53 protein-coding genes and 2 pseudogenes (2 of these 55 running past the window's edge) are annotated in these 56048 nt (G+C 75.0%); 28 read left to right on the top strand and 27 right to left on the bottom strand.

Annotation, left to right across the window (positions count from 1 at the left end; genetic code table 11):
• Positions 1-12, bottom strand: partial view of a response regulator gene (locus tag KDL28_RS01980; protein ID WP_252435406.1) — the 5' portion only. The gene continues 357 nt to the left of window position 1, outside the view; 12 of the gene's 369 nt are visible here — the first part of the coding sequence; it begins with the start codon at positions 10-12; the stop codon falls past the left edge of the window.
• A 628-nt stretch (positions 13-640) separates the two neighbouring features.
• Between KDL28_RS01980 and KDL28_RS01975 the strand changes: the two genes are divergently transcribed.
• The 5 genes and pseudogenes from KDL28_RS01975 (at position 641) to KDL28_RS01955 (ending at position 6240) form a co-directional block, all read left to right on the top strand.
• Positions 641-850 (top strand): hypothetical protein, encoded by a 210-nt coding sequence (locus tag KDL28_RS01975; protein ID WP_252435404.1) that lies wholly within the window; start codon positions 641-643, stop codon positions 848-850.
• Positions 851-888: 38 nt separating this feature from the next.
• Positions 889-1705 (top strand): annotated as a pseudogene (locus KDL28_RS01970) (ATP-binding cassette domain-containing protein); the annotation flags it as partial.
• 584 nt (positions 1706-2289) lie between these two features.
• Entirely contained in the window at positions 2290-4068 is a 1779-nt protein-coding gene (locus KDL28_RS01965; protein WP_252435403.1) for a sensor histidine kinase, read from the top strand.
• Between the two features lie 59 nt (positions 4069-4127).
• Positions 4128-5030 carry an alpha/beta hydrolase gene (locus KDL28_RS01960; RefSeq protein ID WP_252435402.1) on the top strand — a complete coding sequence of 301 codons (903 nt, stop codon included), beginning with the start codon at positions 4128-4130 and terminating at the stop codon, positions 5028-5030.
• A 100-nt stretch (positions 5031-5130) separates the two neighbouring features.
• Complete coding sequence (locus KDL28_RS01955; protein ID WP_252435401.1) at positions 5131-6240, top strand: NAD(P)H-dependent flavin oxidoreductase; 1110 nt, start codon at positions 5131-5133, stop codon at positions 6238-6240.
• Positions 6241-6255: 15 nt separating this feature from the next.
• On the opposite strand, the gene KDL28_RS01950 is transcribed toward KDL28_RS01955, so the two are convergent.
• The 5 genes from KDL28_RS01950 to KDL28_RS01930 form a co-directional block, all read right to left on the bottom strand.
• Positions 6256-6690, bottom strand: a complete 435-nt coding sequence (locus KDL28_RS01950; protein WP_252435399.1) for an LppA family lipoprotein — start codon at positions 6688-6690, stop codon at positions 6256-6258.
• The gene (locus KDL28_RS41245; RefSeq protein WP_252435398.1) at positions 6687-7985 is read right to left on the bottom strand and encodes an alpha/beta hydrolase; all 1299 of its coding nucleotides are present in this window, start codon (positions 7983-7985) and stop codon (positions 6687-6689) included. Before KDL28_RS41245 ends, KDL28_RS01950 begins: the two co-directional genes overlap by 4 nt.
• Positions 7982-8263: a hypothetical protein gene (locus tag KDL28_RS01940; RefSeq protein ID WP_252435397.1), complete on the bottom strand. Its 282-nt coding sequence runs from the start codon at positions 8261-8263 to the stop codon at positions 7982-7984. The genes KDL28_RS41245 and KDL28_RS01940 overlap by 4 nt, the downstream gene beginning before the upstream one ends.
• A 57-nt stretch (positions 8264-8320) precedes the next feature.
• Entirely contained in the window at positions 8321-9310 is a 990-nt protein-coding gene (locus tag KDL28_RS01935) for an NAD(+)/NADH kinase (protein WP_252435396.1), read from the bottom strand.
• 113 nt (positions 9311-9423) lie between these two features.
• Positions 9424-10362 (bottom strand): MBL fold metallo-hydrolase, encoded by a 939-nt coding sequence (locus KDL28_RS01930; RefSeq protein WP_252435395.1) that lies wholly within the window; start codon positions 10360-10362, stop codon positions 9424-9426.
• 89 nt (positions 10363-10451) lie between these two features.
• Between KDL28_RS01930 and tsaA the strand changes: the two genes are divergently transcribed.
• A complete protein-coding gene (gene tsaA, locus KDL28_RS01925) occupies positions 10452-10859 on the top strand; it encodes a tRNA (N6-threonylcarbamoyladenosine(37)-N6)-methyltransferase TrmO (RefSeq protein ID WP_252435394.1) in 408 nt (135 codons plus the stop codon).
• Between the two features lie 3 nt (positions 10860-10862).
• On the opposite strand, the gene KDL28_RS01920 is transcribed toward tsaA, so the two are convergent.
• Entirely contained in the window at positions 10863-11108 is a 246-nt protein-coding gene (locus KDL28_RS01920) for a ricin-type beta-trefoil lectin domain protein (RefSeq protein ID WP_252435393.1), read from the bottom strand.
• Positions 11109-11222: 114 nt separating this feature from the next.
• On the opposite strand from KDL28_RS01920, the gene KDL28_RS01915 reads away from it, so the two are divergent.
• Positions 11223-11450 carry a helix-turn-helix domain-containing protein gene (locus tag KDL28_RS01915; RefSeq protein ID WP_252435392.1) on the top strand — a complete coding sequence of 76 codons (228 nt, stop codon included), beginning with the start codon at positions 11223-11225 and terminating at the stop codon, positions 11448-11450.
• 756 nt (positions 11451-12206) lie between these two features.
• Here the strand turns inward: KDL28_RS01915 and KDL28_RS01910 are convergent.
• Together KDL28_RS01910 and KDL28_RS42020 are read right to left on the bottom strand one after the other, a co-directional pair.
• Positions 12207-13766 carry a long-chain-fatty-acid--CoA ligase gene (locus KDL28_RS01910; RefSeq protein WP_252435390.1) on the bottom strand — a complete coding sequence of 520 codons (1560 nt, stop codon included), beginning with the start codon at positions 13764-13766 and terminating at the stop codon, positions 12207-12209.
• 51 nt (positions 13767-13817) lie between these two features.
• Positions 13818-14108 carry an alpha/beta hydrolase fold domain-containing protein gene (locus tag KDL28_RS42020; RefSeq protein WP_372496853.1) on the bottom strand — a complete coding sequence of 97 codons (291 nt, stop codon included), beginning with the start codon at positions 14106-14108 and terminating at the stop codon, positions 13818-13820.
• A gap of 130 nt (positions 14109-14238) precedes the next feature.
• On the opposite strand from KDL28_RS42020, the gene KDL28_RS01900 reads away from it, so the two are divergent.
• Both KDL28_RS01900 and KDL28_RS01895 read left to right on the top strand, forming a co-directional pair.
• Complete coding sequence (locus tag KDL28_RS01900) at positions 14239-15204, top strand: pirin family protein (RefSeq protein WP_252435389.1); 966 nt, start codon at positions 14239-14241, stop codon at positions 15202-15204.
• Between the two features lie 83 nt (positions 15205-15287).
• The gene (locus KDL28_RS01895) at positions 15288-16379 is read left to right on the top strand and encodes an LLM class flavin-dependent oxidoreductase (RefSeq protein ID WP_252435388.1); all 1092 of its coding nucleotides are present in this window, start codon (positions 15288-15290) and stop codon (positions 16377-16379) included.
• Positions 16380-16441: 62 nt separating this feature from the next.
• On the opposite strand, the pseudogene KDL28_RS01890 reads toward KDL28_RS01895, so the two are convergent.
• Positions 16442-17355: pseudogene (locus KDL28_RS01890) on the bottom strand (SDR family NAD(P)-dependent oxidoreductase).
• A gap of 104 nt (positions 17356-17459) precedes the next feature.
• Between KDL28_RS01890 and KDL28_RS01885 the strand changes: the two are divergent.
• Positions 17460-17699 carry a ribbon-helix-helix protein, CopG family gene (locus KDL28_RS01885; protein ID WP_252435387.1) on the top strand — a complete coding sequence of 80 codons (240 nt, stop codon included), beginning with the start codon at positions 17460-17462 and terminating at the stop codon, positions 17697-17699.
• Positions 17696-18004: a hypothetical protein gene (locus KDL28_RS01880; RefSeq protein ID WP_252435385.1), complete on the top strand. Its 309-nt coding sequence runs from the start codon at positions 17696-17698 to the stop codon at positions 18002-18004. Before KDL28_RS01885 ends, KDL28_RS01880 begins: the two co-directional genes overlap by 4 nt.
• 13 nt (positions 18005-18017) lie before the next feature.
• Here KDL28_RS01880 and ctaD read toward each other — a convergent pair whose 3' ends face one another.
• Positions 18018-19772, bottom strand: a complete 1755-nt coding sequence (ctaD, locus tag KDL28_RS01875) for an aa3-type cytochrome oxidase subunit I (RefSeq protein WP_252435384.1) — start codon at positions 19770-19772, stop codon at positions 18018-18020.
• A gap of 150 nt (positions 19773-19922) precedes the next feature.
• Complete coding sequence (locus tag KDL28_RS01870; RefSeq protein ID WP_252435382.1) at positions 19923-21332, bottom strand: serine/threonine-protein kinase; 1410 nt, start codon at positions 21330-21332, stop codon at positions 19923-19925.
• 131 nt (positions 21333-21463) lie between these two features.
• On the opposite strand from KDL28_RS01870, the gene KDL28_RS01865 reads away from it, so the two are divergent.
• Together KDL28_RS01865 and KDL28_RS01860 are read left to right on the top strand one after the other, a co-directional pair.
• Positions 21464-22609 carry an L-talarate/galactarate dehydratase gene (locus KDL28_RS01865; RefSeq protein ID WP_252435381.1) on the top strand — a complete coding sequence of 382 codons (1146 nt, stop codon included), beginning with the start codon at positions 21464-21466 and terminating at the stop codon, positions 22607-22609.
• 22 nt (positions 22610-22631) lie between these two features.
• Complete coding sequence (locus KDL28_RS01860; RefSeq protein ID WP_252435380.1) at positions 22632-23315, top strand: FadR/GntR family transcriptional regulator; 684 nt, start codon at positions 22632-22634, stop codon at positions 23313-23315.
• A gap of 41 nt (positions 23316-23356) precedes the next feature.
• Here KDL28_RS01860 and KDL28_RS01855 read toward each other — a convergent pair whose 3' ends face one another.
• The 4 genes from KDL28_RS01855 to KDL28_RS01840 are packed head-to-tail and all read right to left on the bottom strand — an operon-like array spanning position 23357 to position 27821.
• On the bottom strand, positions 23357-24622 hold the full coding sequence (locus KDL28_RS01855; protein WP_252435379.1) for an enolase C-terminal domain-like protein: 1266 nt from the start codon (positions 24620-24622) through the stop codon (positions 23357-23359).
• Positions 24619-26163: a tripartite tricarboxylate transporter permease gene (locus KDL28_RS01850; protein WP_252435378.1), complete on the bottom strand. Its 1545-nt coding sequence runs from the start codon at positions 26161-26163 to the stop codon at positions 24619-24621. Before KDL28_RS01850 ends, KDL28_RS01855 begins: the two co-directional genes overlap by 4 nt.
• 27 nt (positions 26164-26190) lie before the next feature.
• On the bottom strand, positions 26191-26772 hold the full coding sequence (locus tag KDL28_RS01845) for a tripartite tricarboxylate transporter TctB family protein (RefSeq protein WP_252435377.1): 582 nt from the start codon (positions 26770-26772) through the stop codon (positions 26191-26193).
• A gap of 26 nt (positions 26773-26798) precedes the next feature.
• Positions 26799-27821, bottom strand: coding sequence for a tripartite tricarboxylate transporter substrate binding protein (locus KDL28_RS01840; RefSeq protein ID WP_252435376.1), 1023 nt, complete (start codon positions 27819-27821; stop codon positions 26799-26801).
• Positions 27822-27962: 141 nt separating this feature from the next.
• Here KDL28_RS01840 and KDL28_RS01835 point away from each other — a divergent pair, with 141 nt between their 5' ends.
• From KDL28_RS01835 to KDL28_RS01820, 4 genes are all read left to right on the top strand, one after another.
• Positions 27963-28865 (top strand): LysR family transcriptional regulator, encoded by a 903-nt coding sequence (locus KDL28_RS01835; RefSeq protein ID WP_252435375.1) that lies wholly within the window; start codon positions 27963-27965, stop codon positions 28863-28865.
• A gap of 114 nt (positions 28866-28979) precedes the next feature.
• A complete protein-coding gene (kdgD, locus tag KDL28_RS01830) occupies positions 28980-29912 on the top strand; it encodes a 5-dehydro-4-deoxyglucarate dehydratase (protein ID WP_252435374.1) in 933 nt (310 codons plus the stop codon).
• The gene (locus tag KDL28_RS01825; protein ID WP_308215908.1) at positions 29909-31489 is read left to right on the top strand and encodes an aldehyde dehydrogenase (NADP(+)); all 1581 of its coding nucleotides are present in this window, start codon (positions 29909-29911) and stop codon (positions 31487-31489) included. Before kdgD ends, KDL28_RS01825 begins: the two co-directional genes overlap by 4 nt.
• Positions 31486-32811 (top strand): enolase C-terminal domain-like protein, encoded by a 1326-nt coding sequence (locus KDL28_RS01820; RefSeq protein WP_252435373.1) that lies wholly within the window; start codon positions 31486-31488, stop codon positions 32809-32811. Before KDL28_RS01825 ends, KDL28_RS01820 begins: the two co-directional genes overlap by 4 nt.
• On the opposite strand, the gene KDL28_RS01815 is transcribed toward KDL28_RS01820, so the two are convergent.
• Positions 32757-34670: a sugar phosphate isomerase/epimerase and 4-hydroxyphenylpyruvate domain-containing protein gene (locus KDL28_RS01815; protein WP_252435372.1), complete on the bottom strand. Its 1914-nt coding sequence runs from the start codon at positions 34668-34670 to the stop codon at positions 32757-32759. The genes KDL28_RS01820 and KDL28_RS01815 overlap by 55 nt on opposite strands.
• On the bottom strand, positions 34667-35689 hold the full coding sequence (locus KDL28_RS01810; protein ID WP_252435370.1) for a LacI family DNA-binding transcriptional regulator: 1023 nt from the start codon (positions 35687-35689) through the stop codon (positions 34667-34669). Before KDL28_RS01810 ends, KDL28_RS01815 begins: the two co-directional genes overlap by 4 nt.
• A 128-nt stretch (positions 35690-35817) precedes the next feature.
• Here KDL28_RS01810 and KDL28_RS01805 point away from each other — a divergent pair, with 128 nt between their 5' ends.
• The 7 genes from KDL28_RS01805 (at position 35818) to KDL28_RS01775 (ending at position 42961) form a co-directional block, all read left to right on the top strand.
• On the top strand, positions 35818-36384 hold the full coding sequence (locus tag KDL28_RS01805; protein WP_252435369.1) for a TRAP transporter small permease: 567 nt from the start codon (positions 35818-35820) through the stop codon (positions 36382-36384).
• Positions 36381-37655: a TRAP transporter large permease gene (locus KDL28_RS01800; RefSeq protein ID WP_252435368.1), complete on the top strand. Its 1275-nt coding sequence runs from the start codon at positions 36381-36383 to the stop codon at positions 37653-37655. Before KDL28_RS01805 ends, KDL28_RS01800 begins: the two co-directional genes overlap by 4 nt.
• A complete protein-coding gene (locus KDL28_RS01795) occupies positions 37652-38638 on the top strand; it encodes a shikimate dehydrogenase (protein WP_252435367.1) in 987 nt (328 codons plus the stop codon). Before KDL28_RS01800 ends, KDL28_RS01795 begins: the two co-directional genes overlap by 4 nt.
• Positions 38639-38640: 2 nt before the next feature.
• A complete protein-coding gene (locus KDL28_RS01790) occupies positions 38641-39672 on the top strand; it encodes a DctP family TRAP transporter solute-binding subunit (protein ID WP_252435365.1) in 1032 nt (343 codons plus the stop codon).
• On the top strand, positions 39669-40748 hold the full coding sequence (locus KDL28_RS01785; RefSeq protein WP_252435363.1) for a phosphotriesterase family protein: 1080 nt from the start codon (positions 39669-39671) through the stop codon (positions 40746-40748). The genes KDL28_RS01790 and KDL28_RS01785 overlap by 4 nt, the downstream gene beginning before the upstream one ends.
• Before the next feature lie 40 nt (positions 40749-40788).
• On the top strand, positions 40789-41436 hold the full coding sequence (locus tag KDL28_RS01780; RefSeq protein ID WP_256500589.1) for a TetR/AcrR family transcriptional regulator: 648 nt from the start codon (positions 40789-40791) through the stop codon (positions 41434-41436).
• 202 nt (positions 41437-41638) lie between these two features.
• On the top strand, positions 41639-42961 hold the full coding sequence (locus tag KDL28_RS01775) for an MFS transporter (protein ID WP_252435423.1): 1323 nt from the start codon (positions 41639-41641) through the stop codon (positions 42959-42961).
• 23 nt (positions 42962-42984) lie between these two features.
• Here KDL28_RS01775 and KDL28_RS01770 read toward each other — a convergent pair whose 3' ends face one another.
• The 4 genes from KDL28_RS01770 to KDL28_RS01755 form a co-directional block, all read right to left on the bottom strand.
• Positions 42985-43917, bottom strand: a complete 933-nt coding sequence (locus KDL28_RS01770) for an SDR family NAD(P)-dependent oxidoreductase (protein WP_252435361.1) — start codon at positions 43915-43917, stop codon at positions 42985-42987.
• 113 nt (positions 43918-44030) lie between these two features.
• Positions 44031-45071 carry an LLM class flavin-dependent oxidoreductase gene (locus KDL28_RS01765; protein WP_252435359.1) on the bottom strand — a complete coding sequence of 347 codons (1041 nt, stop codon included), beginning with the start codon at positions 45069-45071 and terminating at the stop codon, positions 44031-44033.
• Complete coding sequence (locus tag KDL28_RS01760) at positions 45029-46063, bottom strand: erythromycin esterase family protein (protein WP_252435358.1); 1035 nt, start codon at positions 46061-46063, stop codon at positions 45029-45031. The genes KDL28_RS01765 and KDL28_RS01760 overlap by 43 nt, the downstream gene beginning before the upstream one ends.
• A gap of 619 nt (positions 46064-46682) precedes the next feature.
• Positions 46683-47681, bottom strand: a complete 999-nt coding sequence (locus KDL28_RS01755) for a manganese catalase family protein (protein WP_252435357.1) — start codon at positions 47679-47681, stop codon at positions 46683-46685.
• 177 nt (positions 47682-47858) lie between these two features.
• On the opposite strand from KDL28_RS01755, the gene KDL28_RS01750 reads away from it, so the two are divergent.
• Both KDL28_RS01750 and KDL28_RS01745 read left to right on the top strand, forming a co-directional pair.
• Complete coding sequence (locus KDL28_RS01750; protein ID WP_252435355.1) at positions 47859-48872, top strand: methylenetetrahydrofolate reductase; 1014 nt, start codon at positions 47859-47861, stop codon at positions 48870-48872.
• The gene (locus KDL28_RS01745) at positions 48869-49675 is read left to right on the top strand and encodes a class I SAM-dependent methyltransferase (RefSeq protein WP_252435354.1); all 807 of its coding nucleotides are present in this window, start codon (positions 48869-48871) and stop codon (positions 49673-49675) included. Before KDL28_RS01750 ends, KDL28_RS01745 begins: the two co-directional genes overlap by 4 nt.
• Positions 49676-49758: 83 nt before the next feature.
• Here KDL28_RS01745 and KDL28_RS01740 read toward each other — a convergent pair whose 3' ends face one another.
• Genes KDL28_RS01740 through KDL28_RS01725 form a run of 4 tightly spaced genes read right to left on the bottom strand, consistent with a single transcriptional unit; the run spans position 49759 to position 54114 of the window.
• Positions 49759-50922 (bottom strand): acyl-CoA dehydrogenase family protein, encoded by a 1164-nt coding sequence (locus KDL28_RS01740; protein WP_252435353.1) that lies wholly within the window; start codon positions 50920-50922, stop codon positions 49759-49761.
• A 15-nt stretch (positions 50923-50937) separates the two neighbouring features.
• On the bottom strand, positions 50938-51972 hold the full coding sequence (locus KDL28_RS01735) for a zinc-binding dehydrogenase (RefSeq protein WP_252435352.1): 1035 nt from the start codon (positions 51970-51972) through the stop codon (positions 50938-50940).
• Entirely contained in the window at positions 51972-53177 is a 1206-nt protein-coding gene (locus KDL28_RS01730; protein ID WP_252435351.1) for an LLM class flavin-dependent oxidoreductase, read from the bottom strand. The genes KDL28_RS01735 and KDL28_RS01730 overlap by 1 nt, the downstream gene beginning before the upstream one ends.
• A 1-nt stretch (position 53178) precedes the next feature.
• On the bottom strand, positions 53179-54114 hold the full coding sequence (locus KDL28_RS01725; protein WP_308215907.1) for an alpha/beta fold hydrolase: 936 nt from the start codon (positions 54112-54114) through the stop codon (positions 53179-53181).
• 80 nt (positions 54115-54194) lie between these two features.
• Here KDL28_RS01725 and KDL28_RS01720 point away from each other — a divergent pair, with 80 nt between their 5' ends.
• Complete coding sequence (locus KDL28_RS01720) at positions 54195-54833, top strand: TetR/AcrR family transcriptional regulator (RefSeq protein WP_252435349.1); 639 nt, start codon at positions 54195-54197, stop codon at positions 54831-54833.
• Positions 54834-54839: 6 nt separating this feature from the next.
• Here KDL28_RS01720 and KDL28_RS01715 read toward each other — a convergent pair whose 3' ends face one another.
• Complete coding sequence (locus tag KDL28_RS01715) at positions 54840-55634, bottom strand: enoyl-CoA hydratase/isomerase family protein (RefSeq protein WP_252435348.1); 795 nt, start codon at positions 55632-55634, stop codon at positions 54840-54842.
• A gap of 70 nt (positions 55635-55704) precedes the next feature.
• On the opposite strand from KDL28_RS01715, the gene KDL28_RS01710 reads away from it, so the two are divergent.
• On the top strand, positions 55705-56048 hold the 5' portion of the coding sequence (locus KDL28_RS01710; protein WP_252435347.1) for an acyl-CoA dehydrogenase family protein. The gene runs 652 nt beyond the window's last position; only the first 344 of its 996 coding nucleotides appear in the window; it begins with the start codon at positions 55705-55707; its stop codon lies off the right edge, out of view.

The following is a 56048-nucleotide window of genomic DNA, read 5'->3' as shown; positions in this document are numbered from 1 at the left end:
CCGGTCGGTCATGGCCGAATACTGGCAGCCGGGACGCCGCCCGGGCCACAGGGCAAACCCTGCCCGCGCTCCGGTGCTGGACCGGTACCCGCCGGGTCCCGGGCGCAGCAACCTCGTGCCATGACATCGACCCGGACACCGTCCCACTCCGCGCCACTCCCTCCCGCACCACCGATCGGGAGCCTGCCCGCCCGGCCGCGGCGGCGCGGCCGGACCATCGCACTGGCCGCCGTCGGCGGGGTCGCGCTGCTGGGCGCCGTGGGCGCCGTCGCGTTCGGCGTGCACGTCGCGGGATCGCTGGAGCAGGACAGCGTCTCGCGGTCGTTCGCCGGGGTGCGCGAGATCGTCGTCGAGGTCGACGAGGGCAGCGTCGCGCTGCGGGCGGCGCCGGGCCCGGACGTCACCGTCGAGGCGATCCGGCACTGGACCCCCGGCTACGAGCCGACGCTCGGCGGCGCCGTCGTGGACGGCGTGCTGACCCTGACCGCGGACTGCGCCGACGTCAACCTCGGCTGCGAGACCGAGCAGGAGATCGCGGTGCCCGCAGGCACCGCGGTACGCGTCGACACCGTGGGGGGCCGTCATCGACGCCGTCGGCCTGGACACGCCCCGGTTCAGCGCCTCGACCATCGGCGGACCGGTGACGGCGAGCTTCGTGCGGCCCCCCGACGACGTGCGGGTGGCGACCGTCGCCGGACCGGTCCGGGTGACCGTGCCGGCCGGCGGCTACCGGGTGACCGCGACGACCGTCATCGGGCCGGTGACCGTCGGCGTGGCCGACGACCCCACCGCGGCGCGGCGGATCTTCGCCAGCACGGTGAGCGGCCCCGTCGACGTGCTCGCCGGCTGAACCCCGCACCCCCCGTCACACCCCGACCGGAGGAACTCATGATCGAGAGCCGCGGCCTCACCAAGCACCACGGCGCCACCGTCGCCGTCGCCGTCCTGACCTTCACCGTCGAGCCGGGGCGGATCACCGGCTTCCTGGGCCCGAACGGCTCGGGGAAGTCACCACGATGCGCATGGTCCTGGGCCTGGACCGCCCCACGGTGGGCACCGCGCTCGTCGACGGGCGGCCCTACCGCGAGCTCGCGCACCCGATGCGCACGGTCGGTGCCCTGCTCGACGCGAAGTGGGTGCACCCCAACCGGTCCGCCCGCGCCCACCTGCGCTGGCCGGCCCGCTCGAACAGGCTGTCTCCCGGACGGGTGGACGAGGTGCTCGAGCAGGTCGGCCTGACCGCCGTGGCCGAGCGCCGGGCGGGGGGCGTTCTCGCTGGGCATGTCCCAGCGGCTGGGCATCGCCGCCGCCCTGCTCGGCGACCCGGGGATCCTGCTGTTCGACGAGCCGGTCAACGGCCCGGACCCGGAGGGCATCGTCTGGATCCGGCGGTTCGTGCGGCGCCTCGCCGCCGAGGGCCGCTGCGTGCTGGTGTCCAGCCACCTGCTCGCGGAGATGGCGCTGACCGCGACCGAGCTGGTGGTGATCGGGCGGCCGGCTGATCATGCCGAGCTCGACGGCGGCGTTCGTGGACGGCGCATCGGAGTCGGGAGTGCGGGTGTCCGGCCCGCGGCTCGCGGAACCGCGCGACCTGCTCACCGCGCAGGGCGTGGCGACCACCCCGACCGGCGACGGCGCCCTGGTCGCCACCGGCACGGACATCGCCCGGATCGGGGCGCTGGCCGCGTCCGCCGGGCCGGCGCTCACCTCCACGCGGTCGCCGTGGTGGTGCGCCGGGGTGGCCGTGCCGGCGACGGTCGGACTGGACGCGCTGGTCGCCGTCGCCGGCCACCACGAGGGCGGTCCGCCGGTGACCGTCGCGACCACCCAGATCTCCTACGCGGTCGGGATGGCCGTCGTGATGGTCATGGCCACCCTCTCGGTGACCGGCGAGCACACCGTCGGCACGATCCGCACCACCTTCATGGCCGTGCCGCGCCGCGGGCTCGCACTGGGGGCGAAGGCCGTCGTCGTGTCGGCGGTCGCCGCGGCGGTCGGGACGGTCGCCGCGTTCGGGGGTGGGCGCTGAGCGCCGCGCTGCTGCCCGGTGTCGACCTGTCCCTGGCCGGGCCGACCGAGTGGCGCCGGGTCGGCGGGGTCGGGCTGGTGTACCTCGCCGCGGCGGCCGCCGCGCTGCTGGGCGTGGCGATCGCCGCGGCAGACCGCCGGGACGCATGATCGGTGGAGCAGCCGGGCCGCCCGCCGATCGGCGGTGCCAGCCCGGCGTCCGCGTCACTACAGTGGCCCGTTCACCGGCCGTCGTGCCGGGCGCGCAGCCCGAGGAGCCCCATGACGGCCGACCTCGCGCCCCGCGCCCTCAGCGGCCGCAGCGCCCGCGTGGTCGGGCGCTTCGGCGCGTCCCGGCCGGGCCGCGCCACCTGGGTCCTGCTGTGGGCCGCGGCGCTGGCCGCCGAGTTCGGCGCGCTCGTCCCGGTGCTGTTCGGCGACGGCACCGTGGAGGCCATCGACGTCGTCTTCCGCACGATCGGCGGGTCGTTCGCCGTCTGCGGGCTGATCGCCTGGCACCGCCGCCCGGACAACCGCAGCGGCCAGCTGATGACCGCGACCGGCTTCGCGTTCTTCGTGTCCCCGCTGGTCAGCCAGCTCGACTCGGCGCCGGCCACGACGATCGGGCTCTGGCTGCCCGATCTGTGGATGGTGTTCTTCGTGCCGCTGCTGCTGAGCTACCTCAGCGGCGGCAGGCTGCGCACGGTGCTCGACCGCGTGCTGGTCGGCGTGGTGGCGTTCGAGGTGTTCGTGCTGGCCCCGCTGTGGCTGGCGTTCTACCCGGCGGAGGGCAACCTCCTGCTGGTCGTGGCCGACCCGGGGCTGGCCCACGCCGTGGAGAGCGCGCAGCTGGCGACGCTGCTGGCCGGCGCGGTGGGGACGGCGGCGGTGATCGCGGCCCGCTGGCGGGCGGCGACGCCGCCCCGGCGGCGGGCGATGCTGCCGAGCGCGGCCGGGGCGGTCTGCCTGCTGCTGCTGGCCGCGCTGCTGGCCGTCGACCTGGTCGCCGAGCGCTCCCCGGTGCTGGTGTGGATCGGCATCTGCTCGATCGCCGCGGTGCCGATCGCGTTCCTCGCCGGGCTGCTGCGCTCCGCGCTGGCCCGGGGCGGGCTGATCGAGCTGTTCAGCGGGCTGCGGACCGCGCGTCCGGCCGAGCTGCGCGCCGCGCTGGCCAAGGCGCTGGGCGATCCGGCGCTGCTCATCGCCTACCCGCAGCCCGACGGCCGGTCCTACTCCGACACCGACGGCCGGGCGGTGGTGCTGTCCGAACCCGGTGGGGAGCGTTCGGTCACCCGGGTGGTCCGCGACGGGCAGCCGATCGCGGTGCTGGTCTACGACCGCTCGCTCGACGACGACCCCGAGCTCGTCGAGGCCGTGGGCGCGGCGGCGACGATCGCCCTGGAGAACAGCCACCTGCAGGCCCAGACCGAGGCCCAGCTGGCGGCGCTGGCCGCCGCCCGCGAGCGGATCATCACCGCGGGCGACGCCGAGCGGCGCCGCATCGAGCGCAACCTGCACGACGGCGCCCAGCAGCGGCTGGTGACCCTGGCCCTGCAGCTGTCGCTGATCCAGCGCCGCATCCGCACCGACCCCGACGACGCCGAGCAGCTCGTCACCGAGGCGGGCGACGAGCTGGCCCGCTCGCTGGCCGAGCTGCGCGAGCTGGCCAGGGGCATCCATCCGGCCGCCCTCGACCACGGCCTCGACGTCGCCCTCGAGGCGCTGGCGATGCGCGCGGCCGTCCCCACCACCGTCACCGTCGAGCCGGGTCCCCGCCTCGGCGAACCGGTCGCGCTGGCCGCCTACTTCGTGGTCAGCGAGGCGCTGGCCAACACCGCCAAGTACGCCGGGGCGAGCGCCGCGCAGGTGCGGGTGACCCGGCGCGAGGGGCAGGCGATCGTCGAGATCACCGACGACGGCGTCGGCGGCGCCGACCCCGGTCGGGGCAGCGGCCTGCGCGGGCTGGCCGACCGGGTGGAGTCGCTCGGCGGGAGCTTCGAGGTCGGCGGGGGACCGACCGGCGGGACGGTCGTGCGCGCGCACCTCCCGATCGAGGTCTGAGGTGGTGGCTGGCCGCTAGCGTGGGAGCGGATCACCGGCGAGGCGAGCGAGGAGCCCCGATGCCCGAACCGTTCCACCCCGACCTGCGCCGCGCCGCGCGCTTCCTGCCCAGGGCGGCCGTCGGGCCGCGCAGCCTGCCCCTGGTCCGGGCGCTGGGGCGGCTGGGCGCCGTGGCGTCGCGGTCGAAGGCCGAGGTGGTGGCGGTGTCCGAGGCCGTGTCGGTCCGGGTGGCCCGACCGGCCGCCACTACGGATCCTGCGCCGGCGCTGCTGTGGATCCACGGCGGTGGGCTGGTGATCGGCTCCGCGGCGATGGACGACGACTTCTGCCGCCGCGTCGCCCGGGAGCTGGGCGTCGTCGTGGCCTCGGTCGAGTACCGGCTGGCGCCCGAGCACCCGTTCCCGGCGCCGCTGCACGACTGCTACGCCGGGCTGGAGTGGCTCGCCGGGCAGCCCGGGGTCGACCCGCGGCGGATCGCGGTCGGCGGGGCGAGCGCGGGCGGCGGCCTGGCCGCGGCGCTGGCGCTGCTGGCCCGGGAGCGCGGGGAGATCCACCCGGCGTTCCAGCTGCTGGTCTACCCCATGCTCGACGACCGCACGGTCAGCGACCCTCCCGGTGTCGCCGGGCGGCTGCGGATGTGGAACGCGGCCGCCAACCGGTTCGGCTGGCGCTCCTACCTCGGCGCGGCGACCGCGGGCGAGGTGCCCCCGCTCGCGGCGCCGGCCAGGGCCGAGGACCTGACCGGGCTGCCTCCGGCGTGGATCGGCGTCGGCACCCTCGACCTGTTCCTCGACGAGGACCGCGCCTACGCCCGCCGGCTCGGCGAGGCCGGGGTGCCGGTCGAGCTGCACGAGGTGCCCGGCGCCTACCACGGCTTCGACATGGCCCAGCGCAAGGCGGGGGTGTCGCGGGAGTTCGTCGGTCGGCAGGTGGCGGCGCTCGCCGCCGCGCTGAAGACCTAGTGGCCCCGGTCGCTGGCGCACCCAGCACCCCCCTGGCGCCCGGGGGCGGCGGCGGGTAACGAGGGAGGTCGACCTCACCCCGTCCCCGAGGAGGACCCGCGTGCGCACCGCCATCTGCGACATGCTCGGCATCGACATCCCGGTGCTCGCGTTCAGCCACTGCCGCGACGTCGTCGCCGCGGTCACCAACGCCGGTGGCTTCGGGGTGCTCGGCGCCTCCTCGCACACCCCCGAGCAGCTCGACCGGGAGCTGGCCTGGATCGACGACCACGTGCACGGTCGCCCCTACGGCGCCGACATCCTGATGCCGGAGAAGTTCGAGGGGAAGGGCCAGGGGCTCGACGCCCGGGACCTCGCCGACCGGGTGCCGGCCGGTCACCGGGAGTTCGTGCGCGAGCTGCTGGCCCGCAACGGGGTGCAGGCCGCCCCGGACGGCCCGGTGCGCGCGCTGGTGGGCGACGAGCTCAACGCGCAACTGCTCGACGTCGCGCTGGCCCACCCGATCAAGCTCATCGCCAACGCGCTCGGCGTCCCACCCAGGTCGATGATCGATCGCGCGCACGCGGCGGGCATCCCGGTCGCCGCGCTCGTCGGGGCGAAGGAGCACGCGGTGCGCCAGGTCGCCGCGGGCGTGGACGTGATCGTGGCGCAGGGTACCGAGGCGGGCGGGCACTGCGGGGAGGTGACCACGATGGTGCTGGTCCCCGAGGTGATCGAGGCGGTGCACCCGGTGCCGGTGCTGGCCGCGGGCGGGATCGTGACCGGCCGTCAGGTGGCTGCGTCCATCGCGCTCGGCGCCGCCGGGGCCTGGACCGGGTCGGTGTGGCTGACCACCGAGGAGGCCGAGACCGCGCCGCACACCGTGCGGAAGATGCTCGCCGCCTCCTCGCGCGACACGGTGCGCTCGGCCGGGCGCACCGGCAAGCCGTCGCGCCAGCTGCGCTCGGCGTGGACCGAGGCGTGGGACGCGCCCGGGGCGCCGGGGCCGCTGCCGATGCCGCTGCAGTCGATGCTCACCGAGCCCGCGCTGCGCCGGCTGGACGTGCTGGCCGAGGGGGGCCACGCCGGGGCGCAGGAGCTGGCGACCTATTGGGTGGGGCAGGGCGTTGGGCTGATGGGGAAGGTGCGCCCGGCGCGGGAGGTGGTGCGGGAGATGGCCGAGGACCTGCTGGAGGCGGCGGAGCGGTTGAACGCCGCGCTGGGGGAGTAGCGCGGCGCCGGGGTCTCACGCGCCGGTCGGCAGGTGGCTGCCCGTCACCACCTGCATGATCGTGGTGCGCTGCGAGCCGAGGGTGCAGCTGGCGCCGAGCACCGGGTCCAGCGCGCCGGTCAGGTGGTGGCCGGGGCGGTCGACGTCCACGGCGGGGGTCGTGAAGCCGTGCTCGCGGGCGATGCCGTGGACGATCCGCCGGGCGCGCTCCCAGCCGGGGTCCGGGATGGGGGCGGCGAAGCCCCACGGGGCGAGCGCGAGGGTGCGCGTGCCGAACTCGGCGGGCACGTCGTGGCCGCCGGTGGAGCCGGTCGCCCCGCGCACCCGGTGCCAGTCGAAGGGGCCGAGCTCGTCGTCGAGGGCGGCGCGGATGCGGGCCTGCATCCGCTCGTACCCGGCGACGGCCTCGTCGAGGCGGGGGCGGTGGCGCAGGTCGGCGTAGGTGGTCACGGGGTGCTCCCGGGCAGGGCGGCGACGGTGGCGGCGGTGTCGTGCTGGCGCGGGGTGCCGGGGGCCAGGTCGTGGTCGCGGCCGGTGAGCTCGACGACGGGCTCGCCGCCGGGGCGGGTGGCGGCGAGGCCGTCGAGGAAGCGGGCCAGGGCGGCGTCGGGTCCCGGGGTCTCCGAGCCGAGCCAGGCGACGGCGGCCACGGTGGCGTCGGGCCGCCCGGCGAGGGCGAGCTGGTTGAGCGCGTTCTCCCGCAGCAGCGTGAGGTCGTGGGTGAGGGCGGGCAGGGAGTCGGCGACGGTGCTGGTGGAGCCCGGCGCGTGCACGGCGACGTGGTCGGCGGTGGTGGCGTCGCCGATCGCGACGGCGGCGCGGGGCACGTCCTCGACGTCGAGCAGGAGCAGGTGGCGGCCGGTCGGGTCGGCGGCGAGGGTGTCCGCGACGGTGCTCAGGGCGTCGCGGCGGTCCTGCAGGTCGGCCAGGTGGTCGGTGAGCGCCGGGCGGGCGGCGGCCGGGTCGATGCCGCCGAAGCCGGGCCCGGTGGGGGCGTCGAGGGCGGCGAGGCGGGTGCGGGTGGCGGCGATCGCGGCGTCGGCGCCGGCCGTCTCGGTGTCCAGCCGGGAGCGGTTGGCCTCGTCGCGGGCGGCGGCGGGGATGCCGTCGCGGTCGCCGACGAGGCCGGGGTCGGTGCGCAGCACGCGCTCCTGCTGGGCCGGGGTCAGCGACGCCCACCAGGCGGTGTTCCGGTCGGGGGCGGCGCCGGGGTGCGGCGCGGCGGGGGGCGCGTCGCCCCGCGGCTGGTCCGGTGCGTCGTCCGCGGCGGTGAGGGCGGCGGCGAGGGTCGCGTCGAGCTCGTCGGCGCGGCGCAGGAGGTCGGCGACGGCGGCGGTCAGCTCGGCGGCCAGCGGGTCAGCGGGCAGCCAGGGCAGGGCGGGCGCGGGCGCGGTGACGGTGCCGTCGGGGTCGATCCGGTGACCGTGGGCGGCGGCGAGGGCCTCGAGCCGGGCCAGGTCGCGGTGCAGGTCGGCGACGGTGTCGGCGGCCCGGGCGAGGGCGGGGCCCAGCTCGGTGAGCGCGGCGGCGGCGCGCCGGCTCCGCTCGGCGATCCACGCGTGCTCCCGGCCCGCCGCCTCGGCGGCGCTGCCCAGCCAACCGGCCGGGGGACGGGCGGCGCGCAGGTCGGGCTCGGCTCCCAGGACCCGGTCGCGGGCGAGCGCGAGCCGGCGGGCGGCGGAGTCCAGCAGCGTCGGGTCCCAGCGCCGGACGTCGGCCAGCGCCACCACCGCGACCCCGCTCACGCCGGCCCGGCGGCCGCGCGGGCGGCGGCCTCGGCGTCGAGGTAGGCGCGGGCGGCGGCGTCGAGCGCGTCGGAGTGCCGGCGCGCCCGCCCGCCCAGCGCGGCGAGCTCCGCCCAGCCGGGACGCGCGGCCAGCGTCGCCGTGCGCCCGCCGGGCAGCGCGGCCGCGAGGTCGCGTACCGGGCCGGCGAGGTCGAGCCCGGCCAGCGCGTCGGCCACCCGTCCGGCCGCCTGCCCGGCCGTCGTGACCAGGTCGGTCGGCACCTCGAACCCATCCACGTCGGGCAGGTTAAGGGGGCACCGGGGCGTCCCGTGGGCGAACGGGCGAACCCGCCCTCAGCCGGCCTCGCCGCTGTCGGCGAGCGCCGCCGCGGCGTCGGCGAGCCCCAGCTTGGTGCGCACGCGGCCGAGGAAGTCGACCTCGCCAAGGCGCACCAGCCGGGCGCCGGTGGGGTCGGCGTGCACCGACACCCAGTCACCGGGGTCGAGCACGCCGCGCAGCGCCCCGTCCACGCTCACCGCGACCTGCCCGGACCGCTCCAGCACCTGCACGGCCACCCGCTGCTCGCGGGCGAGCACGAGGCTGCGGTTGAAGCTCATGTGCGGCGCCACCGGCGTCAGCACCAACCCGGCCAGCGCGGGCGAGAGCACCGGACCGCCCGCGGCGAAGCTGTACGCGGTCGACCCCGTCGGCGTGGAGACGATCACCGCGTCGGCGGAGTAGGAGACGAACCGGCGGCCGTCGACGTAGATGGCCACGCTCGCCTGGCGGTCGCGGGCCAGCTTCTCGAACACCACGTCGTTGAGCGCGCGGATGTCCAGCGGGACGCCGACGTCGGGATCGCCGCCCACCCGCTCGCGCACCAGCGGTGGGGGCAGCGCCGGCCCGCGCCCGTAGCGCAGCAGCGCCTCGATGCCCGGCGGGATCGCCAGCGGGCGCGAGGCGCACAGGGTGAGCGCGAGCCGCTCGTCGATCTCGAACCGGTCGTGCAGCACGGCGTCGAGCGCCTCGGTGAGGTCATCGGCCTCGACGACGGTGAGGAACCCGACCCGCCCGACGTCGACGCCGAGCACCGCGGCCCCGCCGGCCATGGCGATCCGCGCGCCGCGCAGGAAGGTGCCGTCGCCGCCGATGGTGACCACCAGCTCGGGGTGGCCGGCGCGGGCGGCCTCCTCGGCCGCGCTGTGCCTGCCGTCCTCGGACCAGACGTCGATGTCGGCGCAGGCGACGCCGCACCGCGCCGCCCAGGCCCGTGCGACCCCGGCGGCCTCGACCGCCCGGGGCTTGCCGCCGTGCACCACCAGGCCGAGCGTCCTCAGCTGCATCGCCCGAGCCTACGGAGCGAGATCATCCCCGACGCGGTAGGCGCCCGGCGGGCTGGGGTGGTGGCGGTGGAACGCGGCGGAGGACCGCGAGGGGCCTGTCCAGCCGCACCGGCTCAGGCCCGGCAGTGCAGCGGGCGGCCGCCGTTGTAGGCGATCATGTCGCCGAAGGCGGCGCCGAGGTCGAGCGGGGCGCCCCGCTCGGCCCCGCCGATCTCGGCGTAGGCGCGGTGCAGGTTGCCGACGATCCGCTCGGTCTCGCTCCACGCCGCGTACTCGCCGAGGTCGGTCTCGTGGGCCGCCTCCAGCGGCGAGAGCCCGGCCTCGACGCCGCGGCGGGCCAGGTCCTGGACGAACCGCAGGTAGCCCACCGTCACCCCGATCAGCTCGGGGCCGCACACCGGACCGTGACCGGGCACGATCGTGGTCGCCCCCAGCGGGGCCACCACGTCCTCCAGCACCTCGATCGCCCCGGCGACCGAGCCGGACAGCAGGAACGGCGTGCCGCCCTGGAACAGCAGGTCGCCCGTGTAGAGCACGGAGCGCTCCGGCACCCAGACGATCGAGTCGTTCGTGGTGTGCGCGGGGGAGCCGACGTGGGTGATCTCGCAGCGCAGGTCGTCGACCCACAGCGTGACGCCCTCGGTGTAGGTCAGGAACGGCGGCGCCGGGGGCAGCTCGCCCCACTCGACCGGCTCGAAGAGCAGGTCGAGTGGCAATGGTCCGGCGGCCAGGATCTCCGCCCGGGTGCGCTCGTGGGCGACGATCGTGGCGCCGGGGAACCAGCCGTTCCCGGCGACGTGGTCGGGGTGGCTGTGGGTGTTGACCAGCGTGTGGACCGGGCCGCCCGCCAGGTCGTGGGCGGTGTCGACGAAGGCCCGGGTGCGCCGCTCGGTGGAGCAGGAGTCGACCGCGACCGCGCCGCGGCGCCCGACCAGCAGGCCGGTGTTGTTGATGAACCAGCTGCCGTCGGGCTGGATGTAGGCGTAGAGCCCACCGCCGAGGTCCTCGACGTGCGGGGTCCTGTCGCTCGGGGTGCCGGCGGCCTCGCCCATCGGTCCTCCGTCGGTGCGGGTTGCGGGAGGGCCAGGCTATCCACCACACCGACGGGGCCGATCCCCGTCGCGACGACGGGAGGTGCGTGATGGACGGCGACTACGAGCTGCGGCCGATCGGGCGGGTGGAGTCGACCCTGCGCGACCGGGCGAGCGCGCCGAAGCAGGGCACCGGGGCGCCGGACGCCTGGCTGGTGTTCGACCCGCGCTACGCCGAGGGGCTCAGCGACGTCGAGGTCGGCGTCGACGTCCTGCTGCTGACCTGGTTCGACCGCGCCGACCGCAGCGTGCTGGCCACCCGGCCGCGCGACGACCCGGCCAACCCGATGACCGGCGTGTTCAGCACCCGCTCGCCCGACCGCCCCAACCCCCTCGGCCTGCACCGCGTGCGGGTCCTGGCCGTCGACGGCGTGCGGGTGCGGGTGGGGCCGCTGGAGGCGCTGGACGGGACGCCGGTCGTCGACCTCAAGCCGGTGCTGGACCCGACCGAGCGCTGAGCCTCACGACCCCGGGCCGGGCCTGCGGTGCCGCGAGGAGCGCACGGTCATCGCCAGGTCGGCGAGCCGGCGCGTCGGGCAGGGCCAGGGCAGGTGCGGGGTGCCCCGGCCCGGGCGGCCGCAGACGGGGTCCACGCACATGCCGTCCTCGCCGCGGACGTGCCGGACCTGGAGCGCGGCGATCAGCTTCGGCATCGCGGCCAGCTCGGCGACGGCGCGCACGTAGATGGGGGTGTTCGGGTCGTTCACTTGAGGTGACCTCCTCGCTACGGAAGGCTCATCGAAAGCGAAACAACTCGAACATGCCATACAAGTCATACAACTCTACCCATGTGTACTAACTGGCCGAACTAACGTGCACGGATGGCCGAAGATCAGTCGAAGCACCCGCGGCCAGGCGTCGAGTACCTGACCTCCGGCCAAGTGGCGACACGGCTCGGCATCTCGCAGGTCAGCGTCAATCGGATGGTCCGCAGTGGACTGCTCCGTCCGACGTGGCGTACCCCGGCCGGCGGACACGCGCGGTACCTCTGGGAGGACGTGGAGCGCCAGATCGCGGAGATCCGCCGCAAGCGCGGCGAGCACCCCTGACGCCCCCGGCTCCCCCGGCACCCGCCGCCCGATCGTCGTCGCAGGGGCGGGGTGGTCGTCGCAGGTGCGGTGGCCCCTGCGCGGACCCGGGCGGGTCTGCGAAGACGGGTCAGGGTGCGGGCCGGCGCCGCCCGGAGGCGGGCGGCGACCGGCGCGAAGTCGGCGAGGTCCGACCAGGTCCAGCGCACCACGGCCAGGCCGGCCTGGACCCGTCCACCTCGAACGCGTGGTGCGGGCCGAACCAGATCGGCAGTCCGTGCTCGACCGCCGCCGACACGTCGCTGATCGCGGCCCGGGCGCCAGGCGGGGGATCGCCGCTCGGACCGCGAGCCGGTGACGGACCGCGCCGTCCTCGGTCGCCCGCAGCTCCTCCGGGCCGGCCACCAGGTCGGCACCCGGGCGCACCGGCGCGACCGAGCCCGATCACCGCAGCCCGCCCAGCTCGTCGTCGCTCATCCCGACCGCCGGCAGCTCCGAGCGCCACCACAGCCCGCTCGCGACCAGCCCGTCCCCCACCGGCTCGGTGCACCCGCCCTGCACACGCGCGTCGCCCGGCGGGCCCGAACGGGAGAACCACCCGTCTTCGCAGGGGCGCTGAGGCCCGCGGCGGGGGGGCAACACCCGCGCCGCCGGACCCGCCCCCCCGGCCGCCGGGGGGCCCCGCCGGGCCCCCCCCCCCCGGGGGGGGGGGGGGGGCCGCCCCGGGGGGGGCCCCCCCCCCGGCCCCGCACGACACGGCCCCTGCGCAGACCGACCTCAGACGACCTGGCGGTCGCGGCCCTCCCAGAACGGCTTGCGCAGGTCCTTCTTGAGGATCTTGCCCGTCGGGTTGCGCGGCAGCTCGTCGACCACGTCGACCGACTTCGGGGCCTTGAACCCGGCGAGGTTCTCCCGGGCGAAGGCGATCAGCGCCTCCGGGTCGACGGTCTGGCCGGGGGCGGCGACGACGACCGCCTTGGGCACCTCGCCCCAGCGGTCGTCGGGCACGCCGATCACGGCCACGTCGCCGACCGTCGGGTGCTCGGCCAGGACGCGCTCGATCTCGGCCGGGTAGATGTTCTCCCCACCGGAGATGATCATGTCCTTGATCCGGTCGGTGACGTAGATGTAGCCGTCGGCGTCGATGTGGCCGCCGTCGCCCGAGCGCAGCCAGCCGTCCTCGGTGATCGCGGCGGCGGTCGCCTCCGGCTTGCCCCAGTAGCCGCCCATCAGCTGGTCGGTGCGCACCCAGATCTCGCCGGGTTCGCCGGTCGGCACGGGCTCGCCGGTCGCGGGGTCGCGGATCTCGATCTCGACGCCGTGGGTGGGGGTGCCCGCGGAGACCAGGCGGTGCGCGACGGCCGGGTCGCCGTGGTCCTCCGGGCCCAGCGAGCTGACCACGCCGCAGGCCTCGGTCATGCCGTAGACCTGGTGCATCACACCGGGGAACAGCTTCAGGCAGGCCCGCAGCACCGGCAGCGGCATCGGCGAGGCGCCGTAGGACAGCGCCTGCAGGGCCGAGAAGTCGCGCTCGGCGATCCCGGGCACCTGCACGATCGCGGCCAGCAGGGCCGGGACGAGGAACGTGTGGGTGATGCGGTCGCGTTCGAGCATCTCCACGACGGCGACCGGGTCGGGCAGGCGCAGCATGCGGATCTGCGCGCCGGCGGCGATCGCCAGCAGCGCGTAGCTGGTGCCGCCCACGTGGAACAGCGGCATCGCGACCTGCACGCGGCCCTCGTCGGTCAGCTCGAAGTCGACCATCACGTTGCGGGCGTGCGCGAGCATGCCGCCGTGGGTCAGCATCGCGCCCTTGGGGAAGCCGGTGGTGCCCGAGGTGTAGAGCTGCACGAAGCAGTCGCCGGACTCGGCCGGGTGCACCTCGGCGTCGGGCTCCTGGGCGGCGAGCCAGGCCTCGTACTCGTCGCCGTCGCCGCCGATGTGGACGACCTGCTCGACCGTGGGGATCTTGTCGCGCAGCTGCTGGGCGGCCCCGGCGAACTCCGGGCCGACGAACAGCAGCCGCGCCCCGGCGTCGTTGATCACGTAGACGATCTCCGGCGGGGCCAGCCGGAAGTTCACCACGGCGTTGGTCGCGCCGATCTGCGCGCAGGCCAGCGTCAGCTCCACGCAGGACGGGTGGTTCAGGTCGAGCACGGCGATCCGGTCGCCCGGGCGCACCCCGGCGGCCCGCAGCGCCGCCGCCGCCCGCCGCACCCGCTGCGCCAGCTCGGCCCAGGTGCGGGTCGTGCCCTCGAAGGTGATCGCCGGGGCCTGCGGGCGCTCGGCCTCCCAGCGGGCCAGGGTGGTGGTGTAGTCGGAGAGCTGAGCGGTCATCGATCGGGCTCCTTCGTCGGTGCCGGGCGAGCCGGCCGCGTGCGACCCGTGTCACACGCCCGGGCGTGCAGCTTGGTGGGCGAAATGCCCGGCTGTCCAGATCCGGATGGAGATGTCCCGGGGCGGTGCCTGCGCGTAGCGTCGCCGCGGTGGAAGGGCTGCTGGTGCGGCTCTCGGCGCTCGACGCGGACGCCGAGGCCGCGGTGCGGGCCCGGGGAACGGGGTCTCCGGGGCCAGCCGGTAGTCCACCGACACCACGACGCCCCCCAGCTCGCGGGCCAGCACGATGTTGCGGGCGTGGTCGGTGTCGAGATCGCCGAGGACGAACCCGCCGCCGTGCATGTCGTAGACGGCGGCCGGGGCGCGCGGTCCCGGCCCCCACCCCGTCGAGAACGAACCTGTCGTCGTTGTGGACCGGTCCAATCGACGACAACTTCGTTCTCGACGGGTGGGCATCGGGCAGACTGCCGGGGTGGATGATCCGGACGAGTTGCTCGGGGCGACGGTCGCGACCGGGTCGGAGCCGGAGAGCGTGCTGCTGCCCGGGCACGACGTGCCCCTGGGCCGCTACACCACCGTGCGGCGGATGCTGCCGCTGCGCAGGCGCCGGATGGTCGGGGCCTGGTGCTTCGTCGACCACTTCGGACCGGAGGACGTGCGCGACCGGCCGGGCATGCAGGTCCCGCCGCACCCGCACACCGGCCTGCAGACCGTCACCTGGCTGGTCGAGGGCGAGATCGTGCACCGCGACAGCCTCGGCAGCGACCAGGCGATCCGGCCCGGCCAGCTCAACCTGATGACCTCCGGGCACGGGATCGCGCACTCCGAGCAGTCCCCGCCCGAGCACCCGCCGGGCATGCACGGCCTGCAGCTGTGGGTCGCGCTGCCCGAGGGGGCGCGCCACGGGCAGCCGCGCTTCGAGCACCACGCCGCGCTGCCGGTCCGCCGCGAGGGCGCGGCCACCGTGACCGTCCTCGTCGGCCGGTACGGCGGACTGCGCTCCCCGGCGCGCGTGCACACCCCGCTGCTCGGCGTCGAGTTCGTCTTCGACGGCCCCGGCTCGCTGCGGCCGGCGCTGGACCCGGGGTTCGAGCACGGCGTGCTGGTCGTGGCGGGGGCGGCCACGGTCGCCGGCACCGCGCTGGAGCGGGGCTCGCTGCTCTACCTGGCGCCGGGCCGGTCGGACGCGCCGGTCGAGGTGTCCGGGGGCGCGCGGGTGCTGCTGCTGGGCGGCGAGCCGTTCACCGAGGACCTGGTCATGTGGTGGAACTTCGTCGGGCGGTCCCACGAGGACATCGCGCGCGCCCGCGCGGACTGGACGGCAGGCCGCCGGTTCGGCGGCGTCGTCGACTGCGCCCACCCGCCGCTGCCGGCCCCCGAGCTGCCCACCGTGCGGCTCAAGGCCCGCGACCGGCACGGCCGCTCCCGCCCCGCCTGACGGAAGGTGCCTTCCGCCCGCACCCGGGCGGCGGCGAGGATCAGCGGGGCCTGGAGATCACCTCGACGGGGAGGCGGACGGCGTTGCCCGCAGCAGCACGAGCAGCAGAGCTGGAGTTCGGCCTGTTCGACTGGGTCGACGCGGTGCCGGGGAGCACCCCCGCCGAGGTCTACGACGGGCGGCTGGGCCTGCTCGCCGAGGCCGACGAGGGCGGCTTCGCCGTCTACCACCTGGCCGAGCACCACGGCACCCCACTCGGGATGGCGCCCTCGCCCGCGGTGTTCCTGGCCGCCGCGGCCCGGACCACCCGGCGCATCCGGCTCGCCCCGACGACCTTCGTCGTCCCGCTGCACGACCCGCTGCGGCTGGCCGAGGAGATCGCCATGCTCGACCAGCTCAGCCACGGCCGGTTGGAGGTCGGCGTGGGCCGGGGCTCCTCGCCGTTCGAGGCCGCGATGTACGGGCTGGGGCCGGGCGAGGCGGCCGAGCGGTTCGACGCGCTGGTGGGATCCGTGCTGGAGGCGCTGGAGACGGGGGTGTTCCGCCGCCCCGGCGGCGGCGCGGACGTGCCCCTGCACCTGCCCGTCCACCAGCGCCCGCACCCGCCGCTGTGGTACCCGACGTCCAACCCCGCCTCGGTGCCGCGGCTGGGGGAGCGCGGCTACAGCGTGCTGTTCGGGTTCGGTTTCGCCGCCCCGGCCGCGGAGGTCGTGCGCGAGCAGCGGGAGGTCTTCCTGGCCGGCTTCCGGGCGGCCCGCGAGCGCGGCGCCGCCACCTACCGCGGGCCCCGCGACGAGCCGCGGTTCGGGATCATGCGCCACGTCCTCGTCGCGCCGACCGACGCGGAGGCCGCGGCGCTGGCCCGCCCGGCCTTCGCCGACCACTACGCGAGCTTCGCCCACCTGTGGCGCGCGCACGGCAGCGACCGCTTCACCACGACCCCCGACGTGGAGGCCCTCGCGGCCGAGGGGCGGTTCCTGCTGGGCTCGCCGCGGACGGTGGCCGGGCAGGTGGCCGCGGCCGTCGGCGCGACGGGGGTCGACTACCTCGCCGGCGCGTTCGCGTGGGGCTCGCTCGACCCGGCGGTCTCGCTGCGCTCGCTGCGGCTGTTCCGCGACGAGGTCGTCCCGGCCGTGCGCACCGCACTGGCCGCGGGCTCCCCACCCCTACCCTGATCACCGGCCGTCGGCGCGAGGCGCGGTGCCCGCCCCGGGCCCGGCCGGGTCCGGCGCGCCGGCTACCGCGGCACCTGCTGCATGAAGATCGACGGGGCCAGGCCGTCGGCCTCGGGGCGGAACTCGGCCTCCACCTTGGCCGCCAGGTCGGCCAGGTCCCAGTCGCCGTCCGAGGACACCGAGGCGATCACCTCGGGGGTGTTCCACAGCCGCACCTCGTGCCCGTCCGCGCCGATGGTGCGCCCGGAGAGCCAGTCCGAGCCGGTGCCTGCGATGTAGGCGACGATCGGGGCGATGTTGTCCGGGGACATCTCGGGGCGGGCCGATCCGGAGCCGACGCGCTTCTCGCTGGGCACGGTGGCGGTGAGCCGGGTCTCGGCGGCGGGGGCGATGGCGTTGGCCGTGACGCCGTAGCGGGCCAGGCCGTTGGCCAGCGAGGCGGTCAGCCCGATGATGCCCATCTTGGCCGCGGCGTAGTTCGGCTGGCCCGGGGAGCCTGCAGCGCCGAGTCCGAGGTGAAGTTGATGATGCGGTAGTGGCCGTCGGGGTTGCGCTGCTCGCGCCAGTAGGCGGCGGCCGGCTTGATGGTGGCGAAGTGCCCGCGCAGGTGCACCCGGACCACCGCGTCCCAGTCCTGCTCGGGCAGGTTGAAGATCATCCGGTCGCGCAGGATGCCGGCCGTGTTCACCAGCACGTCGAGCTGCCCGTAGCGCTCCACGGCCTGCCGCACGAGCCGCTCGCCGGTGGCGGTGTCGGCGACGTCGCCCGCGTCGGCCACGGCCTGCCCGCCCGCCGCGGTGATCTCCTCGGCGACCTCGCGGGCGGGGCCGGGGTCGGCGCCGCTGCCGTCGGGCTCGGCGCCGAGGTCGTTGAGGACCAGCCGCGCGCCCTGCGCGGCGAACAGGCGCGCGATCGACGCGCCGATGCCCCTGCCGGCGCCGGTGATGACCGCGACCCGCCCGTCCAGCGTCCCCATACTGCCTCCTCGATCGGCTCCGATCAGCGTCTACGAGCAGAGCACGACCCCGACCGGGGAAACAAGGTCGACCACACGCCTAGATATCTTGATACCTTGATACCGTGGTGGCGGAGCGCGGGACCTCGACGAAGAACATGATGCTGCGGCTGGACCCGGAGCTGGCCGAACGGCTGCAGACGGTCGCCGAGGTCGAGGGGCGCACGATCGCCGACGTGGTCCGCGAGGCGATCGGCGCCCTGGTCGAGCAGCGGCGCGGCGACGAGCGCTTCCGCCGGCTGCTGCAGGAGAACCTGGCCCGCCACGAGCGCGCGCTGCGCCTGCTGCAGGACGACGACTCGTGATCCGCTTCACCGTCGCCGACCTCGTCGTGATCGCCGCCGAGGTGCTCGACCTCGACACCGACGCGGTCGAGGACCTCGTGCGCGTCCTGCGCGCGGCCGACGGCCCGGACGCGCTGGCGGCCTGGCTGCGCCCGCGCATCGCCACCACCGCGACCACCCCCACCACCTCGACCCGAGCGAAGGGCAGCGCCACGTTCGGAAGGAACCAGCAGGTGCGCAGTCGGCTCCACCGGCTCGTCGGGCTGCGCACCAGGCTGCGCGACGCTGGCATCGATCCCGACGCCGGGGCCTCGCGCTCCGCGTGACCGCCCGCCGCGGCTACCGGGACTTCGGGTCGTCGTCGGGTTGGACCTCCGCTCCGACCTGCTGGGCCGCGACCTCGCCGGGGTCGGCGTGGCGACCGGCGTGGCTCTCGGTCCGCATCCGCTCGGACATGTGCGGGTAGTGCAGCTCGAAGGCCGGGCGCTCCGAGCGCACCCGCGGCAGCTCGGTGAAGTTGTGCCGCGGCGGCGGGCAGGTGGTGGCCCACTCCAGCGAGTTGCCGAAGCCCCACGGGTCATCCGCGGTGGCGACGCGGCCGTAGCGGTAGCTGCGGAACACGTTCCAGACGAACGGCAGCGTGGAGGCGCCGAGCACGAACGCCCCGATCGAGGAGATGGCGTTGAGCGTCGTGAACCCGTCGGTGGGCAGGTAGTCGGCGTAGCGGCGCGGCATGCCCTCGTTGCCCAGCCAGTGCTGCACCAGGAACGTCAGGTGGAACCCGATGAAGGTGAGCCAGAAGTGGACCTTGCCCCAGGTCTCGTCCAGGAAGCGGCCGGTCATCTTCGGGAACCAGAAGTAGATGCCGGCGTAGGTGGCGAACACGATCGTGCCGAACAGCACGTAGTGGAAGTGCGCCACCACGAAGTAGGTGTCCGAGACGTGGAAGTCCAGCGGCGGCGAGGCCAGCAGCACGCCGGTCAGCCCGCCGAACAGGAAGGTGGCCAGGAACCCGATGGAGAACAGCATCGGCGTCTCGAAGGTCAGCTTCCCCTTCCACATGGTGCCGATCCAGTTCACGAACTTGATCCCGGTGGGCACCGCGATCAGGAACGTGGTCAGCGAGAAGAAGGCCAGCAGCACCGCGCCGGTGGCGTACATGTGGTGCGCCCACACCGCGATCGACAGCCCCCCGATCGCGATCGTGGCGAAGATGAGGGTCCGGTAGCCGAACAGCGGCTTGCGGCTGAACACCGGCAGGACCTCGGTGACGATGCCGAAGAACGGCAGCGCGACGATGTAGACCTCGGGGTGGCCGAAGAACCAGAACAGGTGCTGCCACAGGATGACCCCGCCGTTGGCCGGGTCGAACACGTGCGCGCCGAGGTGGCGGTCGGCCGCCAGGCCCAGCAGCGCGGCGGTCAGCACCGGGAACGCGATCAGGATGAGGATCGCGGTGACGAAGATGTTCCAGGTGAAGATCGGCATCCGGAACATCGTCATGCCGGGGCAGCGCATGCAGACGATCGTGGTGATGAAGTTGACCGCGCCCAGGATCGTGCCCAGACCGGCCACGACCAGCCCCATGATCCACAGGTCGGCGCCGACGCCGGGGGAGCGGATCGCGTCCGAGAGCGGGGTGTAGGCGAACCAGCCGAAGTCGGCGGCCCCGCCGGGGGTGAGGAACCCGGCCATCACGGTGAGCCCGCCGAACAGGAACAGCCAGTAGGAGAAGGCGTTCAGCCGCGGGAACGCCACGTCCGGCGAGCCGATCTGCAGCGGCACGATGTAGTTCGCGAACGCGAACAGGATCGGCGTCGCGTAGAGCAGCAGCATGATCGTGCCGTGCATGGTGAACAGCTGGTTGTACTGCTCGTTGGACAGGAACTGCTGCCCGGGCACCGCGAGCTCGCCGCGCATCAGCAACGCCATCGCCCCGCCGGCCAGGAAGAACCCGAACGACGTGACCATGTAGAGGATCGCGATGTCCTTGGGGTCGGTCGTACGCAGCATCCGCAGGAACGCCGACCCCTTCGGGGTGCGGCGGACCGGGTGCGGGCGGGCCTGGACGGGGGCCGGTGAGAGGGTCGCCATGGCCTTCACCTCATGGTCGACGGTGAACGGGGCGGCCGGTTCGCGCACGCCGGCCGTCTCGCAGGGTGCTCCCTTCCCGGCGACGGGGCAACCACCGACCGTGCCCATCTCCCCGTCGCCCGCCTTCGGACCGGTGAGTGGAGCCCCGGATCAGCCCTTGCCGCCGCCGGCGCCCTTCCCGCTCCTGGCGGAGCCGTTGCCCTTCCCGTTACCGCCCTCGTCGTCGCTTTCGTCGTCCTCGGCGTCGTCCGCGTCCGAACCCGGGCCGCCGTCGTCGACGTCGGGGCGCTCCGCGTCGCCGGCCGGTTCGGCCGGGGTCTGGGGGCCGCCCGGATCGCCGGCCTCGTCCACCGCGTCCGGATCGGCCGGGGCCGGCGCCGAGGGGGTGTCGGCGGAGTCGGTGTCGGCGGAATCGGCGTCGGAGCCGGTTTCGGTGGCGACGGCGGCGTCGACGACGGCGGCCTGCTGCCCCGGGCCCGGATCGGCGGGAGCGGGGTCGGCCGGGCCCGCGGCCCGCCCGCTCCCGCCGGTGCTCCGGGGTGAGGTCACCAGCCGCGGAGCGGTGTCGGCGGAGTCGGCCTCGACGATGGTGATGGTGGGCGCGCCGGTGCCGGCGTCCGAGGAGGGGGCGGGGGGCACCGCGGCCGTGGGCGCCGTGGCCTCGGGCTCCGGTCCGGACAGGACGTATCCCGCGGTGAGGCCGGAGACCAGCACGGCGGCGGCGGCCAGCGGCAGCACCCGGCGCACCGCACCGCGACGGGCGGCACCGGGCTCGGGCAGCGCCCGCAGCAAGGTGGCCACCTCGGCCGCGGACGGCCGCGCCGACGGGGCGATCGCGGTCATCCGGCGCAGCACGCCGGCCAGCGCGGGCCCCGCGACCGCCGGGACGCGGGGCGGGCGGTGCAGCCGCGCGATCGCGGCCTCCACCGCGGAGCCCGGGTACTCGCGCTCGCCGGTCAGCGCCTCGACCAGGACCAGCCCCAGCGAGTACACGTCGGCCGGCGCCGAGACGTCGTCGCCGCGCACCTGCTCCGGGGCCATGTACGCGGCCGTCCCGACGACCATGCCGGTGTGGGTGACCTTGGTGGCGCCGTCGAGGCGGGCGATGCCGAAGTCGGCCAGCCGCGGGCGGCCGTCGCGGTCGAGCAGGATGTTGGCCGGCTTGACGTCGCGGTGCACGACGCCCTCCTCGTGCACGTACGCCAGCGCGTCGGCGAGCTCGGCGCCCAGGGCCGCGACGGCGGCGGCGTCCATCGTGCCCTCGCCCAGCGCCTCGGCGAGGCTGCGCCCGTCGATGAGGTCGGTGACGACGTAGCGGTCGCCGTCGGCGGTGCCTGCGTCGAGGAAGGTGACCAGGCCGGGGTGGCGCAGCCCGCTGAGGATGCGCACCTCGCGGCGGTCGCGGCCGTGGTCGGCGGGGGAGGGGGCGGTGGTGAACACCTTGACCGCCACGTCCCGGCCGGTCGTCAGGTCGAGGGCCCGGTGCACGGTGGCGGTGCTGCCGCGACCGAGCTCCGGGCCGATCTCGTAGCGCTCGTCCAGCACGGCGCCTGCGTGCATCCCGTCCCCCGATCGGTTCCGTTGCCTCAGAGGTACCCGTGGTCGCGGCGCGACACACCCGATCGAGTGGGGAACCGGCGGATGAGTTATATGATGACTCGGCGATTCATATGACAACTGGGGGGACGCTGATGAGCACGGCACCGGGGACGCTCGACCGCATCCGCGAGATCCGGCTGCGCAGCGTGCGCCTGCCGCTGCCCACCCCGATCAGCGACGCCAAGGTGCTCACCGGGCGGCAGCGGCCGATGACCGAGGTCGCGATGCTGTTCGCCGAGGTGTCCACCACCGACGGGCTGACCGGGCTCGGCTTCGGCTACGCCAAGCGCGCAGGCGGCCCGGCCCAGTTCGCGCACGCGCACGAGGTGGCTCCCGTGCTGATCGGGCAGGACCCCAACGACATCGCCCGGCTGTGGACGGCGATGGTGTGGGCGGGCGCCTCGGTCGGGCGCAGCGGGGCGGCCACCCAGGCCATCGCGGCGATCGACAACGCGCTGTGGGACCTCAAGGCCAGGCGGGCCGGGCTGTCGCTGGCCAAGCTGCTCGGCGCGCACCGCGACACCGTGCGCTGCTACAACACCTCGGGCGGGTTCCTGCACACGCCGGTCGAGGGCCTGCTGGACAACGCCGACGAGTCGCTGCAGCGCGGCCTCGGCGGTCTCAAGCTCAAGGTCGGCCACCCGGAGCCGGGCGTCGACCTGGCCCGGGTCGCCGCGGTGCGCGGCCACGTCGGGCCGGACGTGCCGCTCATGGTCGACGCCAACCAGCAGTGGGACCGCGCCACCGCGCTGCGCATGGGCCGGGCGCTGGAGCAGTTCGACCTGGTGTGGATCGAGGAGCCGCTCGACGCCTACGACGCCGCCGGGCACGCCCGGCTCGCCGACGCGCTGGACACCCCGATCGCCTCGGGGGAGATGCTGACCAGCGTGCGCGAGCACGTCGAGCTGATCCGGGCGGGCGCGGTGGACACCATCCAGCCCGACGCGCCGCGCATCGGCGGCATCACCCAGTTCACGACCCTGATGGTGCTGGCCGACCAGGCCGGCCTCGCGCTGGCCCCGCACTACGCCATGGAGCTGCACGTCCACCTGGCCGCGGCCTACCCGGGCGAGCCGTGGGTGGAGCACTTCGACTGGCTGGAGCCGCTGTTCGTCGAGCGCATCGAGATCGCCGGGGGCCGGATGGTCGTGCCCGACCGGCCCGGCGTCGGCCTGACCCTCAGCGACCGCGTGCCCGGGTGGACGGTGGCCGACGCGACGGTCGGGGCGAACGGGTGAGCGGGCGCAGCGGGGGAGAGCGGTGAGCCGGCCCCGCCGGGCCGACGCCCTGGTCGCCGCGCTGCTGGCCGAGATGCGGGAGGGCGTCGTGCGGCCGGGCGCGAAGCTGCCCACCGAGAGCGAGCTGGCCGCCCGGCACGGGGTCAGCCGCACGGTCGTGCGGGAGGCCATCACGCAGCTGCAGACCGCCGGGATCGTGCGCACCCACCAGGGCCGGGGCAGCTTCGTGCTGGCCCCGCCCGACTCCGGCGAGTTCCGCGTCGAGACCGGGGGCGGCGACGACCGGACGGGCCTGGGCGAGGCCCGCGAGCTGCTGGAGTTCCGCACGGCAGTGGAGGTGGAGGCGGCCGGGCTGGCCGCGCTGCGGCGCACTCCCGAGCAGCTGGCCGCCATCGCCGACGCGCTCGCCGAGCTCTCCGCGGGCGCGCGGCACCCGGCCCGCGCCGTGGACGCCGACTACGCCTTCCACCTCGCCGTCGCCCACGCCGCGGGCAACCGGCACTTCCCCGCGCTGCTGGGCTCGCTGGGCCGGGGGATGCTGGCGATCCCGCACGAGCGCCTGGCCGCCTCCGCCGAGCGGATCGCCGTGGTGCACGCCGAGCACTCCGCCGTGCACGCCGCCGTCGCCGCGGGTGACCCGCTGGCCGCCGGGGCGGCGATGCGCACCCACCTCGCGAACTCCGCGCGCCGCCTCCAGAGCTCGTGAGTGGAAAACGGGGTTCTGGCCCTGTTCTCCACTCACGACCGTCACCAGGTGGCGAGCTTGCGCTCGAAGGCGGGGTCGAAGCGGCGCATGTAGCCGGTGTCGTCGCGGGAGCGCAGGCCGCAGGCCAGGTACCGCTCGTGCAGCGCACCGAGGGCGTCCTCGTCGAGCTCGACGCCCAGGCCCGGGCCCGCGGGCACCGCGACCGCGCCGTCGACGAACCGCAGCGCGCCCGGCCGGACCACGTCCTCGGTCTTCCACGGCCAGTGCGTGTCGCAGGCGTGGGTGAGGTTCGGTGTGGCCGCGCCCAGGTGGGTCATGGCCGCGAGCGAGATGCCCAGGTGCGAGTTGGAGTGCATGGACAGGCCCAACCCGAACGTGTCGCAGGTGCCGGCGAGCAGCTGCGAGCGGCGCAGCCCGCCCCAGAAGTGGTGGTCGCCCAGCACCACCTGCACCGCGCCCGCCGCGACCGCCGGGGGCAGCTGGTCGAACGCCACGACAGCCATGTTGGTGGCCAGCGGCATCGGCGCCGCCGCGGCGACGGCGGCCATCCCGTCGATGCCGGGCACCGGGTCCTCCAGGTACTCCACCAGCCCGTCGAGCGCCTTCGCGACGCGGATGCCCGTCTCCACGGTCCACGCGGCGTTGGGGTCGAGCCGCAGCGGCGTGCCGGGGAACGCCGCGGCCAGCGCGCGCACGGCCTCGACCTCCTCGTCGGGCGGCAGCACGCCGCCCTTGAGCTTGATCGCGGTGAAGCCCCAGCCCTCGACCATGCGCCGGGCCTGCGCGACGAGCTGGTCGGGGGTGAGCGCCTCGCCCCACCCGTCGGCGTCGGCGCCGGGATGGCCCGCCCACTTGTAGAACAGGTAGGCGCTGTAGGGCACGGCGTCGCGCACGCGCCCACCCAGCAGGTCGACGACCGGCAGCCCGAGCGCGCGACCTTGCAGGTCCAGGCAGGCCACCTCGAACGGCGCGAGCACCCGGTCGACGGTGCTCGCCCCGGTGATCATCCCGGCCACCCCGTCGCCGCCCGCGCCGCCGCCGCGGGCCAGCACGTCGGCGACGACGCGGCGCAGTGCGGTCGTCGCGAACGGGTCCGACCCGGGCAGCGCCGCGGCGACCGCGGCCAGCCGCCGCAGGTGGACCTCGTCGGCGTAGGTCTCGCCCAGGCCCTCCAGCCCGTCGTCGGTGCGCACGCGCACGACGGCGCGCAGCGCGAACGGCTCGTGCACGCCCACCGCGTTGAGCAGCGGCGGGTCGGCGAACGCGACCGGGACGACCTCGACGCGGCTGATCCGGCGGGCGTTCACCGCCGCTCCTCCGACTCGACCCTGCCGCCCGCCTCGGGCCGGCCCGCCCCGGCCGCCGCGCGGCGGCGGGCCAGCAGCACCTTCCCGAGCGGCAGCAGCACCACCAGCGCCACGGTCAGCGCGAGCAGCCCGCCGGACACCGGCCGGGTCAGGAAGCCGGTCGGGTCGCCGCCGAAGATCCGCAGCGACTGCCGCACGCTGGTCTCCATCAGGCTGCCCAGCACGAACGCCAGCACCAGCGGGCCGGGCTCGAAGCCGGACTTCTTCATCAGGTAGCCGAGGAACCCGAACACGATCACCAGCACCACGTCGAACACGCTGTTCTGCACGGTGAAGGCGCCGAACACGGTGACCAGCGCGGTGATCGGGGCCAGGATCGAGGCGCGGACCCGCAGGATCCGCACGAACACCCCGACCAGCGGCAGGCTCAGCACCAGCAGGATGACGTTGCCGACGTACATCGAGTTGACCACGCCCCAGAACAGCTCCGGGTGCTGGTCGACCAGCGTCGGCCCGGGGACGATGCCCTGCAGCAGCAGTGCCCCGAAGATGATCGCCATCGTGGCGTTGGCCGGGATGCCCAGGGTCAGCAGCGGGATGAACGACGACGTCGCCGCGGCGTTGTTGGCCGTCTCCGGCCCGGCCACGCCCTCGACCGCGCCCCGGCCGAACCGCTCGGGCGTGCGTGAGCGGCGCTTCTCCACCGCGTAGGCGACCAGCGAGGACAGCACCGCGCCGCCGCCGGGCAGCACCCCGAGCACGAACCCGATGACCGAACCGCGGCCGAACGCGCCCCGGGCCTGCGCCAGGTCGCGCCGCCCGGGGTAGACCCGGCCCACCGGCAGCGGCTCGCCCGGGCCCCGGCCCCGCGCGTCGAGGTTGTAGAGGATCTCGCCCAGCCCGAACAGCCCCATCGCGATCGGCACGAAGTCCAGGCCGTCGGCCAGGGCCAGGTTGTCGAAGGTGAACCGGGTGGTCCCGGTGAACGAGTCGCGCCCGACCGTGGCCAGCAGCAGCCCCACCCCGGCCGCGACCAGGCACTTGACCGAGCCGCCGGTGCCGATCGTGGACACCAGCAGGATGCCCAGCAGCGCGAGCACGGCGTACTCGGGCGGGCCGAAGCTCAGCGCGACCCCGGCGACCAGCGGCGCGACCAGGGTGAGCCCGACGACCGAGACGGTGCCGCCGATGAACGACCCGATCGCGGCGATGCCCAGCGCCGTGCCCGCCCGGCCCTGGCGGGCCATCTGGTAGCCGTCGAACACGGTGACCACCGAGGACGCCTCGCCGGGCAGGCGCAGCAGCACGGAGGTGATGGTGCCGCCGTACTGGGCGCCGTAGAAGATGCCGGCCAGCATGATGATCGCCGCGACCGGCTCGATGCCGTAGGTGATCGGCAGCAGGATCGCGATGGTGGCCGCCGGGCCCAGCCCGGGCAGCACCCCGATCAGCATGCCGACGAGCGCGCCCAGCAGGCAGTACAGCAGGTTCTCCGGCTGCAGCACGACGGCGAAGCCGTCCAGCACGGGGCCGAGGTCCACGGGGGTCCCTCCCGGATCGGGTGCGGGTCAGATCAGGTGGGGGAGCGGCACGTCGAACAGCTGGACGAACAGCAGCCACAGCACGGCGGTCAGCACGACCGCGACCACCGTCGAGAGCAGCCAGCCCTCCCGCCCGAGGACCTTCAGCCAGACGAAGGCGACCAGCACGGTCGGCAGCTCGAAGCCGACGTAGGGCATGGCCAGCACCAGCGCGAGCAGTGTGGCCACGGCCAGCAGGACGGGCAGCGTGCCGCTGGTCAGGGCCTCGGCGTCGTGGAAGCGGCGCCCGCCGACCAGCAGCACCACCGACATGGCGACCAGCCCGGCGCAGACGATCGCCGGCCACAGGCCGGGCCCGGGCGCGGTGACCGAGCCCAGGCCCATCGCCAGCGACAGCGCCAGCCCGCCGGCCCCGATCACCAGCGGGACGACCGCGGCGAGTGCGTTGGCGAGGTAGCCGGCCGGCGGGGCCGACGGCTCGTCGGGGACCTCCTCCGCGGCCGCCGCGACGGCGGTCGGCTCGGGCACGGGCGGGTCGGCGGGCCGGTCGCCGCCCGGCCCGCCCGCCGGCTGCACGGCGCGGCTCGCGCGCCGGCTGCGGATCACCATCGGTGGTCTCCTCGGGTGGCGCCGGCCTACGGGGTGATGCCGGCGGCCTTGATCGCGGCCCCGTAGCGCTCGCGGTCGGCCTGCAGGTTGGCCGCGGTGGTGGCCGCGTCGGTCTCGTCGGCGGTGATGTAGCTCTGCGCGATGAAGTCCTGGTAGCCGGGGTCGGCGAAGGTGGTCCTCAGGGCTTCGGCCAGCTTCGCGACCGTGGCCTCCGGCGTGCCCTTCGGTACCCAGACGAACCGACTCTGGTCGACCACGACGTCGTGGCCCTGCTCGGTGGCCGTGGGGGTGTCGGGCAGGAACGGGCTGCGCTGCTCGCCGAACGTCGCGATCGGCACGAACGCGCCCGACTGGATGTGCGGCATCGCCTCGAGCACCTGCACCGAGGCCACGTCGACCTGGCTGCCCAGCAGCGCGGTCACCGCGGGCGCCCCGCCCTCGAACGGCACGTCGGCGCTCTGGATGCCGAGCCGGTCGAACAGCAGCCGCTGCGAGAGCTGACCGCCGGTGCCGACGCCGGAGGTGCCGTAGTTGATGGTGCGCCCGGCCGCGACGATGTCGGCGATCGAGGCGAAGCCGCCCGCGGAGTTGGCCACCAGCACGTAGTCCTCGCGCCCGACCCCGGTGACCAGCTGGACGTCGTCGACGGACAGGGCCTCGTCGGGGGAGACGAAGTGCGGGGTGATGGTCATCAGCGAGCCGGAGGTCAGCATGAACTGCTGCCCGTCCGGCGCGCTGTTCATCAGCTCGCCCGCCGCCACGGCCCCGTTCGCGCCCGGCTTGTTGAGCACGGTCACGGTGGCCCCGAGCGGGCCTTCCAGCACCTCGGCGACCTTGCGGGCGAGCAGGTCGGTCGAACCGCCCGCGGACGCCCCGACGATCAGCTCGACCGGGCCCGAGGGGTACTCCTGCCCGGAGTCGGCGGAGACGGCACCGTTCTGCACGCCGGAGCAGGCGCCCAGCGCGGCGCAGGCGAGCACGGCGCTCAGCGCCGCGCCGACCCGCCGGATGCCGCTGCGCCCCGGTCGGCGCCCATGTCGGTCTGCCACGGGATTCTCCTTTGAACTCGTGTCGGTGGCGCATGGCCACCCGCCGCGAGGCCGGGGGCCCGGCGATCGCCACGTACAGTAAGGAGCCCGTGAATGCCTGTCTAACGCAACTTCGGCATCAACTGATACCTTTCACGCATCATGCTCTCGCTGGATCAGGTCCGCAGCTTCACCGTCGTCGCCGAGGAACTGCACTTCGGCCGGGCCGCCGAGCGGCTGAAGATGACCCAGCCCCCGCTCAGCCGCCAGATCCAGAAGCTCGAGCGCGCCGTGGGCGTGACGCTGCTGGAGCGCGACAACCGCTCGGTCCGGCTCACCCCGGCGGGCGAGGCGTTCCTGGTCGAGGCGCGCCGGCTGCTGGCGCTGGCCGACGCCGCGCCCGGATCGGCCCGGCGGATCGCCGAGGGCTGGGCCGGGCGGCTGGCGATCGGGTTCACCGCCACGGTCGCGCTGGAGGTGCTCGGTCCGCTGGTGCGCCAGATCGACGAGCTGATGCCCGACGTCGAGGTCGAGCTCAGCGAGGGGGTGAGCGCCAGCCAGCTGGCCGGGCTGCAGGACGGCCGGCTCGACCTGGGCCTGCTGCGCCTGCCGCCCCGCGGCGACCACTACCGCAGCCGGCTGGTGCACCGGGAGCGGCTGCTGCTCGCGGTGCCCGCCGGGCACCGGCTCGGCGCGGCCACCGGGGCGCTGGCCGTCTCCGAGCTGGACGGCCTGGACATGATCACGTACTCGGTCAGCGACGCGAAGTACTTCCACGACCTGGTGACCACCGTGCTGGCCAACGTGCACGTCCGCTCGACGCACCGCGTCACCCAGGTGCACTCGATGATGGCCCTGGTCGCGGCGGCGCGCGGGCTGGCCGTCGTGCCCGCCTCGGCGCACCACCTGCGGATGGACGGCGTGGTGCTGCGCCCGCTGGCCGGCTGGGACCGGGAGGTCGTGGAGCTGCGCGCGGTGTGGCGGCACGACGTGCAGAACCCCGTGCTCACCCGGGTTCTCGACGCGCTCGACGCGCTGCGGCCCGTCGAGCCGGCCGCGTCCTGACCCCGATCGTCATGCCGCGGGCGCATCATTCGATGCCGAGAAGCACTTAGACGGGTATCGGGCCCGGACCTACAGTGGCGCCGTCATCGCCGTGGACCCCGGAGGTAGGCCCCCGTGCCCGAACTCGCCCCGACCGAACTGGCCGCGCAGCTCGGCGCCGGGCTGCTGTCGTTCCCGGTCACGCACTTCCGCCCCGACCTGGAGTTCGACGAGCCGGCCTACCGCGCGCACCTGGGCTGGCTGGCCGGCCATGACGTGGCCGGGCTGTTCGCCGCCGGGGGCACCGGCGAGTTCTTCTCGCTGTCCGCCGCCGAGGTCGACCGGGTCGTGCGGGCCGCGGTCGACGAGGTCGCCGGGGCGGTGCCGGTGCTCGCCCCGGCCGGGCGCGGCACGGTGGAGGCCGTCGGGCAGGCCAGGGCGGCCGAGGCCGCGGGGGCCTCGGGGGTGCTGCTGTTCCCGCCCTACCTCACCGAGGCCTCCGAGGAGGGGATCGTGGCGCACGTGAAGGCGGTGTGCGCGGCCACCGGGCTGGGCGTCGTCTTCTACAACCGCGCCAACGCCCGCATCGGGGTGAGCGCGCTGGCCGAGCTGGCCGACAGCTGCCCCAACCTGGTCGGGTTCAAGGACGGCGTCGGCGACATCGAGCTGATGACGCGGGTCTACGCGCGCATGGGCGAGCGGTTCACCTACATCGGCGGGCTGCCCACCGCGGAGACGTTCGCGCTGCCCTACCTGCAGCTCGGCGTCACCACCTACTCGTCGGCGATCTTCAACTTCGTGCCCCGGTTCGCCCTGGACTTCTACGCCGACGTCCGCGCGGGCGACCGCGACGCCGTCTACCGCAAGCTCAACGGCTTCGTCCTGCCCTACCTGGACATCCGCGACCGCCGCAAGGGCTACGCGGTCTCCATCATCAAGGCCGGGCTGACCGCGGTCGGCCGCGGCGGCGGGCCCGTGCGCCCACCGCTGACCGACCTGACGGCCGCGGAGCTGACCGCGCTGACCGCGCTCGTCGAGCGCATCGCGACCCCGGCGGCGCGGGCGTGAGCGGGCGGCTGACCGGGGCCATGCTGGTGGCGGGCGAGCCGGTCGTGGGCACCGAGGGGGAGGTGCGCGCGGTCGACCCGGCCACCGGTGCCGCGCTCGAGCCCGCCTTCGGCGCCGGCGGCGCGGCAGAGGTCGAGCGGGCCGCGCGGGCGGCCGAGGAGGCCTTCGACACCTACCGCGCCACCAGCCCCCAGGAGCGCGCCGCGTTCCTGGAGCGCATCGCCGACGCCGTCGAGGGCCTCGGCGACGAGCTGGTCGAGCGCGCGCGGGCGGAGAGCGGACTGCCCGAGGCCCGGCTGCGCACCGAGCGCGGGCGCACCACCGGCCAGCTGCGGCTGTTCGCCGAGGTGCTGCGCGAAGGCAGCAGCACGGGCGTGCGCATCGACCCCGCCCGGCCCGACCGCGAGCCCGCGCCCCGCCCCGACGTGCGGCAGCGGCGCGTCCCGGTCGGCCCGGTCGCGGTGTTCGGCTCCAGCAACTTCCCGCTGGCCTTCTCCAACGCCGGCGGCGACACCGCGTCCGCGCTGGCCGCGGGCTGCCCGGTGGTGGTCAAGGCGCACAACGCGCACCCGGGCACCGGGATGCTGGTGGCGGGGGCGGTGGCCGAGGCGGTCGCGGCCAGCGGGCTGCCCGGCGGGGTCTACTCCTCGCTGATCGGCGCGGGCACGGAGATCGGCGCGGCGCTCGTCGGCCACCCGCTGATCGCCGCGGTGGGCTTCACCGGCTCGCGGGCCGGTGGGTTGGCGCTGCTGGCCGTGGCCCAGGCGCGCCCGCAGCCCATCCCGGTGTACGCCGAGATGAGCAGCATCAACCCCGTCTACCTGTTCCCCGACCGGCTCACCGACGACGTCGCGACCGGGTTCGTCGGCTCGCTCACCCTGGGCGCCGGGCAGTTCTGCACCAACCCCGGACTGGTGTTCGTGCCGCGCGGCGGCGCAGGCGACCGGTTCGTCGCCACCGTCGGCGCCCAGGTGGGCGCGGCGGCCGGGCAGACCATGCTCACCGCCGGCATCGGCCGGGCGTTCGTCGACGCCGCGGCGCGGGTCGCCGCGGTGGCGGGCGTGCGCGAGGTCGGACGCGGCAGCGCGGGCCCGACCGGGAACGCCCCGGCCCCGGCGGTCTTCGAGGTCGACGTGCGCGACTTCCTGGCCCGACCCGAGCTGCAGGCCGAGATGTTCGGCGCGGCCGCGCTGATCGTCCGCCACGACGGCGTCGACGACCTGCTGGCGGCCACCCGGGCGCTGGAGGGCCAGCTCACCGCCACCGTGCACGCCGCCCCCGCCGAGTACGCCGACGTCGCCCGGCTGCTGCCGGCGCTGGAGCGCAGGGCCGGGCGGATCGTCTTCGGCGGCTGGCCCACCGGCGTCGAGGTCAACCACGCGATGGTGCACGGCGGTCCGTTCCCCGCCACCTCCGACGGCCGCACGACCTCGGTCGGCACCCTGGCGATCGAGCGGTTCCTGCGCCCGGTCGCCTACCAGGACCTGCCCGCCGAGCTGCTGCCCGAGCCCGTCCACCCGGACAACCCGTGGCGCCAGCTGCGCCGGGTCGACGGCCGGATCGAGGGGCTCGCGTGAGCGGACCGGTCGTCGAGTCCGTCGAGGTCGTGCCCGTCGCCGGGCACGACAGCATGCTGCTCAACCTCAGCGGCGCGCACGGACCGTTCTTCACCCGCACCGTCGTGCTGCTCACCGACAGCGCCGGGCGCACCGGGCTGGGGGAGACCCCCGGCGGCGCGCCCATCCGGGAGACGATCGAGCAGGCCGCGGCGGGGCTGGTCGGGCAGCCGGTCGCGCGGTACCGGTCGCTGCTGCGCGGGGTGGTCGAGCGCTTCGGCCACCGCGACGCCACCGGGCGCGGCGAGCAGACCTTCGACCTGCGCACCGCCGTGCACGCCGTCACCGCGCTGGAGTCCGCCCTGCTCGACCTGGCCGGTCGGCACCTCGGCGTGCCCGTGGCCGAGCTGCTCGGCGACGGGCGGGTGCGCGACCGCGTCCCGGTGCTGGGCTACCTCTTCTACGTCGGCGACCGCACCCGCACCGACCTGCCCTACGCCGCAGGGGAGCCCGACGGCGACGGCTGGGCCCGCATCCGCCGCGACCCCGCCCTCGACCCGGACTCCGTGGTCCGGCTGGCCGAGGCGGCCGCGGCGCGCTACGGCTTCCGCGACTTCAAGCTCAAGGGCGGGGTGCTCGCCGGCGACGCCGAGGCCGACGCGGTCACCGCGCTCAAGGACCGGTTCCCCGGCGCCCGCGTCACGCTCGACCCGAACGGCGCGTGGACGCTGGCCGAGGCCGTGCGGCTCGGCCGCCGGCTGCGCCACGTCCTGGCCTACGCCGAGGACCCGTGCGGGCGGGAGGGCGCCTTCTCCGGCCGGGAGACCATGGCCGAGTTCCGCCGCGCCACCGGCCTGCCCACCGCCACCAACATGATCGCCACCAGCTGGCGGGAGCTGCAGCACGCGGTCAAGGCCGACGCCGTGGACATCCCGCTGGCCGACCCGCACTTCTGGACGATGGCCGGCTCCGTGCGGGTCGCGCAGCTCTGCGCGGAGTGGGGCCTGACCTGGGGCTCGCACTCCAACAACCACTTCGACGTCTCGCTGGCGATGCTGGCCCACGTCGGCGCGGCCGCGCCGGGGCCGATCACCGCGCTGGACACGCACTGGATATGGCAGGACGGCGAGCACCTGCTCACCGACCCGCCCCGCATCCGCGACGGGCACCTCGAGGTCCCCGCCGGGCCCGGCCTCGGCGTCACCATCGACCGGGCCGCGCTCGACCGCGCCCACCGGCTGTACCTCGACCACGGCCTCGGCGCCCGCGACGACGCCGTGGCCATGCGCTACCTCGTCGAGGACTGGGCGTTCGACCCGAAGCGCCCCGCACTCGTCCGCTGACCGCCTCCCCCCGCCCCGGCCAGCCGGCGGCGGCGCTGCGCGGCCATGCGCACCGGCGCGTCGGTCGCGGCGTGCCCGTCGTAGCCGGGGGAGCGCTGCACGACCTGCAGGAACACCCGCCCGCCGAGCAGCTCGGTGGCGAAGTGGCGGTACTCGCCGCCGGCGTCGCGGTCGTACATGACGCCGAGCTCGCGCAGCTCGGCGAGCAGGTCGGGGTCGAGCGCGTAGCGGGCGTCGAGGTCGTCGTAGTAGTTGTCCCCGATGTCGAGCAGCGGCGCCCCGGCGGCGCGGGCCGCGCGGGCGGTGCCCAGCGCGTCGGTCGTGCCGAACGCGATGTACTGCGGGTCGGGCACCCCCGGCGCCCACCCGCCGCGGCGCAGCAGGCTGGCGGTGAGCACCAGCCGCACCCCGCCCGCGGTGACCACCCGGTCGCGCACCACGCCGAACGGGGCGGCGATCTCCGCGGTGGGCTCGGGCTCCATGCCCAGCACCGCGCGGTAGAACAGCGCGGCCTCGTCGAACTGGTCGTAGGGCTGGGCGAGGGCCACGTGGTCGATCCCGTGCACGAACCCGGCCCCGGTGCCGCCCGCCCCGGTGCCGCCCGCCCCGGGCGCGGCCACGAAGTCGGTGCGCCAGCCGTCGGGGGAGTCGGTGCGGCAGAAGAACACCGAGGTGCCGTCGGGGGCGGCGACCGCGGCGAGGTCGGCCTCGGCCGGTCCGCGCCTGCGCGGCAGCAGCGGGGCGTGCAGCGCGGCGGCGCGCGCCGCCGAGCGCGGCGGGTCGGCCGACTCCAGGCCCAGCGCGGCGATCTCGGAACCGGCCGCGGGCGGCCCGGTGTTGAGCAGCACCCGCGCCCCGCCCTGCTCGAACAGCTCGACCGGCTTGCTGCGGTGCCGCCCGGAGCGGACGAAGCCGAGCGCCTCCAGCGCGCCGGCGATGCGCGCGGCCCCGGCGTCGTCGGCGGCGATCTCGGTGAAGGCGTGCCCGGTGAGCGCGGGCGGTGCCGGGGGCCGGACGGCGACGGTGCCGTCGGGCGGGGCCGCGCGGCGCACGAGCTGCTCGCGCAGCGCCAGCAGCGAGCGCATCGCGTCGGTCGCGGTGCGCCGCGGGTCGGACTGGCGGTAGACGTCGTTGAAGACCTCCAGCGACAGCGGTCCCGGGTAGCCCGCGCCCAGCACGTGCTCGACGAAGGCGGGCAGGTCGAAGGCGCCCTGGCCGGGGAAGAGCCGATGGTGGCGGCTCCACTGCAGCACGTCCATCCGCAGCCGCGGCGCGTCGGCGAGCTGCAGGAAGAACAGCTTCGCGGCCGGGATCGCGCGGATGCCTGCGGGGTCGGAGCCGCGGGAGAGCACGTGGAAGCTGTCCAGGCACAACCCGAGGGAGGGGTGGTCGGCCCGGCGCACGACGTCCCACGACCCGTCGTAGGTGTCGACGTGGGTGCCCCAGGCCAGCGCCTCGTAGGCGATCCGCAGCCCGCGCGCGTGCGCGCGCTCGGCCAGCGCGTGCAGCTGCTCGGCGATCAGGTCGGGGTCGGCCACCGCGTCCGCGCCGACCGAGGAGCACACCAGCACGGTGTCGGTGCCCAGGCCGGCCATGACGTCGAACTTGCGCTCGGCCCGGCGCAGGTTGGCCGCGAACCGCTCGGGGTCGGTGGAGTCCAGGTCGCGGAAGGGCTGGTAGAGGTCGATCGACAGGCCGAGGTCTGTGCAGCGGGCGCGCACCTCGGCCGGCGGCAGCGGCGAGGCGACGAGGTCGGGCTCGAACAGCTCGACGCCGTCGAACCCGGCCGCCGCCGCGGCGTCGAGCTTGTCCTCCAGCGTGCCGGACAGGCAGACCGTGGCGATCGCGTGCGTCGTCATCCCGCACCTCCCTGTCGCTGTGGGGCCGCCCCGAGCGGTGTGCCGGTGGAGTCCCGGATGACCAGCTGCGATGGCGGCGCCACGTGCAGTGCCGGCCGCCGGTCCTGGCGGGTCGTCAGCGAGTCCAGCAGGATCTCCACCGCGGCCCGACCGACCTGCTCGTGCGGCCCGCCCAGGGTGGTCAGCGCCGGTGTGCACAGGTCGGCGGCGAAGATGTCGTCGAACCCGACGACGCTGACGTCGTCGGGGACCCGGACCGAACGCTGCGCCAGCCGCCGCAGCACCCCGATGGCCAGCAGGTCGTTGTGCGCGATGATCGCGCTGGCCCCGGTGCCGATCGCGGCGTCGGCCGCGGCTCCGCCGCTGGAGACGGTGGGCGCGTAGGGCCCGCTCCGGTGCGCGGTCACGCCCAGCTCGGTGGCGGCGGCGCGGATCGCGGCCCACCGGCTGCCGGCCATCCAGGAGTTGCGGGGTCCGGCCAGGTACACCAGCGAGGTGTGGCCGAGCGAGGCCAGGTGGGCGACCATCTGCCGGCAGCCCTCGCTGTGCTCGACGACCACGCTGGGGACCCCCCGCACCTGCCGGTTGATCAGCACCACCGGCCGGCTCGCGGCCAGCTCGGCCAGGTCGGCGTCGGGCTGGCGGCTGGCGGCCAGCAGGAAGCCGTCGACCGACCGGGCGACCCGGCGGATCTGCTCCTGCTCGATGCGCGGCGACTCCTCCGCGTTGACCAGCACGAGGGTGTACTCGGCGGCCTTGGCGCGCATCTCGGCGCCGCGGATCAGCTCGAAGAAGTGCGGGTTGGTGATGTCGGAGACGACCATGGCGACGGTCTGGGTCCGGTTGGACGTCAGGGCCCTGGCGTGCGGGTTCGGTTCGTAGCCGAGCTCGCGGGCGACCTCCAGTACGCGCGTGCGCGTCGCCTCCCCGACCCGCGCCGGGTTGGTGAAAGCCCGCGAGACCGTCGATGTGGCGACGCCGGCCGATCGGGCCACGTCGTAGATGGTCGGACCGGACACCCCCCCATCACAGTGCGGTCACGAGGTTTTGGCAACCCTTGGCAACCGGTTGTCACCCTTGACGCGCTTCTTTACGGTCCGACCCCAGGTCGTGGCCGGCGGAGCTCACGGATCGGGAGGACGAGCTGATGGGTGAACCCGTCGACGGCGGGACCGGACAGCGACGGGCGAGCGTCGCGACCGTCCTGCACCGGGTGGAGATCGGGATCGGTGCGGTGACGCTCGTCGTGCTCTTCCTGCTGGTGCTGGTCCAGGCCGGACAGCGGTACCTGCCGGTGGAGGGCTGGGCGTGGACCGGCGAGCTGGCCCGGTTCTGCCTGGTGTGGCTGACCTTCACGGTGGCCGGGGCGCTGGTGAGCAGCGACTCCCACATCGCCCTGCAGGTGGCCGACATGATCCCGCGCGAAGGGCTGGTGCGCGCGGTGCGGGTGTTCGCCGCGCTGATGGTCGCGGTGATCGGCGCCGGGTTCGCGGTCGAGGCCTGGGACCTGGTCACCTCGCAGACCCGGATCCGGTCGCCCGCCATGGGAATGCCGCTGAGCTGGCTCTACGTGCTGCCCCTGCTCGGGTTCGTGAGCACGGCCGTGCGCGGCGCCGTGCTCGCGGTCCACATCGCCCGGCACGGGGTGCCGCACGACGACCACGACGACGAGGAACCGGCCGGCGCCCCGGGCACCGGGGAGGGGCGCGCATGAACCTGCTGCTGCTGAGCCTGGCGATCATCGTGCTGCTGGCGCTGCGCGTGCCGGTGGCGTTCTCCTTCCTCGGCCCCTGCCTGGGCTACCTGCTGCTCGACGGGCAGTCGCTCGGATCGAGCCTGCGCCTGGTGGTCAACGCGACCGCCAGCTTCCCGCTGCTGGCGGTGCCGCTGTTCGTGCTGCTGGGCGTGCTCGCCAGCCGCGGCGGTATCGCAGACCTGCTGTTCGACTTCGCACTGGCGGTGCTCGGGCGCGTGCGCGGCGGGCTGGGCTACGTCAGCGTCGGGGTGAGCCTGGGCTTCTCCTGGATGAGCGGGTCGGCCGTCGCCGACGCCGCGGCCCTCGGGAAGATCCAGATCCCGGCGATGCTGCGCGCGGGCTACCCGCTGCGCTTCGGGCTCGGCGTGACCGGCGCAGCGGCCCTCATCGCGCCGGTCATGCCGCCCAGCATCCCCGCGGTGATCTACGCCGGGGCGGCGGCGGTGTCCACCGGGGCGCTGTTCGCGGCATCGGTGATCCCGGCCCTGCTGATGGCCGCAGGACTGTGCGTCGTGGTGTTCGTCCTGGTCCGCCGCATGCCCGGCATCGTCCCGGTCGGGTTCTCCTGGGCGCGGGTGCGCGAGACGGGCCGGCGGGTCATCGCCCCGATCGGCGCCCCGGTGATCATCCTCGGCGGGATCCTCACCGGCGCGTTCACCCCCACCGAGGCGGCCGCCGTCGGCGTGGCCTACATCCTGGTCCTCGGCTTCGCCTACCGCCGGCTGCACGTGCGCGACCTGCCCGGCGTGCTCGCCGAGACCGTGGTCACCACCGCAGGCATCATGCTGATCGTGTCCTCGGCCTCGCTGCTGGGCTACATCCTGGCCCGCGAGCAGGTCCCCCAGGCGCTGACCGAGGGCTTCTTCGGGCTGACCGACGACCCCACGGTCTTCATGGTGCTGGTCGCGCTGCTGATGCTCATCCTCGGCACGGTGGTCGACCCGACCGCGGTGCTGGTGCTGGTGGTGCCCATCCTGCTGCCGATCAGCTCCGGCTTCGGCGTGGACCCGATCGTGCTCGGCGTGCTGATGATCGTCTCGCTGATGATCGGGCTGCTGACCCCACCGGTGGGGACGGTGCTCTACGTGCTCAGCGCGGTGGCCCGGACCCGGGTCGGTGAGGTGTTCCGCGGCTCGCTGCCGTTCATCGTGCCGCTGCTGTTGCTGCTCGTCGGCATCATCGCCTTCCCGGACGCCGTGATGTGGTTGCCGCGGGAGCTGGGCCTGTGAGCGGCGGCGAGCAGGTCCCGACCGGTGCGCCGCCCGCGCGCCGCTCCTACCTCATGGGGCTGCTCGGCCAGGGGATCGGGCCCTCGCTGAGCCCTGAGCTGCACGAACGCGAGGCGGCCAGGCAGGGCTTGCGCTACACCTACAAGCTGGTCGAGCTGAGCGACGCCCAGCTCGACCCGGGCCGGCTGCGCGAGTTGCTGGCAAACGCGGTGACGCTCGGCTTCGACGGGCTGAACGCCACCCACCCGGTCAAGCAGGCGATGGCGACCCTGGTCGACGACCTCGCACCGGAGGCGGCCGGGATCGGAGCGATCAACACCATCGTCGTCGACGGCGGGTCAACCCACGGGCACAACACCGACATCACCGGCTTCGCGCTGGCCATGCGCGAGGGGCTGGCCGACGTCCGCCGCGACCGGGTGGTGCTGGTGGGTGCCGGCGGGGCCGGGACGGCGGTCGCGCACGCCCTGGCCGGGCTGGGGGTCGGCGAGCTGTCGGTGGTCGAGACCGACCTCGCCCGGGCGCAGCGGCTGGCCTCCTCGCTCGAGGGGGTCCGCGACCGGACGGCGGTGACCGTCGCCACCGCCGACCGGCTGCCGGAGCTGCTGGCGGGCGCGGCGGGGCTGGTGAACGCCACGCCGATGGGCATGGTGGCGCACCCCGGCTCGCCGGTGCCGCCCGAGCTCCTGCGCCCCGAGCTGTGGGTGGCCGACATCGTGTACCGGCCCCTGCACACCGAGCTGGTCCGCGCGGCCCGCGCCCTGGGCTGCCAGGTGCTGACCGGCGCGGCGATGGCGGTCAACCAGGCGGCCCACGCCTTCGAGCTGGTCACGGGTCGACCGGCGGACCGCGCGGCCATGGCCGCGGATTTCGACCTGCTCGTCGCCGACGAGGTCGGCGCGACCGGTTCCCGGACCGCGGCCGATCCCGGTCGCGCGCCCGTCGCCGAAGCGCAGAACGCACGAGCCCAACGAAGGGAATGACCATGTCCTCTCATCCCCGACCGCCCCGCGCGCTGCTCCTGGCGTCCGTCCTGCCGCTGCTACTGGCGACGGCATGCGGTGGGGGCGGCGACACGGGCGGCACCGGTGGCTCCGGCGCTCCAGCGCCGGTGGAGCTGACCCTGGCCCACAGCTACACCGACCAGCAGCCGCAGCATCGGTGCGGCGCCCAGGTGATCGCCGACCAGGTCGCGGCGGCGAACGTCGGGCTGAGCGTGGAGATCTTCCCGAACAGCCAGCTCGGCGGCGACGCCGACCGCTTCCAGTCGGTCGCCGCGGGGGACATCGACATCGACATCCAGGGCGCCTCCGCGCTCGGCGCGTCCCACGCGCCGATGAGCGTGGTCGACGCCGCCTACGCCTTCGACGACGCCGAGCACCTGGCCCGGTTCTTCGCCGACCCCGCCTCCGACGAGCTCAAGAGCGGCTTCGCCGAGGCGACCGGGGTGCAGGTGCTGGGCGCGTGGTCGGCTGGAGCCCGGCAGTTCACCGCCAACCAGCCCATCCGTCAGCCCGCCGACCTGCAGGGGCTGCGCATGCGCTTCCCCAACTCGCCGCAGTTCCTGATGAACGCCCGCGCGCTGGGCGCGAACCCGACGGAGGTCGCCTTCGAGGAGCTCTACCTGGCGCTGCAGCAGGGCACCGTCGACGGCCAGGAGAACCCGATCGTCAACATCGACGCGCTGAACCTCGGTGAGGTGCAGGACTTCCTGAGCCTGTCGGGCCACCAGCAGAACTCGAACCTGGTCATCCTCGGGCCGGTCTGGGAGGAGCTCTCGCCCGAGCAGCAGCAGGCGCTCTCGGCGGCGGTCGACAGCGCGGTGGAGCAGGTGCCCGGCTGCGTCGCCGAGGATGAGACGCGGATCCTCGACGAGTACCGCACCGCCGGTGCGTTCCAGGTCGTCGAGGACGTCGACGTGGCGGCGTTCCGCGCGCAGGCCGAGCAGTACCTGCGCGCGAACCTCAGCCCCGAGCAGCTGCCCGTCTACGAGGCCATCCGCAACGCGGCCTCGTGACCGGCGGTTCGTCCCCGGCCCTCGGGGCCGGTCCGTCGCGGACCGGCCCCGGGGACGCCGTCCCCACCTTCCGGGGCCCGGTCGACCCCGCCGCGCTGGGGCCGACGCTCGTCCACGAGCACGTCTTCGTCGGCCACCCCGAGCTCGACCTCAACCACCCGCACCCCGAGTGGGACCCCGACCGCGCGATCGAGGACGCCGTCGAGCGGCTGACCCGGCTGCACGGCCTGGGGGTGCGCACGGTGGTGGACCTGACTGTGCTGGGCCTGGGCCGCGACGTCGCCCGGCTGGCCGCGGTGGCCGAGCGGGTCCCGCTGCACCTGGTCGCGGCCACCGGCTACTACACCGCGGACGTGCTACCGGCGTTCTTCGGCACGCACGGGCCGGGTCGGCCGGTCGGCGGTCCCGACCCGCTGGTCGAGTTCTTCGTGCGCGACATCGAGGAGGGCATCGCAGGCACCGGGGTCCGGGCCGGGATGCTCAAGGTGGTCACGGACGAGCCGGGCATCACCCCGGACGTCGCGCGGGTGATGTCCGCCGCCGCCGAGGCGCACGTGCGCACCGGTGTCACGATCACGACGCACAGCCGCCCGGCCAGCCGCACCGGCCCGGCCCAGCAGGAGTTCCTCGGCGCCCGCGGCGTCCCGCCTGAGCGCATCATCATCGGCCACAGCGGCGACAGCGAGGACCTCGACCAGCTTCGTGCGCTGATGGACGCCGGCTCCACGATCGGCATGGACCGCTTCGGCATGGAGCACGTGCTCCCCGACGAGCGGCGGGTCGCCACCGTCCTCGCGCTGCTCGCCGAAGGGTACGCCGACCGGATGGTGCTCTCGCACGACGCGGCCTGCTTCAGCCGGGTGACCCCGCCGTCGTGGCGGGCGGTCCACGCCCCCCACTGGCACTACGAGAACCTGTCCCGCCGCGTGCTGCCGATGCTGCGCGCCGGCGGGGCGAGCGCGGCGGACCTGCACCGGATGCTGGTGGTCAACCCGGCGCGGCTGCTGGCGCCCGGGCCCGCGCGACGACGGCACGCCCCGGTAGCCGGGGCCGCACCGACGCCGCGGCCGTCCTAGAGTCAAGGCCTGCTCTTCGCCGCGTCCCGGGAGGTCGTCGTTGGTCGCCTCGTCCGTGCCGCCCGAGGACCGCACCCGCGACGCCGACCGCACGCGCGCCGAGATCCTCGACGTCGCCACGAGGGTGTTCGCCGACCAGGGCTACTCCGGTGCCCGGGTGGATGAGATCGCCGCCCGCACCAGCACCACCAAGCGGATGCTCTACTACTACTTCGGCAGCAAGGAAGGCCTCTACCTGGCCGTGCTGGAGCGGGCCTACGCCGGCATCCGCGCGCTCGAGCGGCAGCTCGACGTCGAGCACCTGCCCCCGGTGCGGGCCATCCGCCAGCTCGCCGAGCTCACCTTCGACCACCACGAGTCGCACCCCGACTTCATCCGACTGGTCAGCATCGAGAACATCCACCGCGCGGAGCACCTGGTGGCCTCTCCGATGCTGGAGGAGCTGGCCGGGCCCGCGCTGCAGGTGCTGACCGGGATCCTGGAGCGCGGCCGCGCCGAGGGCCTGTTCCGCGACGACGTCGACGCGCTCGACGTGCACATGGTGATCAGCGCGTTCTGCGTGTTCCGCATCGCCAACCGGCACACCTGGAGCGCGATCTTCCGGCGCGACATGCTCGACCCGGCCCGCCGCGAGCACTACCGCGCGCTGCTGGGCGATCTGGTGCTGGACTACCTGACCGCGCGCTGACCTCCCGCCCGTGCGTCCACCCTTGACAACCCCGACCGGGTTAACTCACCATCCGGTACCTCACTAAACGGTACATAACCGTTCAGTACATACGCGCCACCCGCTGGTCTGCCCTGTCCCGCATCGTCGCCTCCTCAGGGAGCCCTCCGTGACCTCGCCAGAAGAGCCCGCCCACGCACCCGCACCCGGCTCCGCCGTCCCCCTGCCACCCGCGGGCAAGCCGCGCAAGGCGGCGCTGGCCGCCTGGATCGGCAGCGCTCTGGAGTACTACGACTTCTTCATCTACGGCACCGCCGCCGCCCTCGTCTTCAACAAGATCTTCTTCCCGTCCTCGGACCCGGCGGTCGGCACGCTGCTCTCCCTGGCCACGTTCGGCGTCGGCTACGTCGCCCGCCCGATCGGCGCGATCGTGCTCGGTCACATCGGCGACCGGTTCGGCCGCAAACGGGTGCTGGTGCTGACGATCCTGCTGATGGGCGCGGCCACCTTCCTGGTCGGCTGCCTGCCCGACTACGAGCAGATCGGCACGCTGGCCCCGGTGCTGCTGGTCGTGCTGCGGCTGCTGCAGGGGCTGTCCGCGGGCGGCGAGCAGGCCGGCGCGAACTCGATGAGCATCGAGCACGCCCCCGACCACCGGCGCGCCTTCTTCACCAGCTTCACCCTCAGCGGCACCCAGGCCGGGTCCATCCTGGCCACCGCGGTGTTCCTGCCGGTCGCGGCGATGCCCGAGGAGACCCTGCTGTCCTGGGGCTGGCGGGTGCCGTTCTGGCTGTCGGCGATCGTCGTCGTGGTCGCCTTCGTCATCCGGCGCACACTCGACGAGACGCCGGTGTTCACCGAGGAGGTCGAGCGGGGCAAGCGCCCCGAGCTGCCGCTGGCCGTGCTGTTCCGCGACCACTGGGCCGACGTCCTGCGCGTCGTCCTGGCCGCCACCGTCGCCTCGGTCAGCACGATCTTCGGCGTGTTCGCGCTGGCGTTCGCGGTGGAACCCGGCGGTCTGGACCGCTCGGTCATGCTGTGGGTCGCGATCCTGGCCAACGTCGTCGCGCTGGGCGCGATCCCGCTGCTGGCCGCGCTGGCCGACCGGGTCGGGCGCAAGCCGGTGTTCATCGCCGGGACGCTGGGCAGCGCGGTGCTCGTCGGGGCCTACCTGTGGTCCATCACCACGGGGTCCTACGTGCTCATCTTCGTGATCGGCGTGCTGCTGTCCGGAGTGGTCTACAGCGCGCCCAACGGGGTCTGGCCCGCCTTCTACGCCGAGATGTTCCCGACGAAGGTGCGGCTGTCCGGGATGGCGCTGGGCACCCAGATCGGCTTCGCGATCGGTGGCTTCGCGCCCACCATCGCGGCGTCGCTGGCCGGCGGGGAGCTGTCGGGCTGGCTCCCGGTGGCGATCTTCACCGCCGGGCTGTGCGTGGTCTCGGCGCTCGCCGCGGCCAGCGCGCGGGAGACCTACCGCACCCCGATGGCCGAGCTGGGCGCCAAGCGCCCGGCGAGCGCGGACGAGGGCGTCCGGGCGGCGTGACCGGGCCGGGCGCGGGGTCCACCTCACGGCGTGAGCCCCCGCGCCCGACCGGTGACCGCGGCACTGGCGGCCCACAGCCACTCCTGAATGTCCCGGTCGTAGGACACCTCCGGCGAGCGCGCCTCGGCGTCGCGCACGAAGTACCGGCCGGTCACGCCGTCGAGCTCAGGCGCGGTGGCCACGCGCAGGACGGCCGCGGCACCCTGCTCGGGGGTCAGCAGGAACCGCCGCAGCGCCCCGGCCAGCGGCGCCAGCACCGCGGGCAGGGCGTCCGCGGCGATCCGGGTGGCGACCACGCCGGGGTGCACCGCGTTCACCGTGACGCCGGTCCCGCGCAGCCGCTCGGCCAGCAGGTAGCCGCACATCACGGTCAGCAGCTTGGCCCGGGCGTAGGCCTGGAACGGCGCGAAGCGCACGTCCGGGTTCATCCGGCGCAGGTCCGCGACCTCGAACGGGTCGAGCAGCACCGGGCGCGGGCGGCGGCGCACCGGGAACCGGCGGGTGTCGGCGATCGTCGCCGACACCACGTTGACGACCCGGGCCGGTGCCCCCGCCCGCAGCGGCTCGAGCAGCAGGTCCGTCAGCGCGAAGGCGGCCAGGTGGTCCACCGCCACGTGCATCTCCACGCCCTGCGCGGTCACCGCGCGCCGGCGGAGCAGCGCGCCGGCGTTGTTCACGAGCAGGTGTAGCTCGGGGTGGCGCGAGCGCACCCCGGCGGCCAGCTCGTGCACGGCCGCGAGGTCGGCGAGGTCGGCGGCCCGCGCGTCCAGCCGGTCGACGCCGATCCGCGCGGCCACCTCGGCGCGCAGCCGCTCGCCGTCGGCGGGGGTGCGGATCACCGCGACCACGGTGTGGCCGCGCCGGGCCAGCTCGGTCACCAGCACCCGACCCATGCCGCCCGCGGCCCCGGTCACCACGGCGACCTTCCCGCTGGGAGGTGCGGCTGGCTCGGTCATGGCGGCTCCCCGGTCGCGGTGCGGGCGGGCTCCCGCCCCCGGCGCCACGATGCCGGGACCGCACCGGGGTGTCCGCGTCGCAGGACGCGCGCGGATGTGCAGAAGGACGCAGATCAGCCGGTGGGTCGCCAGCCCAGCGCCGGCCCGAGGCGGGTGGCCATGTCGGTGAGGATCTGCACGTAGTCGTCGGGCTCGAAGCTGAACGGCAGCGCGAACGCCACCTCGTCGACCTCCTGGAACCCGGCGTGGGCGTGCAGCTGCTCGGCGACCTCCTCGGACGTGCCGATCAGGTCGCGGGCGAAGAGCATCCGGGCGGGCCCCTGCGGGCTCGCGGTCCGGGGCGTGCGGGCCTCGACGTAGGCGGCGTACCTGGCCCGCTGCTCGGCGGTGGCGCTGTCGGTGGGGATGACGACCAGCCCCTGCGAGACGCGCGCGGCGTCGCCGTCGGGGTGGGCGGCGCGGAAGGCCCGGATCGACGCGCGTTGGACCTCGGCGAAGTCCACCGGGGCGTCCGGGTCCTCGGCGCCGCTCTCGACCTTGACGACGCTGCTGGTCAACAGGTTCAGGCCCTGCTCACCGGCCCAGCGCGCGGACTTCCGGCTCGCCGCGCCGTACCACAGCCTGCCGGCGAGCCCGGGGGAGTGCGGCTGCACCCGCTCGGAGAACTCCTCGAAGCCCTGCCGGCCGCGGAAGTCGCTGGCCGGCTCGCCGCGCACCAGCCGCAGCAGCCGCGCCACCCGCTCGGTGGTGAAGTCCTCCACGTCGCCGGTGTCGGGGTAGAGGGCCCCGCGCACCCGCTCGTAGTTCATCGGCGGGCCGACGCTGAACCCCGGGTTGAGCCTGCCCCCGGACAGCACGTCCACGGTGGCCCAGTCCTCGGCGACGCGCAGCGGGTTCTCCCAGCCCAGCGGCGTGACGGCGGTGCCCAGCTCGATGCGCCGGGTGCGCTGGCTGGCCGCGGCGAGCACCGCGACCGGGGAGGAGATGCCGAACTGCAGGTGCCGGTGGCGCAACCAGGCGCTGTCGAAGCCCAGCCGCTCGCCCAGCTCGATGATCTGCAGCGTGGTCTCGTGGCCCGCCGCGGGGTCGTCGGCGTCGAACAGGCCGATGGTCAGGAACCCCATCCGCCGCAGCGGTTGCCCGGCGACCGGCATTCGCCCTCCCGAGCCGCGAACTCGATCTTCCGGTGACGATGGTGGCCCCGGTCGGTGGACGGGGCAAGCGCCGGGAGCGGCGTGACCGCGGTGGCCACCGGCACGTGCACCAGCGCGTCGACGCTCTCGGCGACCGGGCCCGCCTCGACGCGGAAGTCGGTGTCGCGGACCGGGTCGTACACCGGGCCGATCATCCGGGTCACCAGCGGTTCGGACGCCCACCTCCGGATGCCCCGCGGAGCGCCGTCCAGGTCGTCCAGCGCCAGCAGCACCGGCTCCGGGGCCCCGGCGAGCAGCGCCTCGGTGAAGCCCGGGGCCACCTGCGGGACCGGGAACGGGACGCTGCCGCGCCCGAAGGTCAGCGCGACGACGGCGTACCCGTCGCCCAGGGCCTGCCGCAGGAGCCCGCCTGCGTTGGGGTGGTTCTCCCACGGCGAGGTCGGGATGACCCGTTCCGGCGCCGCGACGACGTGCGCGGTGCCGCCCCAGTGCGCGACGCGCTGCCCGGTGCGCCGGTGCCACGCGAGGTCGCGGCGGGCGAGCTCGCGCTCCACCGACGCCAGGTCCTCGGGGTCGTCGCCGTCGGAGGTGTCGTGCACGACCCGCACCGGGTCCTCGGGGTGCTCGCGCGCGTAGGAGCGCAGCCACCGCAGGACCGCGGCGGCCTCCCGGTGGTGCAGGAAGCCCTGGCTCGCCCGCAGCAGGGCGTCCGGGTCGCCCTCGCCCGTGCGCACCCACAGGTCGAGCGCCCGCGCGGTGCGGTAGGGCTGGTCGGTGCCCTCGATCGCCACCGCGCGCACGCCGTCGGCGACGAGGGCGCGCAGCAGGGCGTGGGTGGCCAGCACCAGCTCGCGCGCGGAGCGCACCGCCGAGGCGATGCCGACCACCGCCTTCCCCGACAGCGCGGGCGGCAACTCGGGCACCCCCTCGAGCGACAGCGGTCGCACGTGCTCCGACACCCAGCGGCTGACCTCGTCCGGTCCGACGTCCACACCCCGACGCTAGGAGGTGAAGTCGGGTCGAGGTCAACCGCTGGTGACCGAGGCATCCCGGTCGATCCCGCGCCGCACCAGCCCCGGCGGCCGAGCCGGCCCGCGCCCGGCGGCCCGCAGCAGGGTGCCGACCTCCCGGTCGGCCGCCAGGGTGCCGGGCGGCCAACGCCATCATGTCCGGCACGGTGGACGGGTCGACGTGCGCGGACCGGTCCCACGCCCGGGAGCGGCGCAGCGCCTCCTTGTGCTGCACGCCCGCGTGCCGCACCCCGCACCACCAGCGCCGCCGCGGGCGGCTTCCCGCCCACGGCCACGGCGGCCAGCAGCGCGGGGTCGTCGGTGACGGCGGCCGTGCCGTCCACGTGCGCGACCTCGGTCCGGCCCGGCACCGCGGCGGCGAGCGAGACGCGGTCGTCGGACAGCACGTTGTGGGAGGTGTCGGTGCGCAGGTTCCCGCGCCGGTCCGGGATCGCCAGGGTCGCGCCGTCCAGCACGCGGAGGAACCCGGCGCCGTCGCCGCGCGGGCTGGTGTCGCCGTGGCCGGCCCTGATGATCGCACCCGGACGGGGCCGACCCGGGCCCGGGCGGGCGGCCGGGAGGGCCGCCCGCCCGGCGCGGCTCACTTCTTCTTGACCGCGCTCTTCGTGCTCGCGGTCGCCGGGCTCGCGGAGGCGCCGTTCGAGCCGGGGTCGTCCGCGTCGGCCAGCTCCAGCTCCGCGGTCGCCTGCACCAGTGCGAGCAGGTCGGGGTCGAGGCCGGGGGCGAACTCCTCCGGGCGCTCCACCGCGATGTCCATCGGGAACCCGTCGGGCATCTGCTCGGTGCTCAGCGTGCCCCCGCCCACGGCGGCCGGGGCCGAGCCGCGGTAGATCTTGCCGGCCTCGGAGAGGTTGTCGGCGCTGAACGTGTACTGCTTGAGGTGCAGGCCCTGGTCGAGCAGCTTCTTGACCTCCGGGAACCGCTCCGCGTCGGTCTTCGGGATCGGCAGCGTCCTGCCCCAGTCGATCCCCAGGCTCTCCAGCGCCTTGGCGTAGGCGTTCTCGTGGGCCTGGTCGCGCACGATCAGGTAGGAGATCGTCGCCCGCGCGGTCTTGTTGCTGGTCATCTCGTAGATGCGGCACTTCTGCAGCCGCCCGGTCGACTCCAGCATCAGGTTGTAGAGCAGGTCGAGCACCAGGTTGCCGCTGTTGTAGACGTAGGAGCCCGACCACGGGTTGCCCGCGGAGTCCACCGGCAGCGCGCCCTGCCCGGCGACCAGGTAGTGGTGGATGTTGCCCATGCTCAGCGCGTCGGAGAGCGGTGTGGCCCCGCCCTTGCCGGGCTCGTCCACCGGCTTGGTCGCCTTGCCGTTGTAGCGGGGCGAGCCGTCGGTCAGCCGGGCGATCGTGGTGCCGATCAGCTCGACGTGGCTGATCTCCTCGGTGCCCACCCCGTAGAGCAGGTCCCGGTAGGGCTTGCCGGTCGCGCCGCGGAAGTTGAAGCTCTGGAACAGGTACTGGATCATCGTGCGCATCTCGCCGAACTGCCCGCCCAGCCCCTCCTGCAAGGCGTTGGCGGCGGCCGGGTCCGGCTCGTCGGGCACGATCTCGTTGATCAGCTTCTGCACGTGCAGGAACACGAGGAACTCCTCGTCGTCAGCGGCGGGCGGCCCGTTCGGATCTCCCGGTGGTGCTGGACTGCCATGCCCGCAACCGCGCGGTGTACCCCTCTGCGGCGACTTATTCTTCGAATCGGCCTCCGGGATGGGCTCGCCGGTCGGGCAGCGCGTGGCCGCGCGCGGTCGCAGACTGGGCCGGTGCCCGAGGACGACGGCTGCCCGAAGCGCATGGAGTACGGGCCGTGCGGTGGAGTGCGCCCGGACCTGACCTGCGAGATGGCCGCCCACCCGTGCCCGTTCGCGGTGGGCGGTGAGGTCGTGGCCTGGCACGGCGAGGAACCCCCGGCGCCTGGGCCCTCGGCCCTGCTGGAGCGGGCGCGGACCCGCCCGGTCGTGCTGACCGACCTCACCGTCCGGCCGTTCGACGCGGCGAACGTGCGGGCCGTGACCCGGATCCTGGCCGGGTCGTGCGACGCCCTGCTGGTCGGCGAGCACCACGGGCGCCCGGACTTCCCGCCGGCGCTGATGGCGACGCTGATCCGCGACATGGGCGGGCAGCCCGTGATCACCCTGAGCTGCCGCGACCGCAACCGGGTGGTGCTCGAGCAGGAGGTCGCCGGGCTGGCCGAGGTCGGGGTGGCCGGGGTGCTGTGCGTGACCGGCGACGGCCGCGCGCCCGGGGTGCGCCTCGGCGCCACCCAGGTCTTCGACGTCGACGGCACCCGGCTGGCCGCGCTGGCCGCGGCGGCCGGGCTGGTGGCGGCGGTGCCCGAGGCGCCCGACGCGCCCCCGGTGCCGATCCGCCCGGCGCGACTGCGCGAGAAGCAGCGCGCCGGGGCCCGGCTCGCCGTGCTCAACCACGTGGGCTCGGTCGACCGGCTGGCGGCATTCGCCGCCGCCGCGCGGGCCGCGGGGGCGACCGTGCCGCTCGTCGCCGGGGTCGCGGTCTACACCGACGAGCACTCGGCCTCGGTGCTGCAGCGCTTCCCGGGTCTGCACCTCGACCCGGAGCAGGTCGACGCGGTGCTGCGGGCGCCCGACCCGGTCGCCGCCGGGATCGCCGCCGCCGTGGCCGAGGCGCGCGCTTTGCTCGCCGTCGACGGGGTAGTCGGGGTCAACCTGTCCGGGTCGGCCTCGGCCCGCGGGGTGGAGTTCGCGGCCGGGATCAAGGCCGAGGTGGGTCGGCGGATCAGCGGAGGGCGGGCGACATGACGGGGAACGCGACCGAGCGGGGCGCAGCGGAGGAGGGACCGGCGGAGGAGGACTCGGCGATGGAGGCCGAGTTCGACGTGGTGGCCGGCTGGACCCGCGACGCGGTGGCCGCGCTCGGCCCCGACCACGCCGTCCCGGCCGCCTGCCGCGGCACCGCCAGCCCGCCCGCGCTGACCTGGCTGGGCGAGGCGTGCGAACTGGCCGCCGGTTCGCGGCTGGTCGACGCGGGCGCCGGGGTCGGCGGCCCGGCGGCGTTCGCCGCGGAGCGCTTCGGCGTGCGCCCGGTGCTGGTGGATCCCATGGTCGGGGCCTGCCGGGCGGCGCGCGAGCTGTTCGGCTTCCCAACGGCGGCCGGCACCGGCGACCGGCTGCCCCTGGCCACCGGCACCGCCGACGCCGTGTGGTGCCTCGGGGTGCTGTGCACGACCGAGGCGAAGGGCGCGCTGCTGGCCGCGCTGCACCGGGTGCTGGCGCCCGGGCGCCCGCTCGGGCTGTTCGTACTGGTGGCCGAGCGGCAGCCGGTGCTGGACGCCCCGGAGGGCAACTCCTTCCCCACCCACGACGAGCTGGCGCGCGCGCTCGACGTGGCCGGCTTCGACGTCGTCCAGCAGGTGGCGGCGGCCGACCTGCCCGCCACCCCGCGCTCGTGGCAGGAGCGCATCGACCGGGTGGAGCGGGCCGTCGCCGACGCGCACGGCGACGACCCGCGGTTCGGCCAGGCCGGCGAGCAGCAGGAGCGGATGGGCCGGCTGCTGGGCTCCGGGGCGGTCGCCGGGTGGTTGCTGCACGCCACCGCCCGCTGACCGCGTCCCGATCGGTCTGATGTGGACGGTGCACGCCGCCGTGCCGCGCTGCGACGACGGCGTGCACCCGCTCAGTGCCGCGGCTAATCAGCAGGCCAGCGCGGCTCGGCCGCCGGGTCGATGCCCAGCGCCGCCTTCCCGATCGTCTCCACCGCCACGTCGTTGGACGGCGGGTGGAACTGCCCGGCCCGCACGTCGCGGTAGTAGCGCTCCAGCGGCAGCTTCCGGAAGATGCCGTGCCCCCCGACCATCCGCACGCAGCGGTCGACCGCGGCGTCGGCCGCGTTCACCGAGACGTACTTGAGGGCCTGGATGTCCGAGGGCTGCAGCAGCTCCCCCGCGGCCCGGCGGGTGATCACGTCGTTGAGCATCGCCTCGGCCGGGCGCAGGGCCAGCTCGATCTCCGCGGCGCTGCTCACCTGGGCGGGCTGGCGGGCCATCGGCAGCGAGGCCCCGGTGACGGTCCGCCCGCCGACGTAGTCGTAGGCGAACCGCGCGGCGCTGCGGGCGATGCCCAGGTAGACCGCGGCGATCGAGACCGCGAACCAGGCGAACGTGCGCTCCTGGGCGGCGTCCCACACCGGCGGGGCGCTCGGGTCGCTGCCGCGCTGGACGGCGGCATCGGGCACGAACACGTCCTCGAAGACGACGTCCCACGAGCCGGTCCCGCGCATCGCCATGGTGTCCCAGGTGTCGACGAACCTCAGCCCGGGCGTGTCGCGGCCCAGGCCGAACAGCAGCAGCCGGCCGGTCTCGGTGTCGGCCGCGGTGCCCCAGAAGAACTGCAGCACCGGGGCCAGCGAGCAGAACGACTTGCGGCCCTTGATCAGGTAGCCGCCCTCGACGGGGTGCGCCGGGGTCGAGGACGTGCGGACGTTGAGGCCGGTGGCGGCGTCGGTGAGGCTGCCGCCGACGATCACCCCGGCGGCGACCATCCGGAAGATCGGCTCCGCGGCGCGCTCACCGCCCTTCCAACCCTCGGCGGCCGCGCCGACGCCGAACAGGTGCATGTTGGTGGCCAGCGCGGTCGACGCGCAGGCCCCGGCGATGATCTTCTGGCAGGCGGCGAAGGTGGCCAGGTCGACACCGCCTCCCCCCAGCTCGGTGGGCACCACCGAGCTGAGGTAGCCCACCTCCTTCATGCGTTCGACGTTCTCGAACGGGAAACGGGCCTCCCGATCGATCTCGGCGGCCCGCGGAGCGAACTCCTCGGCCAGCTGGGTGGCGATCTTGGTCCACTCGGTCATCTCACGGCTCCGGGTTCACGGCTCGACGACGATCTTGCAGTGCTCTTCGGGGTCGCCGAGCGCCTCGAACGCCCACGGGACGCGGTCCAGCCCGACCCTGGCGGTGACCAGCGGGGCCACGTCGATCTCGCCCTCGGCGATCGAGCGCAGCGACGCGGCGAACTCCTCGGGGGTGTAACCGAGGACGAACTGGAGGTTCAGCTCCTTGCTGATGGCGAAGTACGGGTTCACCGTGTCGGCGTTCATGCACACCCCGACGACCACCACCCGCGACTGCGCGGGCGCGCAGCGCAGGATGTCGTCGAGGATCCCGGGCACGCCGATCGCCTCGAACACGACCACCGGCGCGCCCGTGCCTGCCCGGGCCCAGGCCGTCTCCTCGCGCGGGTCGACGACGTCGGTGGCGCCCAGCCCGGCGGCCAGCGCGCGGCGGGCGGGGGAGAAGTCGGCGGCCACGATCGACTCCACGCCGCGCACCTTCAGCGCCCCGATCACCGCCAGCCCGACCGGACCGCAGCCCAGCACGACGGCCTTCTGCCCGGCCTCGACGCCGGAGCGGTTGACCGCGTGCAGGCCCACCGCCATCGGCTCGGTGAGCGCCGCGTGGTGGGCGGGCAGCCCGTTGGGGACCTCCTGCAGCAGCGGCACCGACAGCACGATCCGCTCGCCGTAGCCCGCCTTGATCCGGTTCGAGTAGACGATGGCGTCGATGCCCGAGCCGTCCGGGCGGGGCAGCACCGGGAACGCGGTGACCAGCGTCCCGGCCGGCGGGGCGGTCGTGCCCGGCCCGGCCTCGAGCACCTCGCCGGCGAACTCGTGGCCCATGTAGACGTCGCGCGACAGGTCGAGCTCCTCGCCGCCCATGCGCGGCACGCCCTGCATGGTCCGATCCAGCGCCAGCATGTCCGCGCCGTGCTTGGCGAAGTGCAGGTCCGACCCGCAGATGCCGCACGCCTTCACCTGCACGAGCACCTGGCCCGGCCCCGGGACGGGCTCCGGCACGTCCTCGCGGACGAGGATCTCCCCGGAGTTGAGCACCGCGGCGCGCATCAGGCCTGCCCCTGCTGCTGCGGCGCCGCGCCGGCCTGCTCGACAGCGTGGCTCTTGATCGCGTTGACGACCGCCTCGCCGGCCCGGCCGAAGATCTGCTCGCGCTTGCCGACCGCCCAGTCGTGGGAGGCCTTCGGCGCGGCCAGCCGGCCCTTGAAGTGCGGGATCACGTGCCGGGCGAACAGCCGGTACGACTCGATGGTCGCCGCGGGGGCGGCCCAGTCGTGGCCGAGCTGCAGGAACGTGCCGAACCCGCCGGACTGGTCGAGCAGCTTCTCGACGTAGGCGATCGCGTCGTCCGGGGTGCCGATCATCGCGCGTCCGCTGGCCGCGTACTGCTCGATGAACGCGGTGTCGGAGACCTCGCCGTCGCCGCCGTCGGCGAGCGGGACGAACCCGGCGCCGCCGCCGAAGTAGTTGGCGAAGTCGCGCAGCCCGTGCCGGCAGTCCTCGACGGCCTGCTCGCGGGTCTCGGCGATGTGCATCTGGCCCAGCACCCGCCAGGTGGAGCGGTCCGGCGCCGGGCGGCCTGCCTTGGCGGCCTGCTCCTCGACGATGCCCCAGGCGTTGCCGATGGCCGCGAAGCCCTCCGCGGCCGCCGACATCGACAGCGACAGCAGCGACGCCCCGTACTGGCCGGCCAGGCGGGGCCCGGACGGCGAGACCATCGCCGCGACCGCGATCTCCGGGTGCGGCCACTGGTAGGGCCGCAGCTGCAGGCGCGCCTCGCGCATGGTGAACCAGTCGGTCTCCCGGGTCACCGGCTCCTCGCTGGAGAACAGCGCGGTCACCGCCTCCAGCGCCTCCTCGTGGCGGCGGCGCTGCTCGACCGGGTCGATGCCCATCACGAACGCGTCGGTGGGCAGCGCCCCCGGGCCGGTGCCGAAGATCAGCCGGCCGCGGGTGAGGTGGTCGAGCAGGCAGATCCGGTCGGCCAGCAACCACGGGTGGTGGTAGGGCATCGAGACGACGCCGGTGCCCAGCCGGATGTTCTTGGTGCGCTGCGCGGCGGCGGCGATGAAGATCTCCGGGCTGCCGATCAGCTCGTAGCCGCCCGAGTGGTGCTCGCCCACCCAGGCCTCGTCGAAGCCGAACCGGTCGAGCGCCTCGATGCGCTCCAGGTCGTACTCCAAGGCCAGCGTCGGGTCCTGGCCGTAGGGGTGGAACGGGGCGTAGAAGACCCCGAAGTTCAGCGGACGGCTCATCTCACTTCCCCCAACCGATGCCGCGCAGCCAGTCCAGCAGCGCGGTGTTCACCTCGTCGGCCTTCTCCTGCTGGACCCAGTGCCCGGCGTCGTCGACGAGCACGTTGCCGCGGAAGTCGGTGAGCCACTCGCCCTGGCGGTCGGGCGGGGCCATGACCAGCACCGGGTCCAGCGCGCCGCCGATGAACAGGCTCGGCGCGCCGACCTTCGCCCCCGCCAGCTGCGGGGTCGTCTCCCAGTTGCGGTCGAAGTTGCGGTACCAGTTCAGCCCGCCGGTGAACCCGGTGCGGGTGAACTCGGCGATGTAGAAGTCCAGCTCCTGCTGCGAGAGCCAGTCCGGCAGCGCGTCCGGCTCGGGGAACCGGGCGACGAACCCGCGCCCGTCGTCGGCGTTCGAGTCGATCGAGCCGCCCCGGTCGGTGCGCACGCCGCAGAGCATCCGGCGCATGGCCGTGGCCGGGTCGCCGTTCAGCTCGGCGTCGGCGACCCCGGGCTCCTGGAAGTAGAGGATGTAGAAGAACCTGCCGTCGAACACCTGGCGCCACAGCTGGGTGGGCGGCGCGGGCGGGCGAGGGCTGAACGGCACGCTCATCCCGCACACCCCGGCCACCCGGTCCGGGTGCAGCAGCGCGGTCTGCCAGACCACCATCGAGCCCCAGTCGTGCCCGACGAACACCGCCTTCTCGGCGCCGATGTCGTCGAGCAGGCCGATCAGGTCGTCGGTCAGGTGCGTGATGTCGTAGTCGCCGATCGCCTCGGGCCGCGAGCTGCGGCCGTAGCCGCGCTGGTCGGGGGCGAGGACCCGGTAGCCCGCCGCGCCCAGCGCCGGCAGCTGGTGGCGCCACGAGTAGGCCAGCTCGGGGAAGCCGTGGGCGAGGATCACCGGTGGCCCGTCCGCCGGCCCGTCCTCGAGGACGTGCAGCTCGACTCCGTTCACAGCGACTGTGCGCTCAGCGGCCACGGTGCCACCTTCCTGGTAACGGTCGTTGCCAGGAACCTAAGGTATGGTCACGTGCGTTGCCAAGACTTGACGAGACCAACAGGCCGGCCCGCTGGGCGGGCGTGCCCGCGGCCGACAGGGTGGCCGAGCGCCGCGCCCTGCTGCTCGACGCGGGTCTCGAACTGCTGGGCACCCTCGGGCTGGCGGGCACCACGGTCCGCGGCGTCTGCGCCGCCGCCCGGCTCAACGCCCGGTACTTCTACGAGAGCTTCCCCGACATCGACGCCCTGGTCGTCGCGGTGTTCGACCGGGTCGTGGAGGAGCTGCGCGAGGCGGGCGACGCCGCGGTGCGGGCGGCGGGGACCGACCCGGTGGCCCGGGTGCGCGCGCTCGTGGCCACGACCGCCGAGTTCGTCGACACCGACCGCCGCCGTGCCCGGGTGCTCTACGTCGAGGGCCGGGCGCACGAGCAGCTGCTGCACCGGCGGCTCGAGTCCGGCTCGCTGATCGCCGGGCTGATCGCGACCGAGACCGGCGGCGAGGAGCCCGGCGTCGCGCACCGGGTGGTGGCCGCGTTCCTGGTCGGCGGGTTCAGCGAGCTGCTGATGCGCTGGCTCGACGGCGAGATCCCGGTCGAGCGCGACCGGCTCGTGCGCGACACCACCGAGCTGTTCCTCGCCCTCGGTCGCGCCGGCGCCCGCCTCGCCAACCCCTGACCACGGTCAGCGGCCGGGGAAGTCGGCGGGGCGGCGCTCCAGGAAGGCGGCCACGCCCTCGGCGTGGTCGGCGGAGGCGAAGCACTCGGCGAGCGCGACGCCGGTGGCCCGGACGTGCGCCGGTAGGTCGCGGGCGAGCCCGTCGAGGGCGAGCTGCTTGGTCCGGGCGACCGCGAACGGCGAGGACGCCGCGATCCGGGCGGCCAGCCCCGCCGCCGCCGACGGCAGCTCCTCGGGGGTCACGACGGCGGTGGCGAAGCCGAGTGAGAGCGCCTCCGCGGCGCCGAGGTCCTCGCCGGTGTAGAGCAGGCGCAGGGCGGGGGCCAGGCCGATCTGGCGGGGCAGCAGCCAGGTGCCCGCGCCGGTGTCGCTGACCAGCCCGCGGTGCACGAAGTTCCACCGGAACCGCGCCCGGTCCGAGACGATCCGCAGGTCGGCCTGGGTGGCGAACTCCGCGCCCATGCCCACGGCCATCCCGTCGACCGCGGCGAGCACCGGCTTGGGGCAGCCGACCAGCAGCGGGATGCGCCCGCCCCGCTCGTCGGTCGGTCCGCCGTCGCCGCCGGGGCGGCCGCGGTCGTCCGGGCGGCGCCCGGCCAGGTCGGCGAGGTCGATCCCGGAGCAGAAGCTGCCCGGCACGCCGGTCACCACCAGCACCCGCACGTCGGGGTCGGCGCCCGCCCTGGCCACGGCCTCGCCGAACTCGCCGAGCATCGCGTAGGTCATCGCGCCGCGCTTGTCCGGGCGGTCGATCGTCACCGTGGCGACGCCGTCGGCCTGGTCGTAGCGGATCTCACGCATGTGCCGCCTCCTCTTCCCCGGGCCCGGGGTGCGGTGCCATGCTAGCTGAACGATCGTTTAGGGAGGGTTCGTGGACTTCGCGCTTCCGACGGAGCTGGCGCAACGGCTCTCCGAGCTCGACGCGTTCATCGACTCCGAGATCGTCCCGCTGCAGCACCAGGACGACAACGAGCGATTCTTCGACCACCGCCGCGAGTACGCCCGCACCGACTTCGAGAACGGCGGAGTGCCCCGCCGGGAATGGGAGGAACTGCTCCGGGAGATGTTCCGCCGGGCCGACGCCGCCGGGTGGCTGCGCTACGGCCTGCCCGCGGAGGTCGGCGGCTCGGACGGCTCCAACCTGGACATGGCGGTCATCCGCGAGCACCTCGCGCACCGCGGGCTCGGCCTGCACAACGACCTGCAGAACGAGTC

The organism is Pseudonocardia humida, from assembly GCF_023898865.1.
Taxonomy (GTDB): domain Bacteria; phylum Actinomycetota; class Actinomycetes; order Mycobacteriales; family Pseudonocardiaceae; genus Pseudonocardia; species Pseudonocardia humida.
Note: the sequence above shows the minus strand (reverse complement) of the source record. Positions and strands in the feature narration are given on the sequence as shown.

Coding starts and splice junctions, on each gene's coding strand:
- KDL28_RS01715 (WP_252435348.1), bottom strand. CDS start 55,634: ATGCGTGAGATCCGCTACGACCAGGCCGACGGCGTCGCCACGGTGACG.
- KDL28_RS01730 (WP_252435351.1), bottom strand. CDS start 53,177: ATGAGCCGTCCGCTGAACTTCGGGGTCTTCTACGCCCCGTTCCACCCC.
- ctaD (WP_252435384.1), bottom strand. CDS start 19,772: ATGGCGACCCTCTCACCGGCCCCCGTCCAGGCCCGCCCGCACCCGGTC.
- KDL28_RS01870 (WP_252435382.1), bottom strand. CDS start 21,332: ATGCACGCAGGCGCCGTGCTGGACGAGCGCTACGAGATCGGCCCGGAG.
- KDL28_RS01790 (WP_252435365.1), top strand. CDS start 38,641: ATGTCCTCTCATCCCCGACCGCCCCGCGCGCTGCTCCTGGCGTCCGTC.
- KDL28_RS01960 (WP_252435402.1), top strand. CDS start 4,128: ATGCCCGAACCGTTCCACCCCGACCTGCGCCGCGCCGCGCGCTTCCTG.
- KDL28_RS01815 (WP_252435372.1), bottom strand. CDS start 34,670: ATGACGACGCACGCGATCGCCACGGTCTGCCTGTCCGGCACGCTGGAG.
- KDL28_RS01835 (WP_252435375.1), top strand. CDS start 27,963: ATGCTCTCGCTGGATCAGGTCCGCAGCTTCACCGTCGTCGCCGAGGAA.
- KDL28_RS01930 (WP_252435395.1), bottom strand. CDS start 10,362: ATGGGCGAGGCCGCCGGCACCCCGAGCGACAGGACCCCGCACGTCGAG.
- tsaA (WP_252435394.1), top strand. CDS start 10,452: ATGGACGGCGACTACGAGCTGCGGCCGATCGGGCGGGTGGAGTCGACC.
- KDL28_RS01965 (WP_252435403.1), top strand. CDS start 2,290: ATGACGGCCGACCTCGCGCCCCGCGCCCTCAGCGGCCGCAGCGCCCGC.
- KDL28_RS01765 (WP_252435359.1), bottom strand. CDS start 45,071: ATGCCGGTCGCCGGGCAACCGCTGCGGCGGATGGGGTTCCTGACCATC.
- KDL28_RS01865 (WP_252435381.1), top strand. CDS start 21,464: ATGAGCACGGCACCGGGGACGCTCGACCGCATCCGCGAGATCCGGCTG.
- KDL28_RS01735 (WP_252435352.1), bottom strand. CDS start 51,972: ATGCGCGCCGCGGTGCTCAACTCCGGGGAGATCCTCGTCCGCGAGGAC.
- KDL28_RS01915 (WP_252435392.1), top strand. CDS start 11,223: ATGGCCGAAGATCAGTCGAAGCACCCGCGGCCAGGCGTCGAGTACCTG.
- KDL28_RS01910 (WP_252435390.1), bottom strand. CDS start 13,766: ATGACCGCTCAGCTCTCCGACTACACCACCACCCTGGCCCGCTGGGAG.
- KDL28_RS01935 (WP_252435396.1), bottom strand. CDS start 9,310: ATGCAGCTGAGGACGCTCGGCCTGGTGGTGCACGGCGGCAAGCCCCGG.
- KDL28_RS01770 (WP_252435361.1), bottom strand. CDS start 43,917: ATGACCGAGCCAGCCGCACCTCCCAGCGGGAAGGTCGCCGTGGTGACC.
- KDL28_RS42020 (WP_372496853.1), bottom strand. CDS start 14,108: ATGCACGGCGGCGGGTTCGTCCTCGGCGATCTCGACACCGACCACGCC.
- KDL28_RS01845 (WP_252435377.1), bottom strand. CDS start 26,772: ATGGTGATCCGCAGCCGGCGCGCGAGCCGCGCCGTGCAGCCGGCGGGC.
- KDL28_RS01745 (WP_252435354.1), top strand. CDS start 48,869: ATGACGGGGAACGCGACCGAGCGGGGCGCAGCGGAGGAGGGACCGGCG.
- KDL28_RS01805 (WP_252435369.1), top strand. CDS start 35,818: ATGGGTGAACCCGTCGACGGCGGGACCGGACAGCGACGGGCGAGCGTC.
- KDL28_RS01740 (WP_252435353.1), bottom strand. CDS start 50,922: ATGACCGAGTGGACCAAGATCGCCACCCAGCTGGCCGAGGAGTTCGCT.
- KDL28_RS01800 (WP_252435368.1), top strand. CDS start 36,381: ATGAACCTGCTGCTGCTGAGCCTGGCGATCATCGTGCTGCTGGCGCTG.